Here is a 57,671-nt window from a genome sequence, read left to right as displayed (position 1 = left end):
CCCGAATATATTTTTCATCCAAGTTTCCAATTATCTTTTATCGCCGTATTATCACTTGTTGCAGGTTTCGAGTTTTACTTAAAAAATTCGTGGTTAATTGGGGAAAATAAAGGCATTTTTGGAGCAGTAAAATTTTATATGGCTTCAAATATTTATTCAAGCTTCTTAGCAAGTATTATAACCGCTCTGGTAGTAATTAATTAATTCTTCATATTTTCCACTTACTCAGTACCGGCTAACCTGATTGTCGTTCCGATAACATCATTTTTTCTTATGCCGCTTGCTTTACTATCTCTGCCTTTTACTATGATCGGGTTTGATAGCTATATCCTAAAGCTTATGGGGTTCTTTATTGATATAATAATAAAATCAGCTGCCTATTTTAATAGCTTACCGGGAGCTGTATGGTATTTCGGTTATATTACCAATTTCAGCATATTACTTTTTTTATTCGGTTTTTTTTGGATTTGTATATGGAAAACTTCGTGGCGTTTGCTTGGTCTTGTAATTATGATAATATCTTTTATATTTATGTTCTACTCTCCAAAGCCGGAATTAATATTTGACACAAATCATATGGCAGTAGGGATTAAAGACAAAGACGACAAGCTTATAATTTATGCCGATAAAATGTCTACATTTAATAGAACTTATTGGGCTAATTGGTTCGGACAAAAAGATAGTATGGTGTTACCTTTAAAAGATAATATTTTCATAACTAATCACGGACAGAAAATTGTCATTAATTATAGAGGTCAGGATTTAATCTTACAGGCACTATAAAAATTATATCTGAATGTCTGATAAGTTATGACTGTCAGATGAGTATTCAAGATATAAGATTTCATTATTCTTTTCAACAGCTAACTTCTTACTATCCTTGAAGGTCTGCATAGGATTTTTACCATAACAATATTTCCCAGAATGAGGTCTTTCATTATTATAATGTTCTAACCAAATATCAAGGTCAAGTTGTAGATCATCAAGATCAGTATAAATCTTTTTACGCATAGCCGTATCAAATAATTCTTGCTTCATAGTTTTATTAAAACGTTCACACATACCATTTGTTTGAGGAGAATATGCTTTAGTAGTGGTATGTTCAATACCCTCAATGCTTAAGAACAATTCAAAAGCATGATGTTCTATATTTCCTTTATATTCACCACCTCTATCAGTTAGAATACGAAGCACTGGTATTTGCTGACTCTCATACCACGGCAGTACTCTATCATTAAGCATGTCAGCAGCGGTAAGAGCTGTTTTATCAGTATATAATTTAGCATCTGCGACCCTAGTATAGCTATCAATAAATACCTGAGAATATACCTTGCCTATACCTTTAAAATTACCTACATAATATGTATCTTGGCATCCTAGATAACCTGGATGCTGTGTATCAATCTCACCATGGGCTTCTTTTTCGCTACGCCGTTTCTCTAATACTTGTAACTGAGCTTCGTTAAGAACAATACCATCTTGAGCCATCTTTGCTTCTAATGCTTTAAGTCTTTTATTGATATTATTTAAATCATTACGTAGCCAAATCGATCTAACTCCTCCAGGTGATACAAGAATACCAGTCTTTTTAAGCTTATTTGATACTCTCATCTGACCATAAGCTGGGTTATTCTATTGCCATATCTAATACTGCTCTCTCTACTGCTGGTTCAACTCTATTTGCTATAATTGGCTTCTTCCTGCTAATCTCATATAACGCCTCTTCTCCACCAGTTTCATATAGCTCTTTGAACCTATAATAACTGTCACTGCTGTATCCCATTGCTTTACAGGCGGACGATATACTACCAAGACTCTTAGCTAATTCTAGTAATCCTATTTTTGGCTTTATTATTTTTTGATTTAGATTCATCTCTAATCCTCCATTTAATATTTATCTTATTTTACTAAATGTAAGATTAAATCTCAATTATTGCACATGAGTCATACAGAGACTACTTAGAGTTAATGATTAAAAACTATGGTGAAGCACATGAAAAAGTAAAATTATACAAAAATATAGTGCGTGATGTATCTATCCTACATTCAGCTCAGCTTGGCATGAATATCAATGATTTACCTGATAGTCATCACAAAGAGATAGCAGGCATAATATACAATAATGTGACTCACTACAAGGCTTCAAATGGTAGAGGTCAAAGTGAACACAATATTGATGAGCATGACAAAATCAAAATAGCTGAAGATTGTTATGTAAAGCTGTGTGATAGTAATGCATGGAGCGAAAGAGCTTCAAATAGCGTTAAGGTGGCAGGTGATGCCCTTAGCAGCATCAACTTAAGTAGACAAGAGGATGCGGCTACTTTGCTGAAGCAAGAAAAGCATAAAATCAAAGATATATTAAAGCTTAATCCAAAATTTGATCAAGAAGCTTTAAAACAAACATTGGCTCAAGTTGGAGCGTTTGAGCAACAAGAAGCATTAAATACAATATGGCTTGGTGAGTTTAAGGCTAAAGTGTTGCCAGAGCTTAATGTACTTCAAAAAGAAAAGGTAGCATCTAAAACAGTAAATGAGTTAATAGGCGTCTTTAAGAAAGAGAAAGAATATTGCTTAAAAGTCGAGAAGACATTTCCTGAATTAACACAAACATTAGATCATCAGGAGAAAAATAGTCATATTGCTATGGTAGCAACGTATCACACGGTACGTCCTAAAATGATAGAAGAGATGCACGCAGATATCTTAACTCTACAAAAATATAGTGGATGGAACGACAAGACTATTATATCTACGATTAATATGCATCAAGATATAAGTAGGCAGGCAGATGCAATATTTAGTCGTACTCAATCTCATATTATTGATTCAATTGAAGATAATCTACATAAATTATCTCTTAAGGGAGTCATAGAACATCAAGGAGAGAAGTTTGAGAATGCTGTAGATTATTTACATGTACGTATTAGCGATCAAGGTGAGAATAAATATCTTACTGATAGTAGTATTGAGACAAAATATCAGAAGATGATTAATAGTAGTATGAGTGATAATACTAATTCTTCAAGTATGACAGCATCTGAAGAACAAAAACTAACATTAATTGATGGAGCTCAGACTCAATTAAATGGTCCAAGAATTAAACTTTAGATAAGAAATAAGGTAATAATATGTCAACAAAGAAAGAAAAGACTGATAATGTCAAATATGAAGAGCAAAATCTTAGTATGATAACTAAGGAGTTAAAGAATCAGACTAAAGATTTAGCAAAACAAATACAAGCCATGCAGGATAACAATTTAATATTATGGAAATTGCCCGATAATCTTAGCGAAGCACTAAAGGCTACAACACCTGATATAGCATCTGAATTGCAAAAACGTATCTTTCAGTCAAATCTTGATAAAATTCAAAAGGCAAACGAAGCTATAGATGATATGATGCATCAGTTTGATAAAAAAATAACTACATCACTGTTAGAAGCAGATAGGCAAATATCACAATCTTTATCCAAGGTAAAACGTCTGACCAATAATATGGTAGAATATGAGACTGGCAGTTTTAAAAAGAAATTAATAATATGTGCTGCAGCATTTGCAATGTTAGTAGCTAGTTGCGGTATTTCATCATATATTGTATATAAAAGAAGTTTCCGGGAAGAATTCACATGCGTCATGATGGTCCTATGCATATAGAAAATAGTAGTATCATGTTACATTATCCTACTATTGGGAAAATAGACGGAACAAATAATAAGAAAATTGGGAAATAGAGTTTTACAGTTTTAAGTTTCACACTCTATATTTGATCCGAAAGATGGTGTATAAAATTAAGTACAGTACTTAATATGATGAATTTACCTAAAGTAGAGCGATTAAATTGGCTCTATATAGATATGAATAGTTATTTTGCCACAATAGAGCAACAATTAGATCATACGCTGAGAGGTAAGCCCATAGCAGTAGTAGCTAATCTGTCTGATAGCACTAGTGCTATTGCTGTCAGTTATGAAGCAAAGAAACTTGGTATTAGTACTGGCACTAAAATATTTGAGGCGAAAAAGATATATCCTGAGCTAGTGTGCATTGTGTCTAAACATGAGGAATATACAAAATATCATAAAGCCATATTTGCAGAGGTAGAGAAACATTTACAGGTAGATAAGATATTATCAATAGATGAGGCAGCATGCAGACTTACGGGAGAGTTATGTAATCAGGATAATGCTATTAATATAGCAAAACTGATAAAGCAATCTATTAGAGATAATGTAGGTGAATGTATAGAATGTTCGATAGGCATAGCTCCTAACCGCTATTTAGCAAAAATAGCGTCTAATATGCAAAAACCAAATGGTTTAGTAGTAATACGTCCTGAAGATATACCGAGGAAATTGTTGGGGTTGCAGCTATATGTATTTACCAGGAGTAGGCAAAAGTACATATAGTAGACTTCGGGGTTATGGAATCCAAACAATTGGGCAGTTATACAAGTTCTCACCTCAAGAACTCAAGAAAAAATGGGGGTAGTATTGTTGGGGCAAAGCTATGGTATTTATTGCGTGGTTATGATTTATCTAATGAGAATACAGCAAGTAATACAATAGGTCATAGTCAGGTGCTCGCTCCAAACTTACGTAATGTTGAATCAGCCCGAATAGTGGCTTTAAGTTTATTACAGAAAGCAACGTCTAGATTAAGAGCCAAAAAGCTTTAAGCATCACGAATTATAATAACTATTCAAACTACAGATAGACAAACGTTAAAGAACAGTATTAAGGTAGCAAAGTTATCGGATAATATATCGATATCTAAAATATTTGTTCAAGGATGGCAGGATCTAATAAATCCCTATATAGAAAATAATAATAAACTATCACCACATAAAATATCTATTGCTCTTACAAGTTTAACAGAGCTTGATAATCAGTTAAGTTTTAAAGATATGATGGCGAATAAGCAGAAAAAAAGAAATACATCTCTGATAGAATGTTTAGATAATATTAATAATAAATATGGTAATAATACTGTAGTATTAGGATGTACTACTAATAAAAAATAATCAGTAATATCAATGAACAACAAAAACATACCAAAAGATTCTAGCGAATTAAGCACCGCTGCTGACACTCAAGAAAGAAATCGTAACCATGAACAAGTAGACTCGGATGGTAGCAACACTGCCGAGCGTCCAAGGCATGATGAGCTATTTAAAAAGGTTATGAGTGAGCCTGTAGCTGCTCGTGAGTTTCTAGAGCATTATTTGCCAGTTTCGTTTAAGAACAAGATTAATCTAGGTAGCATTAAAATAGAAAAGGAAAGCTTTGTTACTGAAGATTTACGCAAAAGACTTAGCGATGTTGTTTATTCTGTTCCTTTAAAAAAGAATAATATTAAAGATAGTATTACTGAAAGTGCTAATCATGACAAAGCATACGTATACGTGCTTATAGAGCATCAGTCTAGTAGCGATTACTGGATTGCTTTTAGACTTTGGCAATATATGCTTTTGTTATGCAAAAGGCATAAGGACGCCAATAAAAATAATCAACCTAAAAGTAATAGTGCAAAAGAAAAAGGTACCAAGCTTCCTCTAATATGTCCTATAGTAGTATATGCAAATGATAAGCCTTATAATGCCCCAAGGAGCTTTTGGGAGTTATTTGAAGATAGCAGTGCTGCTAAAGCTCTAATGTCAGATGAATACTTACTTGTAGACTTACAAAAACAAAGTGATAATGAGATAGAGCAAAAGAAGCATCTTGGTATGATGGAGTATATGCTTAAACATATCAAGGCTCGTGATATCTTAAATCTTTGGCAAAGTCTACTTGAGAAGTTTGAAAGTAGTATTGAAATAGATAAAGAAAATGGCTACATTTACATTAAGTGGTTATTGTGGTATAGTGATGCTAAGGTATATGAAGATAAACAAGTAGAGCTTGCTAAGATCATAGCTAGCTACTTAAAAAAAGAAGATCAAGAGGGACTTATGAGAACTATTGCTGATAAATATATTGATGAGGGTATAGCTCAAGGCATGCAGATCGGGGAAGCTAAAGGCATGCAGATTGGCAGAAACGAGGGAAAATATGAAGTAGCTAAAAATATGCTTAATGCTGGCTCTGATATTTCTTTTATCTCTAAAGTTACAGGACTCTCTATTTCCGAGCTCAGCCGGCTTCTCAAGCCCTAATCCTTTTAGGTACAAAGGGATGACCCTTTGACCTAGAGTTTTCGGGTTCTATTTCTTTTTTGTCATTTTGTCCATCAGATTATCAGGATCTTTAGCTTTGCCTAAAACACTGACATTACAATCTTGTATTGTAACGTCATTTGCCCCTGTGACAGTTAAATATCTTGGGAATTTAGTAGTTACTAAATACGCAGCACCCCCTGATACAATTGCTGAAAATAATACCACTAGGCACATATTCTTGGGTATTTTCCAACAAAGGTACAGAAAGTACCGTGTCTATAGCTCCAGAAGCTAGAGTTTATGCTTGATACAGCAGTTTTACCATGTCCATTTTTACTAATTTACTTAATTTTATAGCTCTTCGTTAGAGATTATTCAGTTATAGTTTTATTTTAATTCAATTTGCTTCTCAACTTTTAATCTTTATCTCTAAAATGTTTTTATATTTCAGTACTATTGTATATTTAATTTTCAAAAATATTTTAACATGCTTATAGCATAATTATTTTTGTATAACGTTATTGCTACATAGATTATATAAAGATATAATCAACAAGCTTTTCAATGATTTAAGTAATAAATTATGCATGTAGTATAAACGAACGTTTGTAGTAGCAAGGAATACTAAATATATTCAATAAAATAATAACAGTTAGGTAAAGAAGATTTATATGTTAGTGGGTTATGTAAGAGTTTCTAAATCTGATGGAAATTTAGATTTTCAAAAAGATGAATTGATAAAGTTCGGCGTGGAACCAAAAATGATTTATGAAGAACATGCAAGTGGTAAAAGAGAAGATAGACCGGAATTATTAAGCTGCCTTAAGGCTCTTCGACCAGGAGAAGATACATTAGTTGTGTGGAAATTAGATAGATTAGGTCGTAACCTCAAACATTTAATAAGTATAGTTCAAGAGTTAGAACAACAAAATATAGGATTACATGTTTTAACAGGTAAGGGGGCGTGTATAGAGACAAGATCGGCATCTGGAAGAATGATATTTGCAATCTTTGCTGCATTAGCAGAATATGAAAGAGAACTGATCAGCGAAAGAACTAAAGCTGGTCTTAAAGCTGCTAGGGCTAGGGGAAGAAGAGGAGGAAGGAAATTATTGATGACAAAGACTAAACTTAGCATTGCCCGTAATGCTTTACAGAATCGTGACACTAGTATTAATGAATTATGTGAAGAACTCAAAATTACTAGATATACATTATATAGATATTTATCACCTGAAGGCAAACTTAGAGATTATAGTCATAAATTACTATCGATTTAATTCTATAATAAACCTAAGCATATATTAGATGTCGAGATTAAATATTTTATCAAAGTTAGAACAAAAGGAATTTGATACACCACCAATATTATCAAATGAGGCAAGAAAATCACTTTTTAGATTAAGCCAAAGCAGTAAAAATTATTTGCAACACATCAAGAGTGACGAAAACAAAATTAATTTTGTTATGTATAGTTATTTCAAGATAACACAAAAATTTTTTGTTCCTCAAAATTTTATAATGAAAGATATAGAATATGTTGCAAAACAATTAGGGATATTAGATTTTACGTATAGATCAATTATTAATAATTTAACCAAAAATAGTTTTAAAAGATATAAGCTAAAAATTTTGGAAAGAACTGGATTTGCAATGTTTGATTCATTGGCTAAAAAATTACTTTATAACAAATCATATCAATTGGCTGCAAATCATGTAAAACCAAAAATTATATATAACGATTGTATAGAGTTATTATTAAACCAGAAAATTGAGATTCCAAGATACTTTAGCATAAGTGAAATAATCAGGTCGGCTTTAGGAGATTATAAAGGAAATATATTAAGGTTATTAGCTCAAGTATTAACAGATAAACAAAGAAGTTTACTTGATGATTTATTAACTTACTCAGACGAAAAAGAGATTCATAAACTCACCACAATAAAATTGCTTAATCATTCTACAAAACCAAAAGCAATTAGGGAAAACATAAATGAGTTTAATAGAATAAGAGATATTTATAATCAGCATTTTTCTTTGATTAAAAATTTACCTTTGAGCAGTAAAGGTGTTGAGTATTTTGCTACTACCGTAATTAAGTCTGATATTTTTAGAGTAAAAAGAAAATCCGATAATGATAGATATTTGCATCTAATTACCTTTATCGTTTATCAATATAGTATTATACACGATGCATTAATGGATATTTTTTTAAAAGCAATAGGTAGTTTCAATAGTAGTAGTAAAAGAGAGCACCAGTTAAGGTGTTATGAAGAGAGAATCAGATTGCAGGTTGGTTTAAAGGAATATTTACTTAAGAGCCAAAAGGAAAATAAAGCTTTAAAAGAGATATATGATTTATATAAAGATAAAAGTAAGGATATAAGCACAAAGCTTGAGAAAATAGGCAATATTCTAGATAAATTATATGACAACAATAGTACTTTGGATATGACGAATATTGAAATATCACAATTTTCTAATAAAACCGCAGAATATTATGAGATATTGTCAGAAAAGTCACGTTCACTGCAAACTAAATTATCGCCTATACTGAAATCTTTGAATTTTGATTTAGAAAGGTCTAGTGCTAAGGAATTGCTAAAAGCGATAGAGTTTTTTCAACAAGTGGATAGTAAGATTCCTAATATAGTATCTTGTATACCATTGAATTTTTTAAACAAAGAAGATAAAGCAGATGTAATTATCTCTACAATAAAAGGGATAAAGCAAAGCCAATATAAAATCAATATTCCTTTATACAAAGTGTTATTGTTTAAGTATATAGCAACAAATGTAAAAGCTGGATGCTTAAACCTGGATTCATCATATAAATATAAAACTCTTGATGAATATCTAATCTCAAAAGATGAGTGGTATCAAAATAAGGAAGATCTTATAAAGCAAGCTGGACTTGAGAAATTTAAAGAAGTAACAACTGTTTTAGCTGATTTAGAAAAGGTATTAGATCAAGAATATATAAGAACTAACGAAAATATCATTGTAGGTATAAATAAATATATCAAGGTAAAAAAGATTAATGACTATGTACTAAATACACCAGCCTTAGATGAAAAAGGAAATAATAAGGTATCTTATCTATCTGATTATTTTCCAGATAGCTATAAAGTACCTATGCAGGAAATACTTTATACTGTCAATGAAATGTCAGAGTTTTTAGATTGCTTCGAGTATTATCAAACAACTCATCAAAGAAAATTATCAAAAAAACTTCTTATAGCAGGCATTATGTCTTTAGGATATGGTATAAGAGATAATGAAATAGCTTATATTTCTAGGGATATAAAATCTTCAGCTTTAGAAAATGTGGTCAATTGGTATTTTACAACAGAAAACTTACAAAATGCTATAGATTCTATTCTGAAATTAACTCATTTAACTTCAATAATTAGTATATACCAAGATAAAGATAAAAAAGTTCACACTGCATCAGATGGTCAAAAATGGAAAGTAGTAAATGATTCTTTAAATGCAAATTATTCTTTTAAATATTATGGTCAGGATCAAGGTGTAAGTGTTTTAAGCTTTATTGATAAAAGGCATTTGTTATTTTATTCCACTGTTATGAGTGCCTCTTTAAAAGAATCAGCATATGTTATAGATGGTCTAATGCACAATGATGTAGTGAAGAGCGAAATACATTCTAATGATACTCATGGTTATTCTGAAAGCGTATTTGCAATAAGCCATTTTTTAGGAATCTTTTCAGCTCCAAGGATTAAAAACCTTAGGAAGCAAGTTTTATCGGTCTTTCCAGAATATAGGACAAAATATAAGAGTAAGAAATATAAGATTATCCCAACTCATACAATAAACGTAGGAGTGATAAAAGAAAACTGGGACGAAATACTTAGAGTTATTACTACGATCAAGCTTAAAAGAAGCACTGCGTCTACTATTTTATCGAGGTTAAACTCATATTCTAAGAAAAATAAGTTATATAGAGCGTTAAAGGAATTTGGTAAAATAATTAAATCTATTTTTATTCTTAGGTATATTGACAATGTGGCATTACGCCAAGAAATAGAAGGGCAATTGAGCTTAATAGAGAATAGCAACAAATTTTCTAAAGCAGTTTCTCAAGAGAATGAACAATCGTTTATACAACAAACTTAAGCTGAACAAATTATTGCTGAAAGTTGTAGAAGATTAATGAAAGCTGCCATTATTTGCTGGAACTGTTTGTTTTTACAGAAGAAAATAAATAAAATCAAATCAGCTTTTGAACTTGAAAATATTATCCAAAGCATTAAATCTGGCTCGATAATGATATGGAGACACGTAAATTTTAGAGGAGAATATGACTTTTCTGAAGAAGTAACCAGGGATAAATATGGACTTAAAATGGACATGGTAAAACTGCTGTATCAAGCATAAACTCTAGCTTCTGGAGCTATAGACACAGTACTTTCCGTACCTTTGTTGGAAAATACCCATAGTACTATTATCAGTGGCTACGCAGAAGAAATACAAAACAGAAATAGATCAAGTAAGTCAAGGTGCATAGTACCCTACAATTTTTGTAATGGGAAGTTGAGAGTGTGAAAAAGCTCTTTTTTTGGAGGTAGTAATAAGGTATCTATGAGTTGAGTTATAGCTGTTATAGATTGATAGAAGGCATTTTTAATATAATCAAAGCCATAAGTAAATAATGAGAATAGTTGTTTTTCAATAGTTTTATAGCTTTTTATACGAATTGGATTTAGTGCATTTTGTATTAATCCATTCTTAACTATTAAGGCTGAAGTGATAGCAGCCACCACCAATAATTTCTCAAATCTATCCAAATTTACTAAGTGACTTTTTTCAATATCAAAACCACCACTTTTAAGATGCTTAAACAACCGTTCTATTGACCATCGATATCTATATAAAGCGAAAATATCAACTTCAATCTCAATGGATGATACCAACACCATTAATTCACTTTTATCGTTTTTATATGCAGCAAAATTAACTTTTTTATCCCACAATACACCGCTACAAACCTTATATTCTAAAGCTTTAAGATCATTAACTATTTTTACTATAGTTATAGTTTTTAAACTTTTTTCAAGGCGAATTTTGTTATCCCTTTTTAAGGGAATAGCAAATTTTATGTGATTATTTATCAGAAAATTTAACCATTCTTTATTCATAAATTCCCGATCAACCAGTAGATACTTTATTTTTGCAACACCCAAATTTTTAATAAATTTCTGTAAAAATTCTTCCATCAATTCTCCAGAACATACCCCACTATGCGGTAAAGATTTCCAGTACACTGGCACTGATATTTTACCAATTATAATTACTAAAAATAAAATATTAATATCTGATTTCCCAAATTTCCAGTTTGTTCGATCTATTGCTACAACATAATTTTCTATACCAAAAAAGCTTAATATCAATGATGCAACTTTCATATAATCAAAAGTAAATTCTTTCAAAAAACGATAAATCCTATGGGTTTTTGATGATATTTTAGCATTACCTACAATACCAAGGGCTAAACCTTTAAATAGAACTTCCAGTCATTAGACTGATTATCATTCCAGACAAACATTTTAATCTTGATTTATTTCCATCTATATATAAAATTAATTCTCGAAGTAGTATTTGGTGCATTGTTTCCCAAAAATATCCACCTTATACTACTTTATTACCCTTTAAATCAACCTTTCTTCAACATCTCTACAAAATTGTAGGGTACTATGCTTGATGACCTACAATTAGAACTTGATATTTGGTTAGAGTATTTCGATAATGAAAGACCTCATTCTGGTAAATATTGTTATAGAAAAACTCCTATGCAAACTTTTAAGGATAGTAAGAAATTAGCTGTTGAAAAGAATAATGAAATCTTGTATCTTGAATATGTATCTGACAGTCAAAATTTAACTAACAATCAGGTGCAAAATTTATAGTGTCTGTAAGATCAAATCTTGACTTCTGCAGTTTTTCGAAAGAGGTCTATTATACATCACCTAATAAGTGCGTATGTTCTGTATACGTACCTAAATTTTCATGTATTATGCTCTCTTCTGCAGGTTCTGGTACACTGCCACCATAATCATGTACATACTGTAATATTACATCAGCTGCCTGAGTATCTATTAAAGTTTCCTTATTGTTCTTCTTTAGCATTAATAATTGTTTCGCTTTATCTTGATTAACATTTTGAGCATATAAGTACTCTACTAGTAAAAACGCTTGTAACATACCGTAATACTCTTTCTCTATGCCATGATCTTGCTCACTTTCATCTTCTGCCATTTCTGCATATTCTGCTTGTATCAAGGGGGTACCATCTTTATTTTTATACTCTATTAGTGACTGTGCCATTTCTATATCTGCATTATGTACTACAAACATAAACACGATGTTAGCAATTACATCACAATCCTGATTGTTGGATACTAATTGCCTAATTGGGTATAGCTCGCTATTTTTTATTGTTTGCAATAATTGTGGTTGCTCTTGTAAAAAATTTTCAATTTTTTGGTGTATCATAATTACATTACTATACTGCTTCTTAAGTATTTGTGTTATATTTGACGGGTTCCAGTTATTTTCGTTATTCATTAGATCCTTTATTATTTCCATTATGTCTGACCATACATCTAAGAATTCTGATTGATCTAATATAACATTTAGTTTGTTGAGCTCATTATCCCATACTATTTTATCATCATTAGTAGGATTAGGACAAAATTCATTAAGCATTTTTTGCCATTTATTTCTGAATTCTGCTGTAAATATCTCGCATTGAATGTATTCTGTAGTTGCCTGTAAGTATTCTCTTACTAGTTCAGGATTTTGTGCAAAGTAGCCTGGTGCCTTCTCACCTTCATCATAATTAACTAGACGCACAGTTGGCATAGCGCAAGATATTAGTACGGTACAAATACCTTTACTACAAGCCTGCTTCATTGTTTCAACATTTAGTTCCTTAACATCATCTTTTGTATATTCAAAAGCAGCTTGGGTTAAATTTTTAATTAAATCAATTGTGAAATTGAAGTTTTGAGAATTATCAGTTTTTTCTCTGTACTTTATAATTAACCATGCCAAGTGTATAACTTCTCGCATAGTACCGTCAAACCATTGTAGTAAATGTTTTACTACCTTTAGTACTATTTCTACCGATATATTACGAGACACTGATTCTACATTGGTTGTTGCTCTACATTGTATACTGATTGTGCTATGTCCAAAACTATCTAGACAAAAAATGCGATCATTTTGTAGTTTATCAAGATAATTGTGTATCGCTTCTACTGATTGACCAATATGCTGCTCTGTCAACTGATATTGGAATTGGGATTGTAGTGCAGCAATGCACTTTTTTACTTCTTCATCTGCATAGTGTGTAGACTGAGGGTTTGTTATTATATTTTTTAATGTTTTGGTGCTTAAATCTTGGGTAGCATATTGTCTGAATTCATATTGTATCTCCTCATCATCAGTAAAATAATGTTGTACTCTATTACCAAAAAAATCTTGATGATTAATATTGATCAAGGGTACCCCATCTTCTCCTTTCAAACCTATTAATGTTTGCACTATTACTTTATTCCCCTGTCGTCCTGCAAGAGTTAATACATTATTACCTTCAAAAGGTTCAACGTTGAACCTTTTGAAGGTAATATAGTTTAGATATTGTTTGAAATGATCGTTTGTTAATTTTATTTTTAGTGCATTAATCAATCTTCTTAGTATATCGATATCGCCATATTGTATAGCTATCATCAAAGCACTTTCGCTATTTTGACTTCTTTTAATTATTATTTCGTTACTGTTATCTACACATACTTGCCCATGTTTATCTACTTCTATTATATCTATTTTATTTTTATCAAAATCTTTTAGAAATAGATGAATAATTCTGTCATTACTACTGAGTGCTTCTAAAAACGGATGCACGGTGTAAATATCTCCATTTATATTAGCATCACGATGATAAGTGAATGATCTATTAAGATCTATATTAGGATGTGTGAGTAATAGTTCTACCATATCTGCATCTTGCAGATCTATTGCCATCAGTAAAGCGGTACCACTATATTCATCTGTCATATTGCTTTTATTGACATCTATAACCAATTTATGATTTTGGGTGATAGTCATTAATGCTTCCACAGTTTGTCTATTTCCATTTAAGATTTCTTGGAAAAAGATCTTGTGTAATTCTGCTGTAATATCAATTGTTTGAGAGTCTTGTACTAATGAGTCTCCATCTTGACCTGTTATAGAAAGTAATATTCTGATCATCTCGATACTTATACATGGATCGAGTCGAAAATAATCAAATGCGAAATATAGTGCTGATTGACCTTCACTATTAGTAAGGTTTAAATATCTCCCAAATTCTTCTATATTATCTTGGAATTTCTTGTCTAAATAATTGATTAATAATCTAAGAATTTCAATATTACCTAGCTGGGTAGCTATTATTAAAGCGTGCTCTTTATTGTGATTAATTTGATATATATCCAATTTAGGATCTGCAAGAAGCTTTTCTACAATCTCTAGATTACCGTTATGTACTGCTAGTAAAAATGGCAAATCCCCATCCTTGATCGATGTACTCTGAGCAATACACATACCTCTTTCTTTGATACTTATATTAGGATGTGTGAGTAATAATTCTACCATATCTGCATCTTGCAGATCTATTGCCACTAGTAAAGTGGTACCACTATTGATCTTGAAGTTCTTGGAATCTACATCAGGATGTCTTTTTTGTTGTGCACACTTTCCAACATTGCATTGTAAAAGATCTTCACTAATCAAGTGTTTTGATGTGTGTATTATATTCACAATGGGTACTGTTTGCTTAAGAGCACTACTATTACTCACGGGCAAGTTATATTCCATTTGCTCTGATGGTAACTGCCCTACTGTATGAGTAGTCTCACCCCATTGTATCACTTGTCTTCCTAATATCTCTACGTTGTATTTTTGACAATTGCTTATTACTGCATGCTTACAGTGGTAATTAGTACTAAATAGTACTTGGTGACTTATTTTTCGCATAACAGAGATATTAGGAGAGGATTGTAGTCTATCAATAGAATGTTTGATATCTAAGTCTAGATCAATACTATATTCTATGTATATTGTAGATTTATACCAATAGTAAGGTGCATTCTCGTGATCGATGAATACATCTTGTTTTAATGTGCGATAGTCGGGCTTTATGAGTCCTATTATATAGGATATAAAACCGTCTAATCTATTTCTACTAAAATATTGATGTAATATAGTAGGTATATATTGGTTTAATGTGTTGAATATAAATTTATTTAATATGTTATAAGCGATATCAATATTATTACTGTTTTGTAAGTTTATTTTATATTGCAAATGTGATGCAGAACCAAACTGTGCAATGTTATGCATTCTGCTAGTACGTATTTGTACTTCTAACTTATGTAAATCTTGATATATGATTACTGTATGTAGTGATTGATAATTATTTTTCTTTGGAAATTTAATAAAATCTTTATTTCTGTTTGGAATATGTGTATAATTTCTTAAAATTGTATTTAATACCTTATAACATTCGTTATTTTGTTCTACAATTATTCTAATACCAATGATATCAAATAAGTTCTTTATTTTATTAGACTTATTTACTAACTTTCGTGCTATAGAATAAGTAGACTTCACTCTTCCTGATATTGTATATGCTAGATCCAATCTCGATAAAATATCATGAAATGAATTAATTACTTTAATCACTAACTGGTTTGGATTTTGATAATTGACTTTTAAGAAATCGGTTATAAATTTGTATAACTGAGGCTGTAATATTTCTAAACAAACATTTTGTAATGCATTATTAATTTTTTCTACTGTGATTTCTTTAAATAAAGATACATATATATCTTTTATCTCGTTACTCATTAAGTAATATTCTATATCTGATATAGTGCAATTAAATATTATCTTATGTAATAAATAAGCAAACCTTATTAATAAGACTCTGATTATAAGATGAGGTTTTAATGAAAGGAATAACTGAAACGTTTCTGGTGTTGTATTATAATATGTGTTTTGTATTCGGAATAATTTAACCAGTGAAAAAAATATCGCGGCTACTTCTTCATCACAATGATGTTTAATGTATGTTAATTTTAAGTTCTTTTTTACTGAGCTAAAAAATAATAAACATGTAATAACTGATTTAGTATCAGGGTATATTGAGACAAGAGTTTCTGATATTTCTAATAAGTGCTTATGATTGTGATCATATTTTAATAGAAACTTGACAGCTTTATTAAGTTGTGTATCATCAAAATGATGATCATACTTTTGAAGTATTTTAATAATATCTTGATAAGTCATGATCAGAAGTGTTGCATTAAAAATATTAATACATTACGATACTTTTAGCCTGTGTTATTATAACGAATATTTCACTTTAGTTATGCTATACCGCAATGTATAATGGACTGTTCAAAATTAAGCTGCCATTTGTGTATGATGTTGTATACTATCGAGATAGACATTCATGGGTTTTTTATAACCAATACTTGAATGGAATCTCTGATAATTATATTTACTGATATAATCATTGATACCATCTTTAAGTTCTCCTATATTGGGTATTTTCCAACAAAGGTACGGAAAGTACTGTGTCTATAGCTCCAGAAGCTAGAGTTTATGCTTGATACAGCAGTTTTACCATGTCCATTTTAAGTCCATATTTATCCCTGGTTACTTCTTCAGAAAAGTCATATTCTCCTCTAAAATTTACGTGTCTCCATATCATTATCGAGCCAGATTTAATGCTTTGGATAATATTTTCAAGTTCAAAAGCTGATTTGATTTTATTTATTTTCTTCTGTAAAAACAAACAGTTCCAGCAAATAATGGCAGCTTTCATTAATCTTCTACAACTTTCAGCAATAATTTGTTCAGCTTAAGTTTGTTGTATAAACGATTGTTCATTCTCTTGAGAAACTGCTTTAGAAAATTTGTTGCTATTCTCTATTAAGCTCAATTGCCCTTCTATTTCTTGGCGTAATGCCACATTGTCAATATACCTAAGAATAAAAATAGATTTAATTATTTTACCAAATTCCTTTAACGCTCTATATAACTTATTTTTCTTAGAATATGAGTTTAACCTCGATAAAATAGTAGACGCAGTGCTTCTTTTAAGCTTGATCGTAGTAATAACTCTAAGTATTTCGTCCCAGTTTTCTTTTATCACTCCTACGTTTATTGTATGAGTTGGGATAATCTTATATTTCTTACTCTTATATTTTGTCCTATATTCTGGAAAGACCGATAAAACTTGCTTCCTAAGGTTTTTAATCCTTGGAGCTGAAAAGATTCCTAAAAAATGGCTTATTGCAAATACGCTTTCAGAATAACCATGAGTATCATTAGAATGTATTTCGCTCTTCACTACATCATTGTGCATTAGACCATCTATAACATATGCTGATTCTTTTAAAGAGGCACTCATAACAGTGGAATAAAATAACAAATGCCTTTTATCAATAAAGCTTAAAACACTTACACCTTGATCCTGACCATAATATTTAAAAGAATAATTTGCATTTAAAGAATCATTTACTACTTTCCATTTTTGACCATCTGATGCAGTGTGAACTTTTTTATCTTTATCTTGGTATATACTAATTATTGAAGTTAAATGAGTTAATTTCAGAATAGAATCTATAGCATTTTGTAAGTTTTCTGTTGTAAAATACCAATTGACCACATTTTCTAAAGCTGAAGATTTTATATCCCTAGAAATATAAGCTATTTCATTATCTCTTATACCATATCCTAAAGACATAATGCCTGCTATAAGAAGTTTTTTTGATAATTTTCTTTGATGAGTTGTTTGATAATACTCGAAGCAATCTAAAAACTCTGACATTTCATTGACAGTATAAAGTATTTCCTGCATAGGTACTTTATAGCTATCTGGAAAATAATCAGATAGATAAGATACCTTATTATTTCCTTTTTCATCTAAGGCTGGTGTATTTAGTACATAGTCATTAATCTTTTTTACCTTGATATATTTATTTATACCTACAATGATATTTTCGTTAGTTCTTATATATTCTTGATCTAATACCTTTTCTAAATCAGCTAAAACAGTTGTTACTTCTTTAAATTTCTCAAGTCCAGCTTGCTTTATAAGATCTTCCTTATTTTGATACCACTCATCTTTTGAGATTAGATATTCATCAAGAGTTTTATATTTATATGATGAATCCAGGTTTAAGCATCCAGCTTTTACATTTGTTGCTATATACTTAAACAATAACACTTTGTATAAAGGAATATTGATTTTATATTGGCTTTGCTTTATCCCTTTTATTGTAGAGATAATTACATCTGCTTTATCTTCTTTGTTTAAAAAATTCAATGGTATACAAGATACTATATTAGGAATCTTACTATCCACTTGTTGAAAAAACTCTATCGCTTTTAGCAATTCCTTAGCACTAGACCTTTCTAAATCAAAATTCAAAGATTTCAGTATAGGCGATAATTTAGTTTGCAGTGAACGTGACTTTTCTGACAATATCTCATAATATTCTGCGGTTTTATTAGAAAATTGTGATATTTCAATATTCGTCATATCCAAAGTACTATTGTTGTCATATAATTTATCTAGAATATTGCCTATTTTCTCAAGCTTTGTGCTTATATCCTTACTTTTATCTTTATATAAATCATATATCTCTTTTAAAGCTTTATTTTCCTTTTGGCTCTTAAGTAAATATTCCTTTAAACCAACCTGCAATCTGATTCTCTCTTCATAACACCTTAACTGGTGCTCTCTTTTACTACTACTATTGAAACTACCTATTGCTTTTAAAAAAATATCCATTAATGCATCGTGTATAATACTATATTGATAAACGATAAAGGTAATTAGATGCAAATATCTATCATTATCGGATTTTCTTTTTACTCTAAAAATATCAGACTTAATTACGGTAGTAGCAAAATACTCAACACCTTTACTGCTCAAAGGTAAATTTTTAATCAAAGAAAAATGCTGATTATAAATATCTCTTATTCTATTAAACTCATTTATGTTTTCCCTAATTGCTTTTGGTTTTGTAGAATGATTAAGCAATTTTATTGTGGTGAGTTTATGAATCTCTTTTTCGTCTGAGTAAGTTAATAAATCATCAAGTAAACTTCTTTGTTTATCTGTTAATACTTGAGCTAATAACCTTAATATATTTCCTTTATAATCTCCTAAAGCCGACCTGATTATTTCACTTATGCTAAAGTATCTTGGAATCTCAATTTTCTGGTTTAATAATAACTCTATACAATCGTTATATATAATTTTTGGTTTTACATGATTTGCAGCCAATTGATATGATTTGTTATAAAGTAATTTTTTAGCCAATGAATCAAACATTGCAAATCCAGTTCTTTCCAAAATTTTTAGCTTATATCTTTTAAAACTATTTTTGGTTAAATTATTAATAATTGATCTATACGTAAAATCTAATATCCCTAATTGTTTTGCAACATATTCTATATCTTTCATTATAAAATTTTGAGGAACAAAAAATTTTTGTGTTATCTTGAAATAACTATACATAACAAAATTAATTTTGTTTTCGTCACTCTTGATGTGTTGCAAATAATTTTTACTGCTTTGGCTTAATCTAAAAAGTGATTTTCTTGCCTCATTTGATAATATTGGTGGTGTATCAAATTCCTTTTGTTCTAACTTTGATAAAATATTTAATCTCGACATCTAATATATGCTTAGGTTTATTATAGAATTAAATCGATAGTAATTTATGACTATAATCTCTAAGTTTGCCTTCAGGTGATAAATATCTATATAATGTATATCTAGTAATTTTGAGTTCTTCACATAATTCATTAATACTAGTGTCACGATTCTGTAAAGCATTACGGGCAATGCTAAGTTTAGTCTTTGTCATCAATAATTTCCTTCCTCCTCTTCTTCCCCTAGCCCTAGCAGCTTTAAGACCAGCTTTAGTTCTTTCGCTGATCAGTTCTCTTTCATATTCTGCTAATGCAGCAAAGATTGCAAATATCATTCTTCCAGATGCCGATCTTGTCTCTATACACGCCCCCTTACCTGTTAAAACATGTAATCCTATATTTTGTTGTTCTAACTCTTGAACTATACTTATTAAATGTTTGAGGTTACGACCTAATCTATCTAATTTCCACACAACTAATGTATCTTCTCCTGGTCGAAGAGCCTTAAGGCAGCTTAATAATTCCGGTCTATCTTCTCTTTTACCACTTGCATGTTCTTCATAAATCATTTTTGGTTCCACGCCGAACTTTATCAATTCATCTTTTTGAAAATCTAAATTTCCATCAGATTTAGAAACTCTTACATAACCCACTAACATATAAATCTTCTTTACCTAACTGTTATTATTTTATTGAATATATTTAGTATTCCTTGCTACTACAAACGTTCGTTTATACTACATGCATAATTTATTACTTAAATCATTGAAAAGCTTGTTGATTATATCTTTATATAATCTATGTAGCAATAACGTTATACAAAAATAATTATGCTATAAGCATGTTAAAATATTTTTGAAAATTAAATATACAATAGTACTGAAATATAAAAACATTTTAGAGATAAAGATTAAAAGTTGAGAAGCAAATTGAATTAAAATAAAACTATAACTGAATAATCTCTAACGAAGAGCTATAAAATTAAGTAAATTAGTAAAAATGGACATGGTAAAACTGCTGTATCAAGCATAAACTCTAGCTTCTGGAGCTATAGACACGGTACTTTCCGTACCTTTGTTGGAAAATACCCGCCTTTACCAGACGCTTACAATGCAACCAATCATTTTGCAATTAAATATAAATTGCTAGTAGCAGCGAATATAGCATCTATGAATGCATTGATAAATTTACGTCAAAATAACTCGTTTGCGTAAGGTGAGTTACCATATTTAAAAATATAAACAAATTAAAAGGTTTTAAGATTCCATTATTACGATTTGGTTTATTACTAGAGAAGGAAATAATCCGTGATATTGTAATATTATCTGGAGGCAATATTGATCTTATAAAGTTTAGATTATAACTATGTATATCTACTTTCGACAGCTGTGGGACATACTGCCGCTATTATCTATTCGATTATTGAAACCGCTAAATTTAAATAATATCAATCCTTGGAAATATTTACAAAAAGTACTTGAGATCATTCAGGATTATAATTCTCAGAAAATCGTAGATTTATTACCATGGAATCTTAAACTGGAATAGTCACATTTTGTCTAGACCGCCTTTACAAGACGACGCTTACGTTGTAAAGTAGAATAGCGATATTGAAGAGCCTTATGTGGGAAAACCACCTGTAGGGTTCTTTGAGGGCTATCATAGCAATGAAACTTCACTAATTAGGAAGTGGTAAGAGCTATGATTTCTACTCGACAATATAGGATGTTTATATAAATAATTTAATAAGGATTATGGAAGAGTTAGAAGATTGGCAAAAAGAGTTTGAATATTGTATTTATGCTAAGAGGTTACTGGATAAAGTAATATATTTAAATAGCATATTAAAAGTACCTAAAGTAGATGTTTTGGTAGTAAAAAAAGCAATCTATTACGCTTGCAAATATCATGGAAGTCAGATGCGTCAATCAGGAGAGCCATATTACTCACATCCGTTAGAGGTGGCGTATTTGGTATCAGACTATCTATTTAGAACCGATATTTTAGTGACCGCAATACTGCATGACACATTAGAAGATACAGAACTAACCAAGGAGCAGATATCACAAGAATTTGGGTGGCAAGTAGCAAATCAAGTTATGGATTTAACAAGGATTAAAGATGATGGCATAAAGATTAGTGCTGCTGAGTCAGTAGAGATATTATACAAAGAGAAGAAACATGATGTACTCCTAATAAAGTTATTTGATAGACTGCATAATATGCAAACAATAGGTGCTAAATCTCCTGAGAAAGTTAAAAAAATCGTAGAAGAAACTATGTATTATTTTTTAGTGTTATCTAAATACTTAGAGTTATTAGATATAAAAGTTAATCTTATAAAATTATGTTCTGCTACTCTTACAATACCGAATTATTTTTTAGATCATTATCACTTATTTTCTTTGGATAATTACCAACTTCCTTTTCAAGTTTTTCAAAATGATATAGACCAAAAGTATATCCTGCAATTAAAGGAATTATTATAATCAACAATCCATACTGTCCGAAAATATGTACAAAATATGTAATTCCAAAAGATGTTATAATGTACATGAGAGCTTGTGTTATCGCATATGTTACATTTGCATAAGTAAAACGTTTAAAAATGGGAAAATGTTTTAAAAATATTGGCATAGCTGGTGTTTGTGCGAGTCCGCATGTTATAGGTACTATTTGTATTAATAATAAATGTAAAGGTGATGTTATATTATCTAATAAGTAAGGACAAGGTATCATTATACATGAGAATATTAATAATTTAATTTTTAATATTATTAATGGATATATCTTATAACTAAGGTAAACCATTATACAGTAGACCGCTAATCCTATTATTGAAACTATAAAATTTTGATGTATTACTTGTGCTGCAGTATAATGGAAAGAACTTTTTAGAATATTTCCACAATGGATATAAACGAAATATAAAGCAACTGGTCCTCCACATAATGTTAGAAAATTTGCAATTATCGTTTTCTTACTTACATTTTGTTGTATACCAACACTCATAATCTTTTGACTATTTAATTTTGTTGCATCCAAAATATTTTGTATCCGTCGTTTTGCATTAACAAATTCCGGTGTTTCACGGAGAGATGTTCTTGCTAAAAAACCAATAACTGCTACAATTGCACCAATCCAAAAAGCGAGCCGCCAATTAAAACCTTGTGAAGTTACTAAAGAAGCTACAGCTAAAGCAACAGTCCCGCCTAAAGCAGCTAAACAACCTACTAATGTAACAGCTGCATATTGTATAGGAGGTTTTGTGATTTCAGTAATATAAATTCCAGCCCCTATTCTTTCACCCATTGATGAGATACCTTGTATCATGCGGCATACTGTCATAATAACAACAGCTTTCATTCCAATTTGATCATAAGTTGGTAAATTAGCCATAATAATACAAGAAATAGCCATCATAAATGTTGTTATGATAACGGTTGATTTTCTACCTATATTATCACCTATATAGCCAAAAATTAATGCTCCAAAAGGTCTTAAGGCATAAGTGGAACAAAAAGCAGCAGCAGACAAAAATGATGCTACATCGGGATCAAATTTAGGAAAGAATAACTCATTAAGAAGTACTGCCATATGTACATAGAGCAGTAAATCAAAATACTCTAAGAAAGTACCAATTGAAAGTAATCCTACTGCCTCTTTTTGTTGTTTTGTTAGAGAGGAAAATGTCCCCTCATCATGTCTAATGTATTCTGGCATATATGATCATATTTTATAAACTATTTATATAATTGTAATAGAGGGTACTTCATTTGTCCATTTTTTTGTAATAGTAATATCTCAAATCTTAAACATGTATGCAACGACAGTTTTCTTTGCCGGTTATGGTGGTAGTGTATTGCTCATCCCAATCTCCTTGTTATATATTGTATTACTTCAGTTTTAAATTGTTTGAATGTTGTCATCCCTAATTCTTATTAGGATTTAAATCATAATTAAGCATTATAAATAACTCATTTAGAGCATCTTTAGAAGAATAATTCTTTACTCACCTTACGCAAACGAGTTATTTTGACGTAAATTTATCAATGCATTCATAGATGCTATATTCGCTGCTACTAGCAATTTATATTTAATTGCAAAATGATTGGTTGCATTGTAAGCGTCTGGTAAAGGCTTAGCATTACCCATAAGTATAAAAATAGTAGGAAGATAACTATAAACTGTCAGGACTTCCGCAAAAATGCAGATATGATAAGAAAAGGTATAATTAGTTCAATTATGAGAAAATTTATAAAACCTTGATAGTATAAAGTTTATTTAAAATTTTGGTATCAATAAGCTTGTTGCTAAAAAGCAATAATTTTAATATTTTCGGAAGTCCTGACTGTAATAGAATACGCGAGTTTCGTATTCACAAAGGCTCTGAATAGCTGATAAATACTGGATTATATAGATATTGATAACACGGTTTTTGTTATAAAATTTGCTAAAAATGCGTAAATTGTCAGCAAATTGTCGTTTTTTACTCTAACTATTCTTATTAAATTGCTCAAAAACTTTAAAGAATCAGGATTATGACAAATTTCTTAGCTATAATTTAGGCATCTTAATACGAAACTCGCGTTAGAATACACTTTTTAACTAAAATTAAAGGTGTAATATGGAAGCAACAGATTTATGTTGGATAGAGCAAGAATTTGGTGGTATAAGTTTTAGAGATATGAGATTGGTGAAACGTTTTAAGTATATTTTTAAAAAATTTATGCAACAAGCTCAATCAAATATTTCTTCATGTTTTGAAAGTTGGTCATCGATAAAAGCCTGTTACAGATTTTTTAGCAATAAAAAAATTAAAGCATATACAATCCTTAAGAATCATATAATTAGTACAATTGATAATAGAATAAGGCATGAGCATGAAAAAATTTTAGTGATACATGACACTACTTACATTGATTATAAAAATAGAGTAAAAAACGATAGCTTGGATAGAGTGTTTCGAGCACAAAAAGGTAAAGATGGAAGTTTAGGTCTGATATTACATAACAGCTTAGCATTAAATGAATCAGGTGTTCCACTTGGCAAAACTTACGCTATGTTAGATTCTAAATAGCGTAAAGATGGTGTAGAAGTCAAGATTTGATCTTACAGACACTATAAATCTTGTACCTGTGATTGTCAGTTAAATTTTGACTGTCAGATACATATTCAAGATACAAGATTTCATTATTCTTTTCAACAGCTAATTTCTTACTATCCTTAAAAGTTTGCATAGGAGTTTTTCCATAACAATATTTACCAGAATGAGGTCTTTCATTATTGAAATATTCTAGCCAGATATCAAGATCTAATTGTAAATCATCAAGATCTGTATAAATCTTTTTCCGCATAGCTGTATCAAAGAATTCTTGTTTCATGGTTTTGTTAAAACGCTCACACATACCGTTTGTTTGAGGAGAATATGCTTTAGTAGTAGTATGCTCTATACCTTCGATACTTAGAAATAATTCAAAAGCATGATGCTCTATATTCCCCTTATATTCTGACCCATGATCTGTAAGAATACGAAGTATTGGTATTCCTTGAGTCTCATACCATGGTAACACTCGGTCATTAAGCATATCAGCAGCAGTTAAAGCTGTTTTATCAGTATATAATTTAACATCAGCTACTCTGCTGTAGCTATCAATAAATACCTGAGAATAAACCTTACCTATACCCTTAAAGTTGCCTACATAATATGTATCTTGGCATCCTAGATACCCTGGATGCTGTGTCTCAATTTCTCCATGAGCTTCTTTTTCATTACGACGCTTCTCTAGCACTTGTAATTGTGCCTCAGTAAGCATAATACCATCCTGAGCCATCTTTGCTTCTAATGCTTTAAGTCTTTTACTGATATTGTTTAAATCATTACGTAACCAAATTGATCTGACTCCTCCAGGCGATACAAGTATACCGCTCTTCTTAAGCTCATTTGATACTCTTAGCTGTCCATATGCTGGATATTCTATTGCCATATTCATTACTGCTTTCTCTATCGCTGGATCAACTCTATTCGCTATTATTGGCTTTCTTCGACTAATTTCATATAACGCCTCTTCTCCACCAGTTTCATATAGCTCTTTGAACCTATAATAACTGTCCCTGCTGTATCCCATTGCTTTACAGGCGGACGATATACTACCAAGACTCTTAGCTAATTCTAGTAATCCTATTTTTGGCTTTATTATTTTTTGATTCATATTCATTCTTTATCTCCATTTAATATTTATCTTATTTTACTAAATGTAAGATTAAACCTCAACTATTACATATTAATAACTATAAATCTGGAGGTAATATGACATAAAAATTTTTACATATAGTGGTCCCTTTTTATTTGACAATGACACTTTCGAAGACAACTAATTGTTTTTTAAGGATTGGCGTAACAATACTTACTGGTACTTTAAGCTTTAATGTAGATTTTGTTGTTTGCATAATATTTAACTAGCTGTTTTTTAGTTTACCTATTTCATCAACAGTAAGACCAGTAATACGAGAAACTTCAGAAATAGAGTAATTATTAGAGAGCATATTTTTAGCTACTTCATATTTGCCTTTCGCTTCCCCAATCTGCATGCCTTCGTTTCTACCAATCTGCATGCCTTGGACCATACCCTTTTGCACGCCCTCATCAATATATTTATCAGCAATAGTTCTCATAAGTCTCTCTTGATCTTCTTTTTTTAAGTAGCTAGCTATGATCTTAGCTAACTCTACTTGTTTATCTTCAGATACCTTAGCATCACTATACCATAATAACCACTTAATGTAAATGTAGCCATTTTCCTTATCTATTTCAATACTACTTTCAAACTTCTTAAGTAAGCTTTGCCAAAGATTTAAGATATCACGAGCCTTGATGTGTTTAAGCATATACTCCATCATACCAAGATGCTTCTTATTTACTATTTCATTATCACTTTGTTTTTGTAAGTCAACCAGTAAATACTCGTCACCCATCATATCCTTAGCAGTCTTGTTATCTTCAAATAATTCCCAAAAGCTCCTTGGAGCATTATAAGGCTTATCATTTGCATATACTACGACAGGACATATTAGAGGGAGCTTATTATCTTTTTCTTCTGCTCTATTACTTTTATTTTTATTGGCGTCCTTATGCCTTTCGCATAACAAAAGCATATATTGCCAAAGTCTAAAGGCAATTCAGTAATCGCTACTAGATTGATGCTCTATAAGCACGTATACGTACGCTTTGTCATTATGGACACTTTTTTCAGCAGTACTATCTTTAATATTATCATTTTTTAAAGAAACAGAGTACACGACATCGCTGAGTCTCTTTCTTAAGTCTTCAGTAACAAAACTTTCCTTTTCTATTTTGACACTATTTAAGTTAATTTTATTCTTAAATGTCACTGGCAAATAATGCTCTAGAAACTCACGTGCAGCTATAGGCTCACTCATAACATTTTTAAATAGCTCATCATGCCTTGGACGCTCGACATTGTCGCTAGCAACACTAGAGTCGCTATGTGTACTTACGTCTGATTGATGCTGCTTCTGATTATGCTCTTCATTAGTCATACTTGCAAATCCTTATAAGCTTATGGTCATTGTATGTTCTAATTCTCTTGCTAGGCGTAGCTGTTTAACTTCTGCTTTTACCTTATCAAAGGTTATAGCTATTTGCTTTTCATCTACAAAGCTTGGTACATTATTCTGCATCTCATGCTTCATATATTTAAGCGGACATGTATATTTCTTAGTGCCTACCATTACATGCTCATCATCTAATAGCTGTTTGATATTCTCATTATGATGATCCATATAATATTTCTCACATGTTTTACTTAAATTATTAAGTGCGTTTCGACTATCATTAGAGTTAAATTGATTTACTATCTCTTGGTCATTTAATATACCATGTTTCTGAGCGTATACTACCATATTATGCATATTTTTAATTAGCGTGTCTTGCTCTATAGTCTTAGCATTTGAGATCGCAGATAATATACTACTATCATACTGCTCTGCATATTTAAGCTTGCCATCAAGAGACTTAAAGAACTCATGCTCACGGCTAATTGCAGTTAACATTTCATCGGTAGTTTTGGCATTTACTTTATCTTGTTTGATCTGCTGATGCTGAGTCTCTAACTGATGACGCTCTAAACTGCTATCAAAGTGCTTATATGTCTCTTCTAAGTCTTTACTATCTTTAAGCTGTGCTAATATGTCTTGCGTACTAAGCACACCATGCTGTTCTACTGCTGCTGCTACATCTTTTAATTTAGGTAATAATTCACTCTCTTCATGCTCTCTAGCCTGCTGTGAGTAATTAATATACTGATTATTAGCCTGTCTGTATTGAATATTGCCATCAAGAGACTTAAAGAACTCATATTCACGGCTAATTGCAGTTAACATTTCATCAGGTGTTTTGGCATCTACTTTATCTTGTCTGATCTGCTGATGCTGAGTCTCTAACTGATGACGCTCTAAACTGCTATCAAAGTGCTTATAGGTGATCATGGCTACTAAACCTCTTTCAACTAATACTAAACTTGCAAACCTACAACAACTCAAAAAAGATCGTATAGCTAAAATAGAAGCTCAACTTGCAGAACAACAAACTCACTTGCTTCAAAAACGTAAAGAAGAATTGTTTAATATCTTTAAAGCATTTAATGCTCTAACTATTGATGATAGATTGCTAATAGGATTCTTAAAGTTTGCAAAGAATCCTGAGAATAAAAATCATCCAATATTGAATGAGTTTAACAGTTTAGGGAGCAAAACAAAAATACCCAGTCAATCAAAATCAGGCAACGTCAAAACTGATTAAATTAGTCACAAAAAAATTATGGTATACTCGTATGCAACTACAAAAAGCTGCTACATTTGATCGCAAAGCTGACGCACGAAAAAAGATTATGTTAGGAGGATTATTTGTTAAAGCTGGACTTGATTATTTACATCCAGATAATGCTCATATTCTCTAAGGTATGCTGCTTGATTGTAAAGAACAATTAATTATTAATCCGAAAATTATTGATAAATGGAAAAGCAAAAGACAATCTCTTCTATACAACAATGTTTGAATTTAATTACCATATACAAATCACAGCACATTGATATCAAACAATCGCATTTAAATTATCAATAATACTATGGAACAAAATAACAATATTAACGGCAACCTAACCTCAGTAGCAGACCCGACAAATAGTTCTGATAAACGCCCAAGACATGATACATTTATTCGCAAAGCTTTTGAAAATCCAATCGTAGTCAAAGAGTTCTTTGAGATGCATCTACCCAAAGAGATTAAGGCTATGTTTTCCTCTCATACTCTTAAAATGGAAAAAGAAAGCTTTATTGAAGCAGATCTTAAACAATCCATATCTGATATTCTATTTTCAGCTAAGTTTAATGACGAGACTGGTTATTTATGGATTCTTTTAGAACATCAAAGTACTCCTGATCACTTCATGGCTTTTAGACTATTTAAGTATATGATGGATATTATAGCAAGACACTTAACCATCCACCCAAATAGTAAACATTTACCCTTTGTATACCCACTCGTGTTCTACAATGGAGTAAAACACTATAACGCACCTAGAAACTTTTGGGACTTATTTAAAAATAAACAGTTGATGCAAGATATTTGGAATAAAGACCATCAGCTTATTAATGTTCATGATATTCCTGACGATGAGCTAAAGAAAAAAACTTGGGCAGGAGTTTTGCAGTTCTTCATGAAACATATTCACGAGAGAGACTTACTTAAAAGATGGTATGAAATAGCTGATCTATTGCCTCAAATTGCACAAATGAATATCGGTATTGATTATCTAGAGCTAATTTTAACCTACACATTGATTAAAATAGAACTTGAAAAAATGCTAAAAAGCCGCTTAAATACTGAACAAGGAGGAAAACTTATGACTAGTCTTGCTCAACACTGGGAACAACAAGGTATAGAAAAAGGTATGCAGATCGGTAAAGCTGAAGGAAAATATGAGGTAGCTAAAAATATGATTGTCGCTGGATCTGATGCAAACTTTATCGCTAAAGTTACTGGTCTTACTGTTGATGAAATAAATAAACTACAAAACAGCTAGTTAAATATTATGCAAACTGCAAAATCTACATTAAAACTTAAAGTACCGGTAAGTGTTGTTACGCCAATCCTTAAAAAACAAGTGGTCGTCTTCGATAAGCAAGTATTACAAAACAAACCTGTTAATACTAAATTGACTTTAGCTGTTAATCCTCATTCTAATAAGAGTAATAAAGTCAAGATGGCAAATCTGCTAAAGAACAAATTAAAACAGAAAAAGCCAAGGCTTTAGCCGCAGAGCAACAAGCAGCTCTTAAAGCTAAACTTGCACGCTGGAAAAATGACTATGGGAGTAATTAATACTGTTGCTCAATTTGAGCGTGATTTGTTAATAGAGCGTACTCAATCTGGGCTTGCGAGAGCTAAAGCAAATGGTAAAACTCTCGGACGACCACAAATTTTAGCAGAATTACAAAAAAAACAGGTTATACAGCAACTACAAGAAGGCAAAACTATCACATCTATTGCAAGACATTTTAATACAAGCAGGCAAACCATTATGCGTATCAGAGATAATAACCTCTAATACTTGCTTGTACCGCTTTACATTCATTAATGATGATAAACACCCAAGATTATGTAAAACAAATTTATAACTTACTTATCTTCTATTTTGTGCTATAATATGTTAATGCATATACAAATATTAGTAACTAATTATGGCAGTTTCAAAGTTCCTAGATCCTAAAAATGATGTCGCCTTCAAGAAAATCTTTGGTTCTGAAAAAAACAAAGATATTCTTATTCATTTTATTAATGACATCATGGAATTTAAAGATGCAGAACAAATACAGTGCAATAGTTGAGATTTAATCCTACATTTAATATTTATCTTATTTTACTAAATGTAAGATTAAATCTCAATTATTGCAGCTAATCTCTTTAGGGAAGGCAAAAAAAGGTATTATACCGCTCCAATTACATCTCCATATATCAGAAATAACTGGGTATTTACTATCCCATTTTTTAGCAAACTCTTCTAATGCTAAATTAGCCATATTCTCATTATTTGCTGTATAGATTTGTTTTAAGTCAGCAGCTACTTCCTTAAGATTCTTGTAAGAAACGTACTTTAAAGAATTACGAACCATATGTACTATACAAAGTTGTACTATGGTATTTGGGAAAACACTGTTTATTGCATCTCTAAAACCTTTAAGACCGTCAATACATGCTACATAAATTTGTTCTACACCTCGGTTCTTTAATTCGCTTACAACCTGCATCCAAAACTTTGAACCCTCATTCTTGCTAATCCAAATACCCAAAAGCTCTTTCTTGCCTTCTATATTTATACCAATAACAAGGTAAACAGCCTTATTTATAACTATATTAATATCTCTTGCTTTTACCATGATGCAATCTAAATATACAATCGGGTATATTCTATCTAATGCTTGGGCTTGCCACCTTATTACCTCTTCCATAACTCCATCTGTAATAGTCGAGATAAGCTCCTTAGATACTTCCGTATGATACATCTCCTCTAAATGGGCTTGAATCTCACTCATGGTCATACCTCTTGCATAAAGCGAAATAACACTATCATCAAATCCTGTGAATCTTCTAACTCCCTTAGGAATTAATTGTGGCTCAAACCTATTGTCTCTATCTCTTGGAATATCAAGTACTATCTTCTGACCACTATCATCTATTACTGTCTTCTCACTCGTACCATTACGACGATTGCTATCTTGTTTTAATGCCTTGCTATGCCTCGAATAACCTAATTCATGACCTAGCTCGTCCTCTAGTATTCTCTTTACTAACCTCTTCTTTAATTGCTGAAACAATCCATCCTTTCCAAATAACTCTTTAGGATTAGATTGGGATAATATTTCCTCTACTAACTTTGTATTTATATCTGCACTTCTAACTCCTGCTTCTATTTTCTTAGCCATATCTTTACCTTTGTTCTAGTTGAATTTTAACAGTAATTCTTTCTCTGTCGCTTTACAACTTACACAAAATATATGACAGACTCGATTTAATCTTACATTTAGTAAAATAAGATAAATATTAAATGGAGGATTAGAGATGAATCTAAATCAAAAAATAATAAAGCCAAAAATAGGATTACTAGAATTAGCTAAGAGTCTTGGTAGTATATCGTCCGCCTGTAAAGCAATGGGATACAGCAGTGACAGTTATTATAGGTTCAAAGAGCTATATGAAACTGGTGGAGAAGAGGCGTTATATGAGATTAGCAGGAAGAAGCCAATTATAGCAAATAGAGTTGAACCAGCAGTAGAGAGAGCAGTATTAGATATGGCAATAGAATACCCAGCTTATGGTCAGATGAGAGTATCAAATAAGCTTAAAAAGACTGGTATTCTTGTATCACCTGGAGGAGTTAGATCGATTTGGCTACGTAATGATTTAAATAATATCAATAAAAGACTTAAAGCATTAGAAGCAAAGATGGCTCAAGATGGTATTGTTCTTACCGAAGCTCAGTTACAAGTATTAGAGAAACGGCGTAGCGAAAAAGAAGCCCATGGTGAGATTGATACACAGCATCCAGGTTATCTAGGATGCCAAGATACATATTATGTAGGTAATTTTAAAGGTATAGGCAAGGTATATTCTCAGGTATTTATTGATAGCTATACTAGGGTCGCAGATGCTAAATTATATACTGATAAAACAGCTCTTACCGCTGCTGACATGCTTAATGATAGAGTACTGCCGTGGTATGAGAGTCAGCAAATACCAGTGCTTCGTATTCTAACTGATAGAGGTGGTGAATATAAAGGAAATATAGAACATCATGCTTTTGAATTGTTCTTAAGCATTGAGGGCATTGAACATAACACTACTAAAGCATATTCTCCTCAAACAAATGGTATGTGTGAACGTTTTAATAAAACTATGAAGCAAGAATTATTTGATATGGCTATGCGTAAAAAGATTTATACTGATCTTGATGATCTACAACTTGACCTTGATATTTGGTTAGAACATTATAATAATGAAAGACCTCATTCTGGGAAATATTGTTATGGTAAAAATCCTATGCAGACCTTCAAGGATAGTAAGAAGTTAGCTGTTGAAAAGAATAATGAAATCTTATATCTTGAATACTCATCTGACAGTCATAACTTATCAGACATTCAGATATAATTTTTATAGTGCCTGTAAGATTAAATCTTGACTTATATACAGGTAAATCTATATCAGAATTATTCCCTATTATTGCGGGTACTAGTGTCGGTGGTCTTATCGCCGCATTATTAACAATTCCGAAAGAACCAGGTTCAAAAGAAGCAAAATATAGTGCTAGAGCAGCCCTTGAGATATTTAAGGAAAGTAGCAGTGATATATTTCCTGATACTTTCTTAGGTTCGGTTAAATAGTCAAAAACCTTTCAAAGAATTATTAGAAAAATATTTAGGTGATAATAGGATGGATAGCCCTACTTCTCGCCTTGTTATTCCGGTAAATGATTTAACTAATAACGGTGGAGAATTAGAAATTTTTGACAGTTTTCACTGCTATAGTTCTCATGTTAGAGTAAAAGACGTATTACTTGCGACAACAGCCGCCCCTACTTATTTTAAGCCCGTTATGGATAAAAATGCTGTGCAAGGACATGAATATGCTTCCGGCACTCCTTACGCATATGCAGATGGGGGATTAGACGCTAACAGACCGGCAAACGAGGTTTTAAAGTTGCTTAAAAAAGGCTATATACATAAAGAACAAAGTCATATACGCGAAGAGAAAACTCTCAGTCGTGCAGAACAGAAAGAGATATTAGACAATACTATGGTTTGTGCATTCAATTTCAGTAATGACATCGAACCTACGAGTTCCATACCTAAAATCGGCTTTGACGGGGTAATAGGTTGGCTTGTGAAAGGAAAATTAGTAAGCAGGCTTATGAACAATATGGAAAATTCTTCCACTATTGAGGTTAAAAATGATTTATCCGGAGAAGATGAATTTTTTGAAATAGGATTACCTATTACGAAAGAAACCGAAAGCTTAGATGATGCAAGTCCTAAAAATATTGAAAGATTAGAAGAAATAGGACGTAAATATGTGCAGGAGAATAACGAATTAATTCAAAAATTATGTGATAACTTGCTTGATAATTTAAATAAAGAACAAGCAGCTAATCAACCTGTAGATTTAATAGATGAAGGCTTTGAAGAAGAGGATATAGCAAACAACGAGGATGCAGTTAATACACCTATAGTTCAAGCTCTAGATTCTGATGATGAAGGTTTTGAGGACGATAATGTAAGATATGAAAAAGAAGAATTATTAATCGGTATCAAGAAATTTTTAGATGCATTTAGTGAACAGAATCCGACATTAAAAAACGATATAGATAACTTTTTACAGAAAGCAGAAAATTATACATTAGAAGAAATTAAAGGATGTATTGTCAGTTTTGAACAAGCTAGCTTAAAATGGCAAGCCGAGCAAAATAGCCTTGATGTATTTAGTAGCTGTAGTATGGAAGCCTTAAAAGAGGAGATGGACCTTGAAGGGATAGACGATGAGGTCTCAAATCATGAGATTGTGGCCTGAAGAAATATAGCAAGAGTACATAATATGAATAGCAATTTCAATGCTGATCTTGTTAGATCTGTTAAATGGCATATACTTAACTTTAAAGAGAACAGAAAATAATAATTCTTAAATTAGGGGTAATAATAGATGACAGCAACTATCTTGGTAGTCGATGATACACAGCAGAATATAGAGTTATTGGAGGCTAGACTATTAAGTGAGTATTATGGGGTATTAACAGCAACGAGTGGCAAGCAAGCCTTGGAAATATTAGCCGCCAAGAATATAGATGTAGTACTACTTGATATCATGATGCCAGAGATGGATGGAAATAGATGATGATATAGGTGAGAGGATAGCGAGTGCATTGGAGGAAAATGTCTCATTAGTGCACTTGGATTTAGGTGGAAATGATGGTATTGGCAGTAAAACAGTTAACAGTTTAGCAAATGTCTTAAAAACACATCAATATCTAAAATATATAAATTTATCAGATAATAAATTAGCTATTACAGATTTAGAGATGATTCTTGGATCACTAAAAACAAATGAGGTAGTTAGTCATATTAATTTATCTGGCAATGATTTTTCAGGAATAATAACTAATGTAGATGGTAAGAAAATCATTGATCTAAATAATGTATAGAAGTCAAGATTTAATCTTACAGGCACTATAAAAATTATATCTGAATGTTTGATAAGTTATGACTGTCAGATGAGTATTCAAGATATAAGATTTCATTATTCTTTTCAACAGCTAACTTCTTACTATCCTTGAAGGTCTGCATAGGATTTTTACCATAACAATATTTCCCAGAATGAGGTCTTTCATTATTATAATGTTCTAACCAAATATCAAGGTCAAGTTGTAGATCATCAAGATCAGTATAAATCTTTTTACGCATAGCCATATCAAATAATTCTTGCTTCATAGTTTTATTAAAACGTTCACACATACCATTTGTTTGAGGAGAATATGCTTTAGTAGTGGTATGTTCAATACCCTCAATGCTTAAGAACAATTCAAAAGCATGATGTTCTATATTTCCTTTATATTCACCACCTCTATCAGTTAGAATACGAAGCACTGGTATTTGCTGACTCTCATACCACGGCAGTACTCTATCATTAAGCATGTCAGCAGCGGTAAGAGCTGTTTTATCAGTATATAATTTAGCATCTGCGACCCTAGTATAGCTATCAATAAATACCTGAGAATATACCTTGCCTATACCTTTAAAATTACCTACATAATATGTATCTTGGCATCCTAGATAACCTGGATGCTGTGTATCAATCTCACCATGGGCTTCTTTTTCGCTACGCCGTTTCTCTAATACTTGTAACTGAGCTTCGGTAAGAACAATACCATCTTGAGCCATCTTTGCTTCTAATGCTTTAAGTCTTTTATTGATATTATTTAAATCATTACGTAGCCAAATCGATCTAACTCCTCCAGGTGATACAAGAATACCAGTCTTTTTAAGCTTATTTGATACTCTCATCTGACCATAAGCTGGGTATTCTATTGCCATATCTAATACTGCTCTCTCTACTGCTGGTTCAACTCTATTTGCTATAATTGGCTTCTTCCTGCTAATCTCATATAACGCCTCTTCTCCACCAGTTTCATATAGCTCTTTGAACCTATAATAACTGTCACTGCTGTATCCCATTGCTTTACAGGCGGACGATATACTACCAAGACTCTTAGCTAATTCTAGTAATCCTATTTTTGGCTTTATTATTTTTTGATTTAGATTCATCTCTAATCCTCCATTTAATATTTATCTTATTTTACTAAATGTAAGATTAAATCTCAATTATTGCACATAATATTGATATTTTTAACTGGATTCCGTGAATAAATCATGGGATGACATCGAGCTTTTTATTATTATCTCTCTTTAGTTAGCAATGCCGAATTTTCTTTATGATTTGTTGTAATACTACACAAACGTTTATTTTCGTCTAATACTTCTAGATTTACCTCGATTAAAGGCGGGGTAAGTAAATGCTTAATAAATTTAGACCATTCTATTAAAATTAAATTGCCGTTTAATGCCTCTTCAAATCCAAGCTCGTAGATTTCCTCAGATGATTTTAGACGATACAGGTCATAGTGATAGATAGTAAAGTTAGATGCTTTATAGTCAATTGATCCCCCCTCGCCTACTGCGTTGTTCGTCTCTCTCCTATTAGTTATAGGCTTCGCTCCTCGCTCCTTGTATGCAAAGGAGGTTGAATTGACTATATATGTTTGTAGTAAGTTAAAAGTCGGGCTTATAATGTTTGTATTTTCACCGCAAAAATGTTTAATAATTTCACGGCAAAAAAATGTTTTACCGGATCCTAGGTCACCGTTAAGTAAAACTATATCATTTGGCTTTAAGCTTTGTGCTAAAAGTTTTGCAAGCTTTTTTGTCTCTTCTTCGTTATTTAATATAAGCATTTTTTAACTTGATTAATCATTTGTAAATATTGGTTCTGAAAAGTGCTTGAATTGATGTTTTTCACATTCCAGTTTTCGCTATTTAATATTATTAGTTTAGCATTTAATTTGTCGTATAATCGTGAATTTTGTTCGCTACTTAACACAAGACATTTGTTATTAGACTCTTTAATTAAATCTTCTAGCTTGCGTATATATCGTAGGCTTTTTTGGCTTTCACTATATAATTTTGAAGTTTTAATATTAGTATTAACAAAAAAATACTCGCTACTGTCACTTAATAAAATTACGTCTTTTATCGTTGCAAATTCATTATTTTTAATTTCTTGTAGCTTGTTTAATTCTTTAAGTGCTGCTGAAAGGTTATTATTAATATCTTCTTGTAGCTCAGGAAAATTTTTACTAAATATTCGTGCAAATCCCTGTAGTAAAATTCTTACATTATCAAGATCAAGCCAAATATGCCAATTATCTTTTATAGTGGTTAAAGATTTAATATCACTAATTTTAATAATGTTTTTGCTATGATTATCAATTAATTTCTCGGCAAAACCGTCAAATTGTTCATTAATATAAATAGCTATATCGGCATTTTTGACTTTTACTAAATCACTAGGTTTTATATTATAATGATGAGGACAGTCGCTACTAATAGCTAAACTTTCTATATCGGCTTTATCTTTAACAAGCATCGAAACAATACTAGCAATTGGCGTAATACTTACAACTATTTTAGGCTTAGCGTAGCTAGTAAGGCTGAAGAAGGTGAGATATAATAAAATTGTCATTGCGAGCGACTGAAAGGAGCGTGGCAATCTCAGGATTTTGGCACGAGATTGCTTCGTCAAAATTTTCAATTTTTCCTCGCAATGACGGTTTAACACACTATCTCTCATAACTTCTCCAACAACTCCAATTTACTAGGCTTGAAATCCTGCTCTATCCAAAAATTTTTTAAATATTCTAGCTTTGCTCCTATCTCTTTTTTTTCTATATTCATATTTAACAAATCATTACCGTTTACTTGGAATTTCGGACGTAATAATGTATCATATTTATAAATAAATTCTTTTACTTGTGAATGATCTAGTTTACCGATTATACAGGCTGCTAATAAATATTCCTTGTAGTTCTTTTTTTCAAACCAAATTTTTTTTATGTTAGCTTCAGAATCAGTCAGAAAGTTCGTTATAGATAATATTTGCATTGCTTCCTGTCTTGAGAATTTCCAATCGAGAAGAAGCTTTGAATTTATATTTTTTAAATTATATAGTAATAAAGCATAATTAGTTGCTAATTCTAATTCTTTAGATTGCTCAAAAAATTTTATTTCATAATTTTGGATAGAGAATATTAGTTCTAATATTCCTATTTCAAACATAGCTTCTAAAATTTGTGCCGCTCTTTTTGAAACGATAATTTGATCCATTTCGCTTTTAATTCGCTCTCGTGATAAAGTTTTTAAGTCGTCTTTTAAAGCTTTACATGCTTTGAAGCTGCCATCATCAAGTTGATTCGCATAATAGCTAGAAAACCGAAAAAAGCGTAGGATTCGTAAATAATCTTCTTTAATTCTATCTAGAGCTTCCCCTATAAATACGACTTTTTCCTGCTGTAAATCCTTAAATCCTTCAAAATAATCATATATCTCGTTCTTAAAGGGGCAATAGCTTAAAGCATTAATAGTAAAATCTCGTCTTGAGGCATCTTTGGCAAAATCATTGGTAAATACTACTTTGGCATGCCTACCGTTACATTCGATATCTTTTCTGAGAGTTGTAATCTCAAATTTTTCCTCGTTTAAAATAGCCGTAATCGTACCGAATTTTAAACCGGTCGGGATAGTTTTTATTTTAGCTCTAGATAAAATATTTGTTACTTCACTTGGCACTAGAGTAGTAGCTATATCGATATCGTAGCTATCTTTCTCTAGTAACGCATCTCGTACGCAGCCGCCTATAAGCCTTGCTTGTCCTTTTTCATTTAAAAGGCTCAAGATTTTTTTATATCCTTTTGAAGGAATTTTTAAAGTTTTATGTATAACTTGCATGGTTTGATTATACCTATAATATCTGGTAGTTTTTAAAAAGACCCTAGGGTCATCCACTCGTTCCTTTATGTCATTCCCGCGGGGCATTGTTGCGTGGATGACATCGAGTAGATTTTATCGTACATTCCTTTTTATTGCAAAAGATAAGTATAACAGGGCTTTTTTTAAAAAAATCGTGATTGATCGTTATTAAGCTCCCATGGCATTTAGCTTTGTAATTGAGATTGATATGAATTTCGGCTTTTTCACAATGATTATTGTTATTAAAATGCAATAATTGAGATTTAATCTTACATTTAGTAAAATAAGATAAATATTAAATGGAGGATTAGAGATGAATCTAAATCAAAAAATAATAAAGCCAAAAATAGGATTACTAGAATTAGCTAAGAGTCTTGGTAGTATATCGTCCGCCTGTAAAGCAATGGGATACAGCAGTGACAGTTATTATAGGTTCAAAGAGCTATATGAAACTGGTGGAGAAGAGGCGTTATATGAGATTAGCAGGAAGAAGCCAATTATAGCAAATAGAGTTGAACCAGCAGTAGAGAGAGCAGTATTAGATATGGCAATAGAATACCCAGCTTATGGTCAGATGAGAGTATCAAATAAGCTTAAAAAGACTGGTATTCTTGTATCACCTGGAGGAGTTAGATCGATTTGGCTACGTAATGATTTAAATAATATCAATAAAAGACTTAAAGCATTAGAAGCAAAGATGGCTCAAGATGGTATTGTTCTTACCGAAGCTCAGTTACAAGTATTAGAGAAACGGCGTAGCGAAAAAGAAGCCCATGGTGAGATTGATACACAGCATCCAGGTTATCTAGGATGCCAAGATACATATTATGTAGGTAATTTTAAAGGTATAGGCAAGGTATATTCTCAGGTATTTATTGATAGCTATACTAGGGTCGCAGATGCTAAATTATATACTGATAAAACAGCTCTTACCGCTGCTGACATGCTTAATGATAGAGTACTGCCGTGGTATGAGAGTCAGCAAATACCAGTGCTTCGTATTCTAACTGATAGAGGTGGTGAATATAAAGGAAATATAGAACATCATGCTTTTGAATTGTTCTTAAGCATTGAGGGCATTGAACATAACACTACTAAAGCATATTCTCCTCAAACAAATGGTATGTGTGAACGTTTTAATAAAACTATGAAGCAAGAATTATTTGATATGGCTATGCGTAAAAAGATTTATACTGATCTTGATGATCTACAACTTGACCTTGATATTTGGTTAGAACATTATAATAATGAAAGACCTCATTCTGGGAAATATTGTTATGGTAAAAATCCTATGCAGACCTTCAAGGATAGTAAGAAGTTAGCTGTTGAAAAGAATAATGAAATCTTATATCTTGAATACTCATCTGACAGTCATAACTTATCAGACATTCAGATATAATTTTTATAGTGCCTGTAAGATTAAATCTTGACTTATATACATTATAATTATGAACTATTTAATTTTTCTTTTAAATAATTTATAAACTTCTCCATCATTTCTTTTTCCTATAAGAAAAATACATGTTTTAATTTTATGTTTTTGATAAATTATTCTAAATTCTCCTACATCAACTCTATAGTATTGTTCTGTTAAACCTTTTAAAAGCTTACTATCTTAGGGTGGTTTATTAATTCATACAATTCTTTAATCTTAATTGCTATTTGCCTTGCCTGCTTTATATCTAACTTTTCAATAAACTTTTGTGAACTTTTTGATAATATTAAAGTCATATTTATTCCTTTAATATCTTGTTTAAAAAGTCCTTACTCTCTTTCTCTGATAAAAAACCGCTTTTACTTGCATTTTTTGCCTGCATTTCCCAATACATATCTTCAAGCTGATTAAATTTCTCATATTCTTCATGCGATATAAGAACCGCCGTAGGTTTACCATATTTATTTATAATTACCGGCGATTTTACCGCTTGATTCATTAAATCCCCAAAATGATTTTGAGCTTCTTTACTACTGACGCTTTTCATATTGTTACTTTATTTAGTTTGTATAATTATTATATTATCTATTATAGCTATTATCAATATGATAACTACTAATTATTAATATCTAGCTAATCAATTGTCATATAATAAAAATGCCTTTTCAATAGGAAGTAACTTTAATTCCGGTAACATAGGCATAATTAAATCTATTCCGGCTTTTTCGTTACTATTACCGTGTACCAATATAAAAGAACCGTCTTGAACTTTTTCGCCTTTAGCAAGCCATGCATTGCTGCCAAGCGGAATAAATCCCAAATCTTTTAGTTTCTCTATTAATGTTTGATCAGAAACTAATCCAGGAAAACGAAAGAAAGGCGACGGAGCAATATTATAACTTACTAATATTTTCCCTGCTTCTAATACTTCATTTTCAAAATCATCTTTATTGGAAAGAAGGAAATTATCTTCAAGAGGTTTATCTTTAAAGTAAGGATGGCTAAATGAATGATTAACCCATGTTATTTGTAAATAACCGTTTTCTTGTTGCTTTAATAACCATAAGAACTCTTCTGTATGCTTATTAATCCATAATCCTGAAACACATATAGCAATCGGAATAGGTTTATTTAGTTTTCTCGATAATTCTACGAGCTTTTTAAAAAAATCTTCTTCAAAGCTTTTGGAAGAAGGACACATATCAATTGTCAAGAACTGCCCTTTTACTTTATACATGCTACTCGTAGCACCGTAATTTTGCTGTATACTCGATGAACTTGAAAAATTGGCTAAGTCGTCTTTGTAAGTCCTCGGATGCTGAACGTTTATTATACGCTCCGCTCCTCGGCTTACAGACCGATTACTCTTTTCCAAGTTGATCTTCGTATAACCACTCTTCATTTCGTAGGAGTATATAGAGTTATATTTATTTAAAGCTTTAATATATGGAGTTTTATTTAATTTTATTAGAAGATTTTCTTTTTCTGTTTTATTCGCAGGTAAAATTACCGATTCTTGTAGGGATAACTCAGTTTTAAAAGAATTCGGTTCTACTAAAACGAAATATGATTTTTCATTATTTAAATAAGAACGAATAGCGATTTTTATTTTTTTATTCTCAGCAATTACAGGCAAAAATACTGGTTTATAATCAGTTATAATTGCTGCTTTTTCATCCGCATAACTTAAATTAAAAAACAATATTATAAAAATAAAACTTAAAATATTTCTCATTACTACCCATTCAAGCATTGTTACGTGGACCTGTTTATCCGTCATTGCGAGGAAATTACAAAATAATTGACGAAGCAATCCAGTTAAAAATTCTAATTTACAGAATTTTTTTAATTATTTAACTGGATTGCAGCAAAGCTTCGCTCCTCGCAATGACGACCCTCAGTATCCAGGCAACAACGCTTACTCTTTCATAACGCTCGTATAAAATACTGCAATTTTCTCTTTTACCTCTGCGGGGTCATTCATCAAATTAACAGCACCTCTAAACTCTGCTGAACTTGGTAAGCCGCTACTATACCAACCAATATGCTTACGAGCAATAGGTACGCCCACAGATTCGCCGTAATAATCAAGTATTGCGTTATAATGCTCGGTTACAACATTTAGCTGCTCTGCTATAGAGGGGGCAGGTTTTTCTTCACCGGTTTTAAGGTAATGTGCAATTTGTGAAATAAGCCAAGGTTTGCCGTATGCTCCTCTACCGACCATAATACCGTCTGCACCGGATTTTTGTAGAGCTTCTTTTGCTTTGGCAAAATTAGTGATGTCACCGTTAGCAATAACCGGAATTTTTACGGCTTCTTTAACTGATCGTATAAAATCCCAATCGGCATTACCGGAATAAAATTGGCATCTCGTTCTGCCGTGAACGGTAACCATTTGAATCCCTGAGCTTTCAGCAATTTTAGCCAAAATCGGAGCGTTTTTCGTATTATCATCCCAACCTATACGCATTTTAACCGTTATCGGAATCTTCACCGCTTTAACGGTAGCTTCAAAAATCTTAGCTGCCAGCTGTTCATCTCTCATTAGAGCCGAACCTGCATAACCGCCTACTACTTTTTTTGCCGGACAACCAAAATTAAGATCGATAATCTTTGCCCCCATATCCTCGTTCATTTTAGCAGCTTCAGCTATTACATTCGGCTCACAGCCGGCTAGCTGCACGCATGCACTTGTCGGATCGTCATGCACGATAGCACATTTTTGCATTGACTGCCTAGATTTTACAACCATTGCCCGACTTGCTATCATCTCAGAAACTACAAGCCCTGCACCAAATCTTTTCACCAATTTTCTAAATTCTAAGTCCGTAATATCAGACATTGGAGCAAGAATTACATTTGAAGAAAGTTCTATATTGCCGATTTTGATCATAAAAAACCGTTATAAAAATAAACGCTCATAATATCATAATTAAGTATTTTTGTCTAATATTACTAATTAAGAATAGACAAAAGCCGATTAATCTATTATAAGCTTAAGTTATATTTCTTTACTTGAGTAAAATGTCATTCCCGCATAGGCAGGAATCCACTTTGTCATACCGCAACTTGATCGCGGTATCTAATTCATTATTTTTAGACCCCGTGGTCAAGCCACGGGGTGACATCTTTTAATAGATTCCCGCCTATGTGGGAATGACATATAATTATTAAGGCCACGTAGCTCAGTCGGTAGAGCAAAGGACTGAAAATCCTTGTGTCGTTGGTTCAATTCCAACCGTGGCCACCATTTCTTATTTAAATTCCACTTTTTTATATCTTCGATTAAATATCTATTGCATTTCTAAACTTATTTTTATAATGTTAATTAACTTTAAGTTAATAAGATAATAAAGTTTAATAAGGATAAATTATGTTTACAAGTGTGAAAAAATTTTTTGGAATATATGAAGAATCAGATGAGGTATTATATAATGAATTGATATCTGTGCTAAAAAAATTAACATATGCAATACAGGCAACAGATAAAGATAAAAAAGAAGTTGAAAAATTAATTGATAAAATAAAAAATAATAATTTATTTAATCAATCCTATGAGAATGGTAATACAGCCTTAATTTTAGCTGCCGATGCAGGTTTAGAAAAAGCTTGTTTAAAACTTATTCCCAAAATGACTCCTAAGGGTATTAATACGATTGAGAATATACGTGGTCAGCCTGCATTAGTAAGGGCTATGTGGAGTGATTTAGATAATGTTTGTTTAGAACTTCTTCCCTTAACGTCAAAGGACCATATTAACGCTATTGATAACTGCGGAAGGACATTATTAATGCTTGCAACCAAAAAAGGCATGACAGGAGTTTCTCAAGAGCTTATTAAGCTGATGTCACCTGAGTTGATTATTCATGCTGATAATGAGGGGAATACGGCTGTAAATTACGCAAGTACTGACAAAGCATTTGCCGAGACAATGAATTTACTACAAGAAAAATTATTAAAAAATTTAGCTTCATTTCTAAATAAAGCTTTTTTAAATGAAGATGGTTTAGATAATTTTGTTAAAATTGCATGTATTACAAAATTTTATAAAAAATTAAAAGTAAAAGTGAATAAGGAATTATTAGAACCTTATTTACAAAAACAAAATAATAATCCTGAAACTATTATAATAACGATGGATAATTTTATGAAATCATTCCCATTTGCCCTTGCAGGAGTATGTAAAAAAATTCAACCGAATTCTGAAACTTCTTCTTTACATTTATCATGCTTACCAAATGAAGCAATATGTTGTATTATCTCTCACTTAGAAAATGAAAAATGGGGGGTAGATGTTAAGAGTTTAGGAGCAATTAATCAGTCGGCGAACTAATTTATTTTTGAAAAGTCTTAATTTCTCTCGGTTATCCCACGATTTATTCACGGAATCTAGGAAAAATAAAAGACTGGGCTTCGTGATCAAAAGCCACAAAGTGACATACCGATTCACGCAACAACGTCTCATGGGAATGACATCGAACGTGTTTTCAATTACTACCAATTAATCAGTTTTTTAAAGTAATTAATTTTATATGACAAAAAGTAATTTTCGTTACTTTTTAAAGCTCGTGTATTCAATACAAAATCATTCTTATCATAGATAAAAATTTTAACTAAGTTTAGATATAATAAAGTGCCGAGAATAATTGAACGAAATAAGCCAAGAAATGCTTTTAAAAGTTGTTTATCGATTATAAGTATAATTTTTCGGTATGGTAATTTGAATAAATTTCTGATTAATTTATAGTAAGCATATGTGTTATAGGGTTTCTTAGCTAAAATAAGCTCTATATTTACCATACCCATTCCATTCGGATAAATTTCACGTAATAAGTCTTTGTCTTTAATAATAAAATCTAGATACGGCTCAATGATAGCTGTTCTTTCTTCTGCTGTTTTAGTGTTCATAACGGCTTGTACTCCTGATTAAACTTAAATAATTCAAATTTGATCACCAAGAAGCCAATTCAAAGCCCGATTGGTGATCAGGGAGTTAGAAACACCGTCAACAAGAACAGCTGAGTAGTTTTTAGGCTTAAAGTTATACTCTAAGCCCTGAACATGACTACTACCTCCCCGACCATAAAATATCGAGGAATAAACCAATTTAACGGTGGTTTACCGCCTGTTGATAGAGGTTTCTACACTCCAGAACAACCTTAGCTGTTCCAAGATGATTCTAAGCAAAATTCTAAACAAGTCAATATGATTATTGATTTCAGAAATTGGTATTGTGCACATAGACGTCAAATCGTCATTGCGAGGAGCGAAGCATTGTTGCAATCCAGAAAAACAATAAAAAAATTCTGATTTACAGAATTTTTTTTCTTCCTTGCTTCGTCAAAACTTACAGTTTTTCCTCGCAATGACGATATCATTGTTTACTTAGCAATACCTTTATTCTATCTATAAATTTTGTTGCATAATAAAACTATCACTTATATACTGTCGCTAATGATTAATTTGCTTAAAGTTTCATATGGTAAATAGTAATTTTTATAAAAATTTAGGACCACGAAAACTAACGGCAATTATAGATTTTTTACACGACATTATAGAACCTCCTAAGATTCATGAAGATATAGCTATTCATGATATTAAAATTCTACAAGAAGCATCTTCAAACGATATTAGCTTTTTAAGCAATCCTAAATACTCCGAATTTTTAAAAACTACCAAAGCTGCCGCTTGTATAGTACCGAAAAATTTTACAGGAGAAGCAAATCCAAATACTGTTTTAATACATGCCGAGAATTCATATTTTGCTTACGGCAAATTAATAGATTTTTTCTATACTCCTATTAAATCATACCCTGCTAAAATAATGAAATCCGCTATTGTTGCAGATTCGGCGACTATCGGAAAAAATTGTTATATAGGTCACAATGTAGTTATTGAAGACGATGTTATTATAGGTGATAATAGTATTATAGAAGCCGGAAGTTTTATAGGTAAAGGCGTAAATATAGGCAGAAACGCTAGAATAGAACAACATGTTTCAATAAATTATACAATTATAGGCGATGAGGTAGTAATACTTGCAGGTGCAAAAATCGGACAGGACGGGTTTGGGTTTTCTACCGAAAAAGGCGTACATCATAAAATATTTCATATAGGTATAGTTAAAATCGGCAATAATGTTGAAATCGGTAGCAATACTACTATTGATAGAGGTTCGCTTCAAGATACTATTATAGAAGATTTATGCCGCATAGATAATTTAGTGCAAATAGGACATGGCGTAAAAATAGGCAAAGGTTCTATTATCGTAGCACAAGCAGGTATAGCAGGAAGTAGCACAATCGGCAAATATTGTGCTCTTGGAGGACAAGTAGGAATCGCCGGACACCTAAATATAGGCGACGGGACACAGGTAGCGGCACAAGGCGGTGTAGCACAAAATATAGAGGCAGGTAAAATTGTCGGCGGTAGCCCTGCAGTTCCTATCATGGATTGGCATAGACAATCTATTATTGTGAAACAATTAGTAAAGAAGCGACCTAAATAAATGATCATAGATATTACCGAAATCATGGATTTAATACCTCATCGCTATCCATTTTTATTAGTAGATAGGGTACTTGAAATTGATCTTAACAAATCAATAAAAGGTATTAAAAACGTTACTGTTAACGAACCACAATTTACAGGACATTTTCCGGCAAGACCTGTTATGCCGGGCGTTCTAATGGTTGAGGCTATGGCACAACTTGCTGCTATATTAGTTGCTAAATCGTTAGGCTCTACTAAGAATAAAGAAGTGTTTTTAATGGCTATCGAAAATGCAAAATTTCGGAGAATCGTTCAGCCCGGGGATACTATGTATATCCATGCTACTATTGACCAACAAAGAGCTAATGTGTGGAAATTTTCAAGTACGGTTACGGTTGAAGGTGAAATGGCTGCAGAAAGTAAATTTACCGCAATGATTAAAGATAAATCGTAAGGGATATAGTGTCAAATTCTAATATACATACGACTAGTTTAATCGCAGAAGGGGCAAAGCTCGGTAAAAACGTAAAAATTGGACCGTATTGTATTATAGGTCCTGAAGTTGTGCTTCGTGATAATGTAGAGCTAAAATCTCATGTGGTAATTGAAGGTATTACTGAAATCGGTGAAAACACTGTACTCTACCCTTTTGCATCAATCGGTCAACCTCCGCAAATCTTAAAATATGCTAATGAGCGATCAAACACAATAATCGGCTCTAATAATACTATTAGAGAATATGTTACGGTACAAGCAGGAAGCCAAGGCGGCGGGATGGTGACAAGAGTAGGAAATAATAATTTATTTATGGTCGGCGTTCATATAGGTCACGATTGTAAAATCAGCAATAACGTAGTATTTGCTAATTACGTAAGCCTAGCAGGTCATATTGAGGTAGGTGATTATGCGATAATCGGCGGGCTGTCTGCCGTACATCAATATGCTAGAATCGGTGAATATTCGATGATTGGCGGGCTATCACCGGTCGGAGCAGACGTAATACCGTTCGGGCTTGTAAGTAGTAAACGTGCGGTGCTTGAGGGCTTAAACCTAATCGGAATGAATAGAAAAGGGTTTGATAAAGCAGACTCTTTAAGTGCCTTAAAGGCTATCGAAGAAATTTTCTCAGGTGAAGGTAATTTTGCTGAACGTATTAAACAAGTTGCCGAGAAATATAAAAATAATTCTATAGTAATGCAAATTATCGATTTTCTTAATCAAGATAGTAGTAGAGCATTTTGTCGTTTTAAGAAGTGAATTTATTTAACTAGCAATGTGTTACAATTAAATATTATAAGCAAAGTTATTTTAATTTATTAAAAAGGATAAAAAGTATTACAACTAGTATACGTTTAGAAATAAATTTAAGTAAAAAACTTGAAAAAGCAGCTCATGATTTACACCGTGGCAAAAGCTGAATAATTAGTGAAGCAATACGTATCTATCTTAAACAACTAGAAAATTCAGACCTAACCAAAGAAGCTAGACGTCAATCCTTATTAGCTAGTAAAGAAAACAATCCTGATGCCGATTTGTGGTTAAAGCACAATGAAGAAAGTTGGCTAGATGAATGGAAATAATAGAAATTAAAAAAGGATATATTGTTGCTTGTGTAATATCCAGAGATTATGGTAAACCTCGTCCCGCTGTTGTTGTTCAATCTAACTTATATAAAAATCATTCCAGTATAACAGTTTGCCCTCTAACAACGGATTTAACAGATGCCCCAGCTTTTCGTCTGTTATCGACTCCTACAAAACTGAATGGTCTTAATTTAGAATCTCATATTATGGTTGATAAAATTAGTGCTATAAGAAGTGATAAAATTCAAAAAAAATTGGTGAATTGTCACCTAAACAACTAGAAGAGTTAATTGAAGCTATTAAATCATGGATGAATTAGCTGCTAATTTTTTCTTGTAAAGAATTTTGGCGTAAACGAGTTTTTAAGCTCTTAAAATCAATTATTTCTGCTTTTTGATTCTGACAAATACATGCAAAAATATATTTCTGCTCTTCTTTAACCTTTTGTATACATTGTCCGCAGATTCCTTTCATCATACATTGCATCGATGAATTAACGCTAACTATTAGCTCCGTATTTTCACCGAATATTTCATTTTTTAGACTTTGCAATTCTTCTATTATGTCAGGAGAAGCATTAATTATTACTATATCCACTGAAACTAATTTACGGATTTTTATATCAGGATAGGTAACAAATATAACTTCATTATTATTTTCTTTTAGAACTTTTAATAAGCCTATATTACCTACTTCGGAATCAACAATAACTATTTTTTTATTTTGAGGTATTTCTAATGGCGAACCTGTCGGTCCCATTAAAACTACTTTCTCATTTTCGGATAATGTTTTACATAAGCTAGTAGATTTACCGACTTCAAAAATTATGAAGCTAATTAAACCTTTTTCTACATCAATATCTGTAGGGCTTAAGGCTACCGGCTCTATTAACTTAGAAGCATCTTCAGAATAATTTTGTAAGCGAAAAAACTGTCCGAACTTAAAATTTTTAGCAGCAAGCGGTGAGTGAATTATAAGTTCAAAAGTTTTATTATCTAAAATATTTATTTTATTAACTCTAGAAGTCAGCAAATAATCAAGCTGTGTACAAAAATCTTTATAACTATTTTTAAAGCTAGGGGCATTATTTATAAGTCTTTTATTAATAGCCTCATACCCTTCTTTGCTACTAGCAAGAGCTTTCACTACACTACCCGAATATTTAGGATTACAATCACCGAAATAACTATATTTATTCTCATCAAATTGAGTGTTATTTTCTATACCGATTGCCATAATCACGGTTTTAGCTTTAACGTCATTGCGAGGAAATGCGTAGCATTGACACGGCAATCTTGTTAAGCTAAACTCCTGAGATTGCCACGCAGTCTTTGACTGCTCGCAATGACGAGTCTTAAATTCCACCCCCTCCACATGACCGTATTTATCAACATTAATCCTTAAAGACTGCATATTTTCTTTAAAATCAACACCGAGTGCTAATGTATATATTAGCTCTTCGTGATTTAATTTATATGCCGGCGAATCTTGCAATCTTCCACGATAATAAACAGTAGCTCCTCCAAGCTTATTAAAAACCTTTCTTAATTCTTCATTATTCTTAGCTTCTTTAAACAATTTTGCATGAGCAATAAATTCTTCAGCTATTTCTTTATCTTCATCTGTTAAATCTTTTTCTATATAATTTTCGGCAAATTCCTCTACTTGCTTTTTATAGTAATATAAACTTTCTGTTGCTGCATCTAAGGAAGTAAGACCGCCGCCTATTACCGCAATCGGCATTCTAATTACCATATTAGTATTAGAATTTTTTAAAAATGCTCCTCCGCTTTGCAAAGTCATTAAGAAATCAGAAGCCGTTTTTACGCCCTTAGCTTCAAAATTTTCTATATCTAAAATTTTCGGCTGACCTGCTCCAATGCAAAAAGCTATATGGTCAAAACCCAAATCGAAAGCTTGTTCTTTCGTTATATTAAAATCTAAAGCTACTCCGTCATAATATTTGAAATTATTATTTCTCTCGAGTATTAATCTCAATATATCAAGATTGTTTTTATCCCACCGAACGGTAATCCCATATTCTGCTACTCCTCCAAATCCTCTCGGTATTCTTTCCGATAACAAATTTTTATATTCATGCCAAAATTTTATAGGTTTATGAATATTAAAAGGTAAAGGGGTAATTTTTAAGCCATCAATAGCTGTGACATTGTGACCTGACCGTAATAAATAATAGCTAAGACTAAAACCTGCAGGACCAAGACCGGTAACTAAAATATTATAATTAGTAGGCTTTTTCGGAAGCGGAGCATAAATATTAAGCGGATTCCAACGAGTAAGAAGTAGATATATCTCTAAACCGTAAGGTAATTTAAGCGTTTCTTCTAAAATATTTGATTCTATTAACGGGATATTTACCGGATCTTGCTTTTGGTAAATACAAGCTTTAGAACAATCATTACAAATTCTATGTCCCGTTGCCGCTACCATCGGATTATCAATAACAATAATAGCAAGAGCACTTAAGTTAAAGCCTTGTGCCTTAACATAGTTCATCTCAGAAATTTTTTGCTTTAAAGGGCAGCCTTGTTTTAAACCGTCTGAGCTACGCGACTGAAAGGAGCGTGGCAATCTCAGGAGATTTGACGAGATTGCCACGTCGCTTCGCTCCTCGCAATGACGAACTTGGGTTTGCATTAACCCCCTAGAACAGCTATCCTTATCCTGCTTATGGCAATAAATACAATAATGAGAATCGTTTAAAGCTTCATCTAAATTTAAAAAAGAATCTGTATAGTCAAAATCTAACCGCTGATTCTTTTGATATTTAGATATTTTTTTATTATCTATTAGATTTTCTTTATCTAGTTTTTGAGGGAGGTTGAATAGGATGTTATCCTGTGAAAACAGAGTGTCATCCCGTGGCCTTGCCACAGAATCAACTTTCCCGTCATTGCGAGGAGAGGCGAAGCCTCGACGCGGCAATCTCAGGACATTTTTATGAGATTGCCACGCTTCTTGCAGTCGCTCGCAATGACGATTTGTGTCGGTCAAGCCGCAGGATGACACTCGGCACGCTGCATACCTAGCGGCTACATCTAATTCTGTGACAAAATTCTCTTCATCCTGTTGCCATATAATTATTTGTTTGGCAAATTCTCTAGAGGTAAAATTCGTACCTATTAAATCAGTTAGCTTTAAATACACATCTTCAAAATCAATATCTTTTATTTTTTCCGGTGGGTATTTTTTTACAGCAACACGCTGAACAAATTTTCTTTTACATTCATAAATAATATCAAAATCTTTATGTTTTAACCTTGATATCGTTACTTCTTTTGAAATACAAAATAACTCTGCTAAAAAATCGTCTAAATGAGGGGAAATTTTTAGCAAAAATTCGGAATAATCTAGTGGAATAATGGAGAGAGGAGTCGATCTAAATAATATTAAATCTTTATGCAGAGATTTATCGGCTTTAAAGAGATAATCTAAAAATATTTGATCTAATTTTTTAAGTCCGGTTAAATCTAATTCATTAAAATCTAGATTAAAACCAAGTTTCATAAGTAATAAATAACTCTTTTAGAAAATTGTCTATAAATTAAATAACTGATACAAACAGTAATAAATGTAACTATAATAGACTTAACTATCAGCATCATATCCGGTAATGTTCCGTCAATCACCAACGCTTGTACGGGTCTTATAACTAAAAAGAACGGATTAAATTCAAAATATATTTTTTTAGATTCCGGAATTAGTGAATAAGGATAAACTATCGGTATACTCCAATAAATAACTCCAAGAATAACACTCAACATTTGTGGAATATCTCGAATATACGGCGTTAAAAATGCTACTGCGATAGAACCGCTAATCACGCATATTATTAAGGGCAAAATTAATATCGGCATAAATATTATTTGCCAAGAAAATTTTTCCGGAAATAATAAAATAAAAGCAAAATACATTGCCGAAAATGAGCAAATTAAAGTATATAATTGCCCTAAACTATCCGCAACAGGAAAAAAAGTCTTAGAAATTCTAACTTTTTTTATTATTTGATCACGTGTAACTAAAGAACTTGAACAAATCGTTAGGCTGCTTACTATAAAACTCCATAAAGGAATACCGCCGACTAAGTTCATTACCATAAATTCTCTCGGTTGTCTTAATAAAAAACCGAAAAAATATGAAATTACCATTATGTGAATAAAAGGCTGAATTAAACCCCATAAAGAACCTAAAAAAGAATCCTTATTTTGCCTAATTATAGAAGCTTTAACTAGTAATGCTATTGCCCGCCAGTATTTTTTAGAAAAAAAATACTTTATCATTTATGAATTTCCTTGTTGTTGGTTATATAGTAAACCACCTTAAATTAGGTGCGATTTCTATAGATTTTAAACATTTCCGATGGTGTACCATCACCTATAATATTACCGTCTTTTAATAAAATACATCTGTTGCAATTATCTTTTATAATTTCTTCTTGATGACTTACTATTATCGAAATAAGGGTATTTTTAAATTTACTTTTCATTAAATTAAGAGATTTTTCTATAAAACGGCTATCTCCTGCCGCAAAAACTTCATCAAGTAATAGAATTTGAGGATTTTGAAATATTGATACAGAAAAAGCAAGTCGTGATAACATTCCTGAACTATAATTTTTTATCGGTAAGTCGATTTTATTACCTAGTTCCGAAAAATCTATAATCTCCTTTTCAATTTTCCTGCTATATTTATCTAACATATTATTATATAGCATCAACATTTTTATATTTTCACGACCGGTTTGTTCCGGCTCAAAACCGACTCCCATATCTATAATTGCAGCAATATCACCATGAACTTTAACCGTACCGGATTTTAACGGATATATTCCGGCGATTAGCTTCAAAAGAGAGCTTTTTCCGGAACCGTTACTTCCTATAAAAGCTATTTTTTCTCCTTCTTGGCAAGAAAAGTTAATATCGTTTAATATAGGTATATTTGGAGAAAGAGAAACCCCTTTTTTCAAGAAAAAATGCTTTAAACCTTGAGCTCTTTTATGAGTATCTATACCTTCTACATAACCATTTGTTATTTCTATAAATACTTTTGAATGGCTAAGTGACATAACTATTAAATAGATTTATTAATCCAATCTAAAAGAGAGTTTTTTTGCTGTAAACCTATTTTAGTATCTTTTTGTTCACCGTTTTTAAATAACATTATCGTTGGAATACTACGAATTCCGTATTCTGAAGGAATGTTAGGATTTTCATCAATATTCATTTTAAGTACTTTTACTTTGCCTTTTAATTCTTTACTGATTTCATCTATTATCGGTGTTAACATTTTGCATGGTCCACACCATTCTGCCCAAAAATCAACCAGTACCGGTAAATCCGATTCTAACACTTCTTTTTTAAAAGAGTTATCTGTTACGTTATCTGCCATATTTATCCTCTGTGTTTTTGTAGTATTGTCCATATGGCTTTTATGTCATTCCAGCGAAAGCGGGAATCCAGTACTTTAAAATTTTTTGAAAAGCTCGATTTATCTCGCTTTACCCTAGATTCCCGCCTACGCGGGAATGACATAAAAGCCATATGGACAACATCTATATTTATAAATAAAATTATAAAGTACAGGCTTCTACTTGTAAATAATGAAAATCTTTTTATTTATTATATTTATTTTTTCTATTATAATATATCCGCATTATTAAAGCTGCTGTTTCCTCTATTGATCTAGTTGACACGTCAATTACCGGCCAATTTCTTTGATCACAAATTTTTCTAACCTCTAAGCATTCTTTTTGTACTATATTAAAATCTGTATAGCTTTTATTTTCGTTAATTTGCAATAAATTTAACCTATCTTCTCTTATCTCTATTAATCTATTTGGATTAATAACGAGTCCTACTACTAATTGATCTATGTCTTTTTCTATAAAATCAGGAAAGGGACAATTATAAACATAAGGAATATTGGCAGCTTTTAGACCGTTATACGCTAAAAATACGGAAGTTGGTGTCTTAGAAGTTCTAGAAGGACCTATTAATATTATATCGGCCTCCGACAACTCATTAAGCATTTGTCCGTCATCATGTCTTATGGCGTAATCTATAGCATTGAGCGTATCAAAATAAGTTTTATCGAATTTATAATTGTAATTTTGTTCTTTTTCTATTTCAATACCTGAAAAAACAGACATTTCTTTAATAATCTTACCTATTACAGAAATACATGGAATTTTTAATTCATAGCAAAATTTCGTTAAAGCTTTTCGGAGTTCTTGAGCAGCAATCGTGTATAATACTATCCCGTGTTTGGATTCTATTTTACTTAATACTTCATTTAGCAATTCCAAATTTCTAATCATTGGCCAATGATATAATTTTGGTTTTACAGAAGTAAATTGTGCAAGAGCAGAATTTGCTGCATATTTTGCAGTTTGCACGGAAGAGTCTGAAACCAAGTGAATAATTAGCTTTGTCATACTTTACACATGTAATTGTGGATAAATTTTTTAATAACTTATTATTTTTCCTATTAAAATCTATTAAAAATCTCCTCAAATCCTTATTAAATCAAGTAAATCTAGTGTATTTTCTTTTAAATAAATAGTTTGTGGATAAAATTGTGAATAAATCTCATTTTCCTTTGAAAAAATAGTCTTTTCTAAGCTATAAACGAATTTTACACTTAATTATCCACTTGTATAAATTCATTATAAACTTATGTGAATAATAATTAAAAATACCTATATTTTTAAGAAAATTTTAATGAAAATTTTGTTGATAACTCTGTTTAAAACATTTAATCTACATAATTCTGTTTACATAAACAACAAATAATAAATACATTTATTAATTTAATATTTTTAGTAATAGTATGAAGCAAATTATAAATCCATTAAAAGGAAATAGTAATAAGATACCTATTTGGTTTATGCGTCAAGCAGGTAGATATTTGCCGGAATATAAAAAAGTAAGAGAAACAACAAAAAATTTTCTAGATTTTTGTTATGATGTTAATAAAGCAACGGAAGTAACCTTACAACCGATAAAACGTTATGGATTTGATGCAGCTATTATTTTTTCTGATATATTAGTTTTACCTCATGCTCTTGGATGGGAAGTAGATTTTAAAGAAAACATAGGACCTATATTAAAGCAGTTCAAATCACAAGAAGATTTTAAATATCTACAAAGCAATCTGAATAATAAATTAGAGAAAGTTTATGAAATAATAAAAAAAGTAAAAAAAGAATTGCCTTCTACCACTTCTTTAATAGGATTTGTAGGTAATCCTTGGACAGTGATGAGTTACATGCTAGAAGGAAAAGGAAAACAGGATTTTAAAACGAGCAAAAAATTTATATATGAAAATAAAATACTTGCTAAAGAATTATTAAATTTTATTACGGAAAAAACAGCTGATCATCTTGTAAATCAAGCAAAATCGGGAGCAGATGTTTTAAAGCTTTTTGATTCATGGTCAGGAGTACTTGGAGAAGAGGAGTTTACTGAATTTGTAATAGAGCCGACAAAAAAAATTATATTAAAAGTAAAAGATGCTTTTCCAAAAATTCCTATAATTGCTTTTCCTAAAGGAGCGGGATTATTGTACGAAAAATTTATAAAAGAAGTACCTATAGATATTTTAGCCGTAGATCAAATGGTTCCTCTTGAAAAAATGAAAGAGTGGAGTGATAAAGTAATAGTACAAGGTAATTTAGATCCAGTCGTATTATTAACTAATAAAGAAATTATCAAAGAAAAAGCTTATAAAATTCTTCAGACAATGAAAGGAAAGAATTTTATCTTTAATTTAGGGCATGGTATTTTGCCTGAAACACCTCCGGAAAATGTAGAATTTTTGACAGAATATGTTAGGTTATATGAAGAAAAGAATAGCAATAGTACTTTTTAATTTAGGCGGTCCAAAAAACCTTGAATCTGTAAAACCTTTTTTATTTAATTTATTCTATGACAAAGCTATAATTAATCTACCGAATCCATTACGCTATATTATTGCAAAAATAATTTCTACTACTAGAGAGAGAAAATCTCAAAAAATTTATTCTTTAATCGGTGGTAAATCTTCTTTACTTCAGGAAACAGAGGAGCAGAAATTAGCACTAACCGAAAAACTAAAGCAGCTCATAAAAGAAGATTTCGCTATTTTTATAAATATGAGATATTCAGCACCGTTTGCTAAAGAAATAATAGGTCAAATAAAAAAATATAATCCAAGCGAAATAATATTATTGCCTCTATATCCTCAATTTTCAAGTACTACGACAGGATCTTCGGTTAAAAATTTTTTACAAAACTTTGATATTGATATTCCAATTAAAACAATTTGTTGTTATCCTCTAGAAGAAGATTTTATAAAAAGCCATGTTTCATTAATTAAGGAAAAACTATACGATGACGATAAAAATTTTTGTATATTATTTTCTGCTCATGGGTTACCTGAAAAAATAATAAAAGCAGGCGATCCTTATAGTTTTCAGATAAAAGAAACAGTAAAAGCAATAGTTAAAGAATTAAATATAAAAGATCTAGATTATAAGATAACTTATCAAAGTAGAGTAGGATCTATAGAGTGGTTAAAACCGAACACGGAAGATGAAATAGAGCTAGCAGGAAAGTTAAAAAAGGACATAATTATCGTACCTATATCCTTTGTATCCGAGCATGTTGAAACACTAGTAGAACTTGATATTGAATATAAATTAATCGCAGATAAATATGAAATTCAATATATCCGAATTCCGACACTTGGAACAAATAAAATTTTTATTAATAGTTTGACAAATATATTGCTACAATTTATTAATAAGGTTGATACTAACTTAGTTACGAGTAACTCTAGTACAAGAATATGTCCAAACGAATTTACTAAATGTTTATGTAAATTAACAAATTAATAAGGAAAAGAATGGCAAGTTACTATCTATGGTTTAAGTCAATCCATCTGATATCTGCTATATGTTGGATGGCAGGGCTTCTTTACTTACCTAGAATATATGTTTACCATACCAAAGCTAAAATAGGTAGTGAGCTAGATAATACCTTACAAGTGATGGAGCTAAAATTACTCAGGTTCATTATGAATCCGGCAATGATTAGCACATTTATATTTGGTTTAAT

At 31.4% G+C, this 57,671-nt stretch carries 45 protein-coding genes, 1 tRNA gene and 14 pseudogenes (2 of these 60 running past the window's edge); 34 read left to right on the top strand and 26 right to left on the bottom strand.

Annotated features, from left to right (window positions below; translation table 11 throughout):
* Positions 1 to 423, top strand: a pseudogene (locus ACE38Q_RS06570) (ComEC/Rec2 family competence protein); its annotated part reaches 318 nt to the left of the window's first position; the annotation flags it as partial.
* Positions 424 to 510: 87 nt separating this feature from the next.
* Positions 511 to 714: pseudogene (locus ACE38Q_RS06565) on the top strand (ComEC/Rec2 family competence protein); the annotation flags it as partial.
* Positions 715 to 786: 72 nt separating this feature from the next.
* Here ACE38Q_RS06565 and ACE38Q_RS06560 read toward each other — a convergent pair.
* A pseudogene (locus ACE38Q_RS06560) lies at positions 787 to 1,873 on the bottom strand (IS481 family transposase).
* A 95-nt stretch (positions 1,874 to 1,968) separates the two neighbouring features.
* Here ACE38Q_RS06560 and ACE38Q_RS06555 point away from each other — a divergent pair.
* The 5 genes from ACE38Q_RS06555 (at position 1,969) to ACE38Q_RS06535 (ending at position 6,156) form a co-directional block, all read left to right on the top strand.
* Positions 1,969 to 3,111, top strand: a complete 1,143-nt coding sequence (locus ACE38Q_RS06555) for a hypothetical protein (protein ID WP_500190640.1) — start codon at positions 1,969 to 1,971, stop codon at positions 3,109 to 3,111.
* A gap of 20 nt (positions 3,112 to 3,131) precedes the next feature.
* Positions 3,132 to 3,656 (top strand): hypothetical protein, encoded by a 525-nt coding sequence (locus ACE38Q_RS06550; RefSeq protein WP_500190638.1) that lies wholly within the window; start codon positions 3,132 to 3,134, stop codon positions 3,654 to 3,656.
* Between the two features lie 152 nt (positions 3,657 to 3,808).
* A complete protein-coding gene (locus tag ACE38Q_RS06545; RefSeq protein ID WP_500190636.1) occupies positions 3,809 to 4,408 on the top strand; it encodes a DNA polymerase Y family protein in 600 nt (199 codons plus the stop codon).
* The gene (locus ACE38Q_RS06540; RefSeq protein WP_500190634.1) at positions 4,374 to 4,490 is read left to right on the top strand and encodes a DNA polymerase thumb domain-containing protein; all 117 of its coding nucleotides are present in this window, start codon (positions 4,374 to 4,376) and stop codon (positions 4,488 to 4,490) included. Before ACE38Q_RS06545 ends, ACE38Q_RS06540 begins: the two co-directional genes overlap by 35 nt.
* Positions 4,491 to 5,034: 544 nt before the next feature.
* Entirely contained in the window at positions 5,035 to 6,156 is a 1,122-nt protein-coding gene (locus ACE38Q_RS06535; protein ID WP_500190631.1) for an Rpn family recombination-promoting nuclease/putative transposase, read from the top strand.
* Positions 6,157 to 6,204: 48 nt separating this feature from the next.
* Here ACE38Q_RS06535 and ACE38Q_RS06530 read toward each other — a convergent pair whose 3' ends face one another.
* A complete protein-coding gene (locus ACE38Q_RS06530) occupies positions 6,205 to 6,393 on the bottom strand; it encodes a hypothetical protein (RefSeq protein WP_500190629.1) in 189 nt (62 codons plus the stop codon).
* 437 nt (positions 6,394 to 6,830) lie between these two features.
* Between ACE38Q_RS06530 and ACE38Q_RS06525 the strand changes: the two genes are divergently transcribed.
* Both ACE38Q_RS06525 and ACE38Q_RS06520 read left to right on the top strand, forming a co-directional pair.
* On the top strand, positions 6,831 to 7,439 hold the full coding sequence (locus ACE38Q_RS06525; protein WP_500190625.1) for a recombinase family protein: 609 nt from the start codon (positions 6,831 to 6,833) through the stop codon (positions 7,437 to 7,439).
* Positions 7,440 to 7,467: 28 nt separating this feature from the next.
* Positions 7,468 to 10,557: pseudogene (locus ACE38Q_RS06520) on the top strand (Tn3 family transposase).
* Positions 10,558 to 10,691: 134 nt separating this feature from the next.
* On the opposite strand, the gene ACE38Q_RS06515 reads toward ACE38Q_RS06520, so the two are convergent.
* The gene (locus ACE38Q_RS06515; RefSeq protein WP_500191364.1) at positions 10,692 to 11,660 is read right to left on the bottom strand and encodes an IS4 family transposase; all 969 of its coding nucleotides are present in this window, start codon (positions 11,658 to 11,660) and stop codon (positions 10,692 to 10,694) included.
* A 210-nt stretch (positions 11,661 to 11,870) separates the two neighbouring features.
* Between ACE38Q_RS06515 and ACE38Q_RS06510 the strand changes: the two are divergent.
* A pseudogene (locus ACE38Q_RS06510) lies at positions 11,871 to 12,086 on the top strand (IS481 family transposase); the annotation flags it as partial.
* A gap of 49 nt (positions 12,087 to 12,135) precedes the next feature.
* On the opposite strand, the gene ACE38Q_RS06505 reads toward ACE38Q_RS06510, so the two are convergent.
* The 3 genes and pseudogenes from ACE38Q_RS06505 to ACE38Q_RS06495 form a co-directional block, all read right to left on the bottom strand.
* The gene (locus ACE38Q_RS06505; protein ID WP_500190628.1) at positions 12,136 to 16,512 is read right to left on the bottom strand and encodes a RelA/SpoT-related domain-containing protein; all 4,377 of its coding nucleotides are present in this window, start codon (positions 16,510 to 16,512) and stop codon (positions 12,136 to 12,138) included.
* A gap of 316 nt (positions 16,513 to 16,828) precedes the next feature.
* Positions 16,829 to 19,918, bottom strand: a pseudogene (locus tag ACE38Q_RS06500) (Tn3 family transposase).
* Between the two features lie 28 nt (positions 19,919 to 19,946).
* Positions 19,947 to 20,555: a recombinase family protein gene (locus ACE38Q_RS06495; protein ID WP_500190625.1), complete on the bottom strand. Its 609-nt coding sequence runs from the start codon at positions 20,553 to 20,555 to the stop codon at positions 19,947 to 19,949.
* A gap of 763 nt (positions 20,556 to 21,318) precedes the next feature.
* On the opposite strand from ACE38Q_RS06495, the gene ACE38Q_RS06490 reads away from it, so the two are divergent.
* Together ACE38Q_RS06490 and ACE38Q_RS06485 are read left to right on the top strand one after the other, a co-directional pair.
* On the top strand, positions 21,319 to 21,444 hold the full coding sequence (locus ACE38Q_RS06490; RefSeq protein WP_500190622.1) for a transposase domain-containing protein: 126 nt from the start codon (positions 21,319 to 21,321) through the stop codon (positions 21,442 to 21,444).
* Between the two features lie 206 nt (positions 21,445 to 21,650).
* Entirely contained in the window at positions 21,651 to 22,385 is a 735-nt protein-coding gene (locus ACE38Q_RS06485; protein ID WP_500190619.1) for an HD domain-containing protein, read from the top strand.
* On the opposite strand, the pseudogene ACE38Q_RS06480 reads toward ACE38Q_RS06485, so the two are convergent.
* Positions 22,303 to 23,619, bottom strand: a pseudogene (locus tag ACE38Q_RS06480) (MFS transporter); the annotation flags it as partial. The gene ACE38Q_RS06485 and the pseudogene ACE38Q_RS06480 sit on opposite strands and share 83 nt — an antisense overlap.
* A 904-nt stretch (positions 23,620 to 24,523) precedes the next feature.
* On the opposite strand from ACE38Q_RS06480, the gene ACE38Q_RS06475 reads away from it, so the two are divergent.
* Positions 24,524 to 24,976: an IS4/Tn5 family transposase DNA-binding protein gene (locus ACE38Q_RS06475; protein WP_500190616.1), complete on the top strand. Its 453-nt coding sequence runs from the start codon at positions 24,524 to 24,526 to the stop codon at positions 24,974 to 24,976.
* Positions 24,977 to 24,995: 19 nt separating this feature from the next.
* Here ACE38Q_RS06475 and ACE38Q_RS06470 read toward each other — a convergent pair whose 3' ends face one another.
* The 3 genes and pseudogenes from ACE38Q_RS06470 to ACE38Q_RS06460 form a co-directional block, all read right to left on the bottom strand.
* Positions 24,996 to 26,114, bottom strand: a complete 1,119-nt coding sequence (locus ACE38Q_RS06470) for an IS481 family transposase (RefSeq protein WP_500190614.1) — start codon at positions 26,112 to 26,114, stop codon at positions 24,996 to 24,998.
* Between the two features lie 241 nt (positions 26,115 to 26,355).
* Positions 26,356 to 27,456 (bottom strand): annotated as a pseudogene (locus tag ACE38Q_RS06465) (Rpn family recombination-promoting nuclease/putative transposase).
* Between the two features lie 12 nt (positions 27,457 to 27,468).
* A complete protein-coding gene (locus tag ACE38Q_RS06460) occupies positions 27,469 to 28,404 on the bottom strand; it encodes a hypothetical protein (RefSeq protein WP_500190612.1) in 936 nt (311 codons plus the stop codon).
* Between ACE38Q_RS06460 and ACE38Q_RS06455 the strand changes: the two genes are divergently transcribed.
* The 6 genes and pseudogenes from ACE38Q_RS06455 to ACE38Q_RS06430 form a co-directional block, all read left to right on the top strand.
* The gene (locus tag ACE38Q_RS06455) at positions 28,403 to 28,717 is read left to right on the top strand and encodes a hypothetical protein (protein ID WP_500190610.1); all 315 of its coding nucleotides are present in this window, start codon (positions 28,403 to 28,405) and stop codon (positions 28,715 to 28,717) included. The genes ACE38Q_RS06460 and ACE38Q_RS06455 overlap by 2 nt on opposite strands.
* A 31-nt stretch (positions 28,718 to 28,748) precedes the next feature.
* Positions 28,749 to 28,874 carry a conjugal transfer protein TraD gene (gene traD / locus ACE38Q_RS06450; protein ID WP_500190608.1) on the top strand — a complete coding sequence of 42 codons (126 nt, stop codon included), beginning with the start codon at positions 28,749 to 28,751 and terminating at the stop codon, positions 28,872 to 28,874.
* Between the two features lie 168 nt (positions 28,875 to 29,042).
* Complete coding sequence (locus tag ACE38Q_RS06445; protein ID WP_500190606.1) at positions 29,043 to 29,999, top strand: Rpn family recombination-promoting nuclease/putative transposase; 957 nt, start codon at positions 29,043 to 29,045, stop codon at positions 29,997 to 29,999.
* A gap of 9 nt (positions 30,000 to 30,008) precedes the next feature.
* Positions 30,009 to 30,230, top strand: coding sequence for a hypothetical protein (locus ACE38Q_RS06440; protein WP_500190603.1), 222 nt, complete (start codon positions 30,009 to 30,011; stop codon positions 30,228 to 30,230).
* 54 nt (positions 30,231 to 30,284) lie between these two features.
* Complete coding sequence (locus ACE38Q_RS06435; protein WP_500190601.1) at positions 30,285 to 30,524, top strand: helix-turn-helix domain-containing protein; 240 nt, start codon at positions 30,285 to 30,287, stop codon at positions 30,522 to 30,524.
* Between the two features lie 133 nt (positions 30,525 to 30,657).
* Positions 30,658 to 30,792, top strand: a pseudogene (locus ACE38Q_RS06430) (PD-(D/E)XK nuclease family transposase); the annotation flags it as partial.
* 66 nt (positions 30,793 to 30,858) lie between these two features.
* On the opposite strand, the gene ACE38Q_RS06425 reads toward ACE38Q_RS06430, so the two are convergent.
* Positions 30,859 to 31,899, bottom strand: coding sequence for an IS256 family transposase (locus tag ACE38Q_RS06425; protein WP_500190598.1), 1,041 nt, complete (start codon positions 31,897 to 31,899; stop codon positions 30,859 to 30,861).
* A gap of 136 nt (positions 31,900 to 32,035) precedes the next feature.
* On the opposite strand from ACE38Q_RS06425, the gene ACE38Q_RS06420 reads away from it, so the two are divergent.
* The 4 genes and pseudogenes from ACE38Q_RS06420 to ACE38Q_RS06405 all read left to right on the top strand — a co-directional run bounded on the left by ACE38Q_RS06420 (position 32,036) and on the right by ACE38Q_RS06405 (position 35,165).
* Complete coding sequence (locus tag ACE38Q_RS06420) at positions 32,036 to 33,121, top strand: IS481 family transposase (RefSeq protein ID WP_500190586.1); 1,086 nt, start codon at positions 32,036 to 32,038, stop codon at positions 33,119 to 33,121.
* Positions 33,122 to 33,156: 35 nt separating this feature from the next.
* Positions 33,157 to 34,537: pseudogene (locus tag ACE38Q_RS06415) on the top strand (patatin-like phospholipase family protein); the annotation flags it as partial.
* A gap of 129 nt (positions 34,538 to 34,666) precedes the next feature.
* A pseudogene (locus tag ACE38Q_RS06410) lies at positions 34,667 to 34,849 on the top strand (response regulator); the annotation flags it as partial.
* Positions 34,845 to 35,165: a hypothetical protein gene (locus ACE38Q_RS06405; RefSeq protein WP_500190596.1), complete on the top strand. Its 321-nt coding sequence runs from the start codon at positions 34,845 to 34,847 to the stop codon at positions 35,163 to 35,165. The pseudogene ACE38Q_RS06410 and the gene ACE38Q_RS06405, both read left to right, overlap by 5 nt.
* A 34-nt stretch (positions 35,166 to 35,199) precedes the next feature.
* On the opposite strand, the gene ACE38Q_RS06400 is transcribed toward ACE38Q_RS06405, so the two are convergent.
* The 4 genes from ACE38Q_RS06400 to ACE38Q_RS06385 form a co-directional block, all read right to left on the bottom strand.
* Entirely contained in the window at positions 35,200 to 36,285 is a 1,086-nt protein-coding gene (locus ACE38Q_RS06400) for an IS481 family transposase (protein WP_500190594.1), read from the bottom strand.
* Between the two features lie 131 nt (positions 36,286 to 36,416).
* Complete coding sequence (locus ACE38Q_RS06395) at positions 36,417 to 36,971, bottom strand: tRNA (adenosine(37)-N6)-threonylcarbamoyltransferase complex ATPase subunit type 1 TsaE (RefSeq protein ID WP_500190592.1); 555 nt, start codon at positions 36,969 to 36,971, stop codon at positions 36,417 to 36,419.
* On the bottom strand, positions 36,959 to 37,867 hold the full coding sequence (locus ACE38Q_RS06390; RefSeq protein ID WP_500190590.1) for a metal ABC transporter solute-binding protein, Zn/Mn family: 909 nt from the start codon (positions 37,865 to 37,867) through the stop codon (positions 36,959 to 36,961). The genes ACE38Q_RS06395 and ACE38Q_RS06390 overlap by 13 nt, the downstream gene beginning before the upstream one ends.
* Positions 37,864 to 39,021: a CCA tRNA nucleotidyltransferase gene (locus ACE38Q_RS06385; protein WP_500190588.1), complete on the bottom strand. Its 1,158-nt coding sequence runs from the start codon at positions 39,019 to 39,021 to the stop codon at positions 37,864 to 37,866. Before ACE38Q_RS06385 ends, ACE38Q_RS06390 begins: the two co-directional genes overlap by 4 nt.
* Before the next feature lie 334 nt (positions 39,022 to 39,355).
* Here ACE38Q_RS06385 and ACE38Q_RS06380 point away from each other — a divergent pair, with 334 nt between their 5' ends.
* Positions 39,356 to 40,441, top strand: coding sequence for an IS481 family transposase (locus ACE38Q_RS06380; RefSeq protein WP_500190586.1), 1,086 nt, complete (start codon positions 39,356 to 39,358; stop codon positions 40,439 to 40,441).
* Positions 40,442 to 40,641: 200 nt separating this feature from the next.
* On the opposite strand, the gene ACE38Q_RS06375 is transcribed toward ACE38Q_RS06380, so the two are convergent.
* From ACE38Q_RS06375 to dusB, 5 genes and pseudogenes are all read right to left on the bottom strand, one after another.
* The gene (locus ACE38Q_RS06375) at positions 40,642 to 40,773 is read right to left on the bottom strand and encodes a hypothetical protein (protein ID WP_500190583.1); all 132 of its coding nucleotides are present in this window, start codon (positions 40,771 to 40,773) and stop codon (positions 40,642 to 40,644) included.
* Positions 40,774 to 40,784: 11 nt separating this feature from the next.
* A pseudogene (locus ACE38Q_RS06370) lies at positions 40,785 to 40,871 on the bottom strand (type II toxin-antitoxin system Phd/YefM family antitoxin); the annotation flags it as partial.
* Between the two features lie 24 nt (positions 40,872 to 40,895).
* Positions 40,896 to 40,976 (bottom strand): annotated as a pseudogene (locus ACE38Q_RS06365) (type II toxin-antitoxin system prevent-host-death family antitoxin); the annotation flags it as partial.
* Positions 40,977 to 41,114: 138 nt separating this feature from the next.
* Positions 41,115 to 42,212 carry a palindromic element RPE5 domain-containing protein gene (locus ACE38Q_RS06360; protein ID WP_500191361.1) on the bottom strand — a complete coding sequence of 366 codons (1,098 nt, stop codon included), beginning with the start codon at positions 42,210 to 42,212 and terminating at the stop codon, positions 41,115 to 41,117.
* A 183-nt stretch (positions 42,213 to 42,395) separates the two neighbouring features.
* Positions 42,396 to 43,373, bottom strand: coding sequence for a tRNA dihydrouridine synthase DusB (gene dusB / locus ACE38Q_RS06355; protein ID WP_500190581.1), 978 nt, complete (start codon positions 43,371 to 43,373; stop codon positions 42,396 to 42,398).
* Positions 43,374 to 43,654: 281 nt separating this feature from the next.
* Here dusB and ACE38Q_RS06350 point away from each other — a divergent pair.
* Positions 43,655 to 43,730 (top strand) — tRNA-Phe (locus ACE38Q_RS06350).
* Between the two features lie 123 nt (positions 43,731 to 43,853).
* A complete protein-coding gene (locus ACE38Q_RS06345) occupies positions 43,854 to 44,813 on the top strand; it encodes an ankyrin repeat domain-containing protein (protein WP_500190579.1) in 960 nt (319 codons plus the stop codon).
* Positions 44,814 to 44,974: 161 nt separating this feature from the next.
* Here ACE38Q_RS06345 and ACE38Q_RS06340 read toward each other — a convergent pair whose 3' ends face one another.
* Positions 44,975 to 45,388 (bottom strand): hypothetical protein, encoded by a 414-nt coding sequence (locus ACE38Q_RS06340; protein ID WP_500190577.1) that lies wholly within the window; start codon positions 45,386 to 45,388, stop codon positions 44,975 to 44,977.
* Between the two features lie 571 nt (positions 45,389 to 45,959).
* Between ACE38Q_RS06340 and lpxD the strand changes: the two genes are divergently transcribed.
* The 5 genes and pseudogenes from lpxD (at position 45,960) to ACE38Q_RS06315 (ending at position 48,836) form a co-directional block, all read left to right on the top strand.
* Complete coding sequence (gene lpxD, locus ACE38Q_RS06335) at positions 45,960 to 46,988, top strand: UDP-3-O-(3-hydroxymyristoyl)glucosamine N-acyltransferase (protein WP_500190575.1); 1,029 nt, start codon at positions 45,960 to 45,962, stop codon at positions 46,986 to 46,988.
* Positions 46,989 to 47,426: a 3-hydroxyacyl-ACP dehydratase FabZ gene (gene fabZ, locus ACE38Q_RS06330; protein WP_011270364.1), complete on the top strand. Its 438-nt coding sequence runs from the start codon at positions 46,989 to 46,991 to the stop codon at positions 47,424 to 47,426.
* A gap of 8 nt (positions 47,427 to 47,434) precedes the next feature.
* On the top strand, positions 47,435 to 48,229 hold the full coding sequence (lpxA, locus tag ACE38Q_RS06325; protein ID WP_500190573.1) for an acyl-ACP--UDP-N-acetylglucosamine O-acyltransferase: 795 nt from the start codon (positions 47,435 to 47,437) through the stop codon (positions 48,227 to 48,229).
* 68 nt (positions 48,230 to 48,297) lie between these two features.
* Positions 48,298 to 48,552: pseudogene (locus ACE38Q_RS06320) on the top strand (CopG family ribbon-helix-helix protein).
* On the top strand, positions 48,543 to 48,836 hold the full coding sequence (locus ACE38Q_RS06315; RefSeq protein ID WP_500190572.1) for a type II toxin-antitoxin system PemK/MazF family toxin: 294 nt from the start codon (positions 48,543 to 48,545) through the stop codon (positions 48,834 to 48,836). The pseudogene ACE38Q_RS06320 and the gene ACE38Q_RS06315 overlap by 10 nt, the downstream one beginning before the upstream one ends.
* 34 nt (positions 48,837 to 48,870) lie before the next feature.
* On the opposite strand, the gene ACE38Q_RS06310 is transcribed toward ACE38Q_RS06315, so the two are convergent.
* From ACE38Q_RS06310 to ACE38Q_RS06290, 5 genes are all read right to left on the bottom strand, one after another.
* Positions 48,871 to 52,083, bottom strand: a complete 3,213-nt coding sequence (locus ACE38Q_RS06310) for an FAD-dependent oxidoreductase (RefSeq protein WP_500190571.1) — start codon at positions 52,081 to 52,083, stop codon at positions 48,871 to 48,873.
* Positions 52,080 to 52,856, bottom strand: coding sequence for an ABC transporter permease (locus ACE38Q_RS06305; RefSeq protein ID WP_500190567.1), 777 nt, complete (start codon positions 52,854 to 52,856; stop codon positions 52,080 to 52,082). The genes ACE38Q_RS06310 and ACE38Q_RS06305 overlap by 4 nt, the downstream gene beginning before the upstream one ends.
* Positions 52,857 to 52,900: 44 nt before the next feature.
* Positions 52,901 to 53,641: an ABC transporter ATP-binding protein gene (locus tag ACE38Q_RS06300; RefSeq protein ID WP_500190565.1), complete on the bottom strand. Its 741-nt coding sequence runs from the start codon at positions 53,639 to 53,641 to the stop codon at positions 52,901 to 52,903.
* Positions 53,642 to 53,646: 5 nt separating this feature from the next.
* Entirely contained in the window at positions 53,647 to 53,964 is a 318-nt protein-coding gene (trxA, locus tag ACE38Q_RS06295; RefSeq protein ID WP_500190562.1) for a thioredoxin, read from the bottom strand.
* 223 nt (positions 53,965 to 54,187) lie between these two features.
* The gene (locus ACE38Q_RS06290) at positions 54,188 to 55,009 is read right to left on the bottom strand and encodes a pyruvate, water dikinase regulatory protein (RefSeq protein WP_500190560.1); all 822 of its coding nucleotides are present in this window, start codon (positions 55,007 to 55,009) and stop codon (positions 54,188 to 54,190) included.
* A 395-nt stretch (positions 55,010 to 55,404) separates the two neighbouring features.
* Here ACE38Q_RS06290 and hemE point away from each other — a divergent pair, with 395 nt between their 5' ends.
* The 3 genes in view from hemE to hemJ are tightly spaced (at most 11 nt apart) and all read left to right on the top strand, a layout consistent with a single transcriptional unit that may run on beyond the window.
* Complete coding sequence (gene hemE / locus ACE38Q_RS06285; RefSeq protein WP_500190557.1) at positions 55,405 to 56,445, top strand: uroporphyrinogen decarboxylase; 1,041 nt, start codon at positions 55,405 to 55,407, stop codon at positions 56,443 to 56,445.
* Positions 56,402 to 57,448, top strand: a complete 1,047-nt coding sequence (hemH, locus tag ACE38Q_RS06280) for a ferrochelatase (protein ID WP_500190555.1) — start codon at positions 56,402 to 56,404, stop codon at positions 57,446 to 57,448. Before hemE ends, hemH begins: the two co-directional genes overlap by 44 nt.
* Positions 57,449 to 57,459: 11 nt before the next feature.
* Positions 57,460 to 57,671, top strand: partial view of a protoporphyrinogen oxidase HemJ gene (gene hemJ, locus ACE38Q_RS06275; RefSeq protein ID WP_500190552.1) — the start only. Its footprint extends 226 nt past the window's final position; only the first 212 of its 438 coding nucleotides appear in the window; its start codon is at positions 57,460 to 57,462; its stop codon lies off the right edge, out of view.

Origin of the sequence: Rickettsia endosymbiont of Thecocarcelia acutangulata, assembly GCF_964263195.1 — a bacterium.
GTDB lineage: Bacteria > Pseudomonadota > Alphaproteobacteria > Rickettsiales > Rickettsiaceae > Rickettsia > Rickettsia felis.
The sequence above is the reverse complement of the archived record's forward strand: the minus strand, read 5'-3'. Positions and strand labels throughout refer to the sequence as shown.

Bases quoted from the DNA above. Each gene is read 5' to 3' on its own strand.
- ACE38Q_RS06555 (WP_500190640.1), top strand. From the start codon at position 1,969: ATGATTAAAAACTATGGTGAAGCACATGAAAAAGTAAAATTATACAAA.
- ACE38Q_RS06550 (WP_500190638.1), top strand. From the start codon at position 3,132: ATGTCAACAAAGAAAGAAAAGACTGATAATGTCAAATATGAAGAGCAA.
- ACE38Q_RS06545 (WP_500190636.1), top strand. From the start codon at position 3,809: ATGATGAATTTACCTAAAGTAGAGCGATTAAATTGGCTCTATATAGAT.
- ACE38Q_RS06540 (WP_500190634.1), top strand. From the start codon at position 4,374: ATGTATTTACCAGGAGTAGGCAAAAGTACATATAGTAGACTTCGGGGT.
- ACE38Q_RS06535 (WP_500190631.1), top strand. From the start codon at position 5,035: ATGAACAACAAAAACATACCAAAAGATTCTAGCGAATTAAGCACCGCT.
- ACE38Q_RS06530 (WP_500190629.1), bottom strand. From the start codon at position 6,393: ATGTGCCTAGTGGTATTATTTTCAGCAATTGTATCAGGGGGTGCTGCG.
- ACE38Q_RS06525 (WP_500190625.1), top strand. From the start codon at position 6,831: ATGTTAGTGGGTTATGTAAGAGTTTCTAAATCTGATGGAAATTTAGAT.
- ACE38Q_RS06505 (WP_500190628.1), bottom strand. From the start codon at position 16,512: ATGACTTATCAAGATATTATTAAAATACTTCAAAAGTATGATCATCAT.
- ACE38Q_RS06495 (WP_500190625.1), bottom strand. From the start codon at position 20,555: ATGTTAGTGGGTTATGTAAGAGTTTCTAAATCTGATGGAAATTTAGAT.
- ACE38Q_RS06485 (WP_500190619.1), top strand. From the start codon at position 21,651: ATGGAAGAGTTAGAAGATTGGCAAAAAGAGTTTGAATATTGTATTTAT.
- ACE38Q_RS06475 (WP_500190616.1), top strand. From the start codon at position 24,524: ATGGAAGCAACAGATTTATGTTGGATAGAGCAAGAATTTGGTGGTATA.
- ACE38Q_RS06470 (WP_500190614.1), bottom strand. From the start codon at position 26,114: ATGAATATGAATCAAAAAATAATAAAGCCAAAAATAGGATTACTAGAA.
- ACE38Q_RS06455 (WP_500190610.1), top strand. From the start codon at position 28,403: ATGGCTACTAAACCTCTTTCAACTAATACTAAACTTGCAAACCTACAA.
- ACE38Q_RS06460 (WP_500190612.1), bottom strand. From the start codon at position 28,404: ATGATCACCTATAAGCACTTTGATAGCAGTTTAGAGCGTCATCAGTTA.
- traD (WP_500190608.1), top strand. From the start codon at position 28,749: ATGCAACTACAAAAAGCTGCTACATTTGATCGCAAAGCTGACGCACGA.
- ACE38Q_RS06445 (WP_500190606.1), top strand. From the start codon at position 29,043: ATGGAACAAAATAACAATATTAACGGCAACCTAACCTCAGTAGCAGAC.
- ACE38Q_RS06440 (WP_500190603.1), top strand. From the start codon at position 30,009: ATGCAAACTGCAAAATCTACATTAAAACTTAAAGTACCGGTAAGTGTT.
- ACE38Q_RS06435 (WP_500190601.1), top strand. From the start codon at position 30,285: ATGGGAGTAATTAATACTGTTGCTCAATTTGAGCGTGATTTGTTAATA.
- ACE38Q_RS06425 (WP_500190598.1), bottom strand. From the start codon at position 31,899: ATGGCTAAGAAAATAGAAGCAGGAGTTAGAAGTGCAGATATAAATACA.
- ACE38Q_RS06420 (WP_500190586.1), top strand. From the start codon at position 32,036: ATGAATCTAAATCAAAAAATAATAAAGCCAAAAATAGGATTACTAGAA.
- ACE38Q_RS06405 (WP_500190596.1), top strand. From the start codon at position 34,845: ATGGAAATAGATGATGATATAGGTGAGAGGATAGCGAGTGCATTGGAG.
- ACE38Q_RS06400 (WP_500190594.1), bottom strand. From the start codon at position 36,285: ATGAATCTAAATCAAAAAATAATAAAGCCAAAAATAGGATTACTAGAA.
- ACE38Q_RS06395 (WP_500190592.1), bottom strand. From the start codon at position 36,971: ATGCTTATATTAAATAACGAAGAAGAGACAAAAAAGCTTGCAAAACTT.
- ACE38Q_RS06390 (WP_500190590.1), bottom strand. From the start codon at position 37,867: ATGAGAGATAGTGTGTTAAACCGTCATTGCGAGGAAAAATTGAAAATT.
- ACE38Q_RS06385 (WP_500190588.1), bottom strand. From the start codon at position 39,021: ATGCAAGTTATACATAAAACTTTAAAAATTCCTTCAAAAGGATATAAA.
- ACE38Q_RS06380 (WP_500190586.1), top strand. From the start codon at position 39,356: ATGAATCTAAATCAAAAAATAATAAAGCCAAAAATAGGATTACTAGAA.
- ACE38Q_RS06375 (WP_500190583.1), bottom strand. From the start codon at position 40,773: ATGACTTTAATATTATCAAAAAGTTCACAAAAGTTTATTGAAAAGTTA.
- ACE38Q_RS06360 (WP_500191361.1), bottom strand. From the start codon at position 42,212: ATGAGAAATATTTTAAGTTTTATTTTTATAATATTGTTTTTTAATTTA.
- dusB (WP_500190581.1), bottom strand. From the start codon at position 43,373: ATGATCAAAATCGGCAATATAGAACTTTCTTCAAATGTAATTCTTGCT.
- ACE38Q_RS06345 (WP_500190579.1), top strand. From the start codon at position 43,854: ATGTTTACAAGTGTGAAAAAATTTTTTGGAATATATGAAGAATCAGAT.
- ACE38Q_RS06340 (WP_500190577.1), bottom strand. From the start codon at position 45,388: ATGAACACTAAAACAGCAGAAGAAAGAACAGCTATCATTGAGCCGTAT.
- lpxD (WP_500190575.1), top strand. From the start codon at position 45,960: ATGGTAAATAGTAATTTTTATAAAAATTTAGGACCACGAAAACTAACG.
- fabZ (WP_011270364.1), top strand. From the start codon at position 46,989: ATGATCATAGATATTACCGAAATCATGGATTTAATACCTCATCGCTAT.
- ACE38Q_RS06315 (WP_500190572.1), top strand. From the start codon at position 48,543: ATGGAAATAATAGAAATTAAAAAAGGATATATTGTTGCTTGTGTAATA.
- ACE38Q_RS06310 (WP_500190571.1), bottom strand. From the start codon at position 52,083: ATGAAACTTGGTTTTAATCTAGATTTTAATGAATTAGATTTAACCGGA.
- ACE38Q_RS06305 (WP_500190567.1), bottom strand. From the start codon at position 52,856: ATGATAAAGTATTTTTTTTCTAAAAAATACTGGCGGGCAATAGCATTA.
- ACE38Q_RS06300 (WP_500190565.1), bottom strand. From the start codon at position 53,641: ATGTCACTTAGCCATTCAAAAGTATTTATAGAAATAACAAATGGTTAT.
- trxA (WP_500190562.1), bottom strand. From the start codon at position 53,964: ATGGCAGATAACGTAACAGATAACTCTTTTAAAAAAGAAGTGTTAGAA.
- ACE38Q_RS06290 (WP_500190560.1), bottom strand. From the start codon at position 55,009: ATGACAAAGCTAATTATTCACTTGGTTTCAGACTCTTCCGTGCAAACT.
- hemE (WP_500190557.1), top strand. From the start codon at position 55,405: ATGAAGCAAATTATAAATCCATTAAAAGGAAATAGTAATAAGATACCT.
- hemH (WP_500190555.1), top strand. From the start codon at position 56,402: ATGTTAGGTTATATGAAGAAAAGAATAGCAATAGTACTTTTTAATTTA.